Raw genomic sequence first — 57,251 nt, forward strand, 5'->3', positions numbered from 1 at the left:
TCTTCGGCATGCGGTCGTCTGAGTGATCGACGTGGGCGCGAACGCCCTCGGCCCGGAGCCGCGCGAAGATCTCCTCGAGGTAGTCGCCGTATTCGGCGGCGACGGGAATGCCGACGACCTGTTCGGGGGCGAGCCACACTGGGAACGCGCCCGCGTAGTGCTCGAGCAGGATCGCGAAGAACCGCTCGATCGATCCGAGAAGTGCGCGGTGGATCATGACCGGCTGCTTGCGCGTGCCGTCTGCAGCGGCGTATTCGAGTTCGAAAAGCTCGGGCTGGTTGAAGTCGAGCTGCACCGTCGACAGCTGCCATGTGCGGCCGATCGCGTCGCGGGCCTGCACAGAGATTTTCGGCCCGTAGAAGGCGGCGCCGCCTGGATCCGCTACAAGCTCGAGACCAGACTCCTCGCCAACCTCGCGCAGCGTCTGCTCGGCGTCTGCCCACTGCTCGTCGGTGCCGACTGACTTCTCGGGATCACGCGTCGACAGCTCGAGGTAGAAGTCGTCGAGACCGTACGCGCGGAGCGTCGCGAACACGAACTCGAGCTGGCGCTTGAGCTCGTCCTTGACCTGCTCGTCAGTGACATAGATGTGCGCGTCGTCCTGAGTGAGGCCGCGCACGCGGGTGAGACCCGAGAGGGTGCCCGACTTCTCATACCGGTACACCGTGCCGAACTCAGCGAGCCGAAGCGGAAGCTCACGGTAGCTGCGAGCCCGAGCCCGGAAAATGAGGTTGTGGAACGGGCAGTTCATGGGCTTCAGGTAGTAGTCCTGGCCCTGCTTGGTGACGTTGCCCTCGTCGTCGACGACCTCGTCGAGGTGCATCGCCGGGAACATGCCCTCTTTGTACCAGTTGAGGTGCTGGCTCGTCTCGAACAGCGTGCCCTTTGTGATGTGGGGGCTGTTGACGACCTCGTAGCCGTTCTTCACGAGCTCGGAGCTCATGAACTTCTCGATCTCGTGGCGAATAATGCCGCCCTTGGGGTGGAACACCGCAAGGCCTGAGCCGATCTCGTCGGGGAAGGAGAAGAGGTCGAGTTCGACACCGAGCTTGCGGTGGTCGCGCTTCGCTGCCTCTTCAAGGCGAGTCTGGTAGGCCCGCAGCTCGTCTTTCGTCGGCCACGCGGTCCCGTAGACACGCTGCAGCATCGGGTTCGCCTCGCTGCCACGCCAGTACGCACCACTCGAACGCATGAGCGCCCAACCGTTTCCGATCATCTTCGTGTTCGGCAGGTGCGGCCCGCGGCAGAGGTCCTTCCACTGCGTCTCGCCAGTCTTTGGGTCAACATTGTCGTAGATGGTGAGCTCGGCGCCCCCGACCTCGACGCTTTCGTTGTCGGAACCCGCGTCGGCGCCACCCTTGAGCCCGATGAGCTCAAGCTTGTACGGCTCGTTCGCAAGCTCCGCTCGTGCCTCGTCCTCGCTCACGACCCGACGCACGAAGCGCTGGCCTTGCTTCACGATCTTCTGCATCTCTTTCTCGAGAGCCTTGAGATCCTCAGGGGTGAACGCCTCGGCTGAGTCGAAGTCGTAGTAGAAGCCGTCGGTGATTGGCGGCCCGATCCCGAGCTTCGTCTCTGGGTTCACGCGCTGCACAGCCTGCGCGAGCACGTGAGCGGCCGAATGTCGGAGAATGCTCAGCCCGTCTTCGGAGTCGATCGTGACGGGTTCCACTGTGTCGGTATCTGTGACCTCCGCCGCGAGATCGCGAAGTTCGCCATTGACGCGCATAGCGACAATAGACCGGTCGGTGAACAGTGAAAAGCCGTCGGCCACTGCGATTCCCTTCGGAGACAAGATAAATACTCCGTAATTCTATCGGGTCGCAGCGGCCGACGGCTCACTCGAACGGCGGGTTGCCCCGCACAGTGCAGACTATGCGCCGGCGTTGCCCTGCTTCAGCGCCTGCAGTCGCTCGTCAACCTCGCTCAGTGCGCCGAGATCGTCGAGCTCGTTGAACTGCGCGTCGAGTGTCGACGCAGCGAGCTCAGCCTGTCCACGCACCATTGCCTCCTGGCGCTTCACCTTTTCTTCGAAGCGGCCAAGCTCGCTCGTCGGATCCAGAACGTCGAGGTTCTTCACAGCGTCCTGCACTTGCGACTGCGCCTCTGCAACCTTGCCGCGCGAGACGAGCTCGTCGCGCTTCGCCTGCAGCTGCACGAGCTTCTCACGCATGGTCTGGAGGCCGGCTTTCAGCTGGTCGACAACCTGCTGCTGAGCGGCGACGCTCGGCTCTGATGTCGAGATCTCCTTCTCGAATGAGATCTGCTTCGACAGCGCGACGCGTGCGAGGTTGTCAAACTTGTCAGCGCCTGCGGTGTCGCCCGACGCGCGGAGCGTCTCTGCCTGGTTCGACGCGGCCGCCGCCTTCGTACCCCACTCTGCAACGGCCTTGCGGTCCTCCTCAAGGTCTGATTCCATGAGGCGCAGATTGCCAATCGTCTGAGCGACAGAGCTTTCAGCATCGGCAATGCTGTTCTTGTAGTCGCGCTCCATCTGGTTGAGCATCTTCTCTGGGTCTTCGGCGGAGTCGAGAAGTGCGTTGATGTTTGCCTTGGCGAGCTGTGCAATACGGCCAAGGATGGATTGCTTTGCCATGTTGGCTTCCTTTCCTGTGTTCCACCGAATCAGCTCGGAGGAGGTCTGTCAGCGGCGCCGGGCGGAGCCGCAAATCTTTGAGCTTGTGTGCGTGTGAACTTCCGGCGGCTAGAACCGGCCTCCACCGCCGCGTCGACCGCCGCCACCGCCGCCGATCGACCCGCCGCCGTTCCACCCTCCGGTGAACCCGCCGTTCGAGCCGCTCCAGCCCCCACTCGAATGGCCTCCTCCTCCGCCTCCGCTCAGGAGACCGCCGAGGATGCCGCCGAGCACGGCTCCGCCGAAGCTGCCGTTCGATCCGCCTCCGCCGTAGCCGCCCCCAGACCCACCGCCCCACCCGGAGACGTCGTTCACCGCGAGCTGATACGCAGCGCGAGCGTATTGTGTCGCTTGTTGCGCCGCCTGGTACGACTTCATCGGATCCTGCTCCGCGTACTGTTCGGCGAGTTGCAACTGGCGCTTGGCCTCCGCGAGCCTGGTCCGTGCCTGCGAACCGATCGCGCCGCGACGGGTTTCAATGAACTGCTCGGCTGCGAGCACCTCGGCTCGCGCGGGGACGAGTGCTTCGTCTCGGGCTGCTACGGCTCGGCGCAGCCGCTCCGAGTTTTCCCTGGCTGCACCGATAGCCGCGTCGATTTCAACGTTGGCTGCCGCGGCGGCTGCCAGAGCTGCGACGGGGTCGCCCTGCGTACCGCGCGCCAGGAGTTGACTCACCCGTTCAGCGGCCTGGGTAAGCGCCAGCCTGTCGGCCTCGCTCGCGGAGCTGACAAGCTGCGAAACTACTTGCAGGTCACCCTGCAGGTCAGCTGCAGCAGCCTCAAACTGGCTCGCGCTCTCGGCGAGCTCGCCCGCGAGCACGTCGGGGGACTCAGCAAGGGTGCGTGCTTGATCAAGCGCAGCCTCACCCGCGCGGAGCGAGACAGCGGCCGCCGAACGTTCGCCAGAGTTCAGCTCGTTCGTTGCGGCAGCAATGACTTCGCTCACGAACTGAAGCCGTGCATCGGCCTCGTTCAGGTTCGCCTCGAGTTGGCCAGCGATTGTCGGCGCGTAGCTTGCCGCAAGCGCAGCGGCCCGCTCCCGCCCGCCGGTGAGTGCCGCCCTCACGGCGGGAAGCTCTGCAGTGAGCTGCTCAAGCACCTCTGGTGCGCGCTGCTCGACCTCGCGAAGACGCGAGAAGGAGTCCGTGTGTGAATCGAGCGACTCCTTCGCTCCAGAGCACCTCTCGATGATCTCGGTAAGCCAGGCCCGTCGATCTTCGTCGGAATCAGGGATGTTGTCGTCGAGGAGCTGCCTGCGTGCAAACGCTGCCCGGAGCTGCTCTTTCGCCTCGGCGATCGCTGCTGCGAACGGCTTCGCAGCCTCAGCCCCGAACTGCGCCTCCGCGAAGCCGAGCTCCTGTTCACTGCTTCGGAGGTCGTCATCGACTCGAATCAAAAGCGCGCTCGCTTGTGAATCTAGCTCCTCAAGTGTGAGCTCTACTTCGCCCGCTGCGGACTCCCGCTCACGCTCCCGTTTGCGCTTGCGTGACAACGCGACACCGGCCGCGACGCCACCCGCAACGACAACGCCTCCAATCACGGCAACGGCAATGCCGGTGCCGTTTGAGGTCGGGTTGAGTACAGCTTCTTCGATTCCGGTGAGCGTCGCTCCGACAACCCCCGTCCAATCGCTGCTCTTGAGCGCCGGGCGCACGTAATCGTTTGAAAGCTTCTCGTACTGTGCGTCAGTCATGAGCGCCTGCGGGGCGTTCAGGTCGTACAGGCGATCCTCGACAGCGATGCTCAGCAATACAGCGTCGTCGCCGAGAAAGTTCTTCTCAGCGGTCGCCGCACCCCATGCTTCTGGGTCGGCGGGCGAATCAAACGTGTCGACGTAGACGACAAACAGCTGCACGCCGTGCTCAGTCGCAAACTCTCGCACGTCATCTTCGAGTGCCGACACGCTCGAACCGAGCACTCCGTCGCTCGTTCCGTCGATGATGTACTTTCCACCAAACGAAGGCGGCGGGGTAGCTGAGGCAGCTGCCGGGGCGAACAGCGCCAGACCCGCTAGGGCAGCAAGGCCAAGCATCGTTACGATCCGCTTCATTCACGATCCTCCGTCTGCAACGGCTGCGCGGGTACTCCAACGCGTGCCCGATACGCACAGTTTAGAAGTGCGGGACACCTGGCGCTAGTAGCAGCTATGAGTTCGACATGAAGCCGAGGCGAGGGCTGCCCGGCACTGTATCCACAGTGGCGACAGACGGGAATGGAACTCCTTCGCCTGGAGCGTTCGCGGCATGCCTTCTGCCTGAAGAGGCCGGCAGTGATGCGGGGCTGCGATGTAGGCCGTTAGGCGGGAACGGTTTGCAGGTGAAGCATCGCCCACCCCTCCGGAACCAGTGCGGTGAGTTCCTCCACCGAGGCAGCGGTGATCTCCTGGTGAGTGTCGCGGCGGTGATATGTGCCGAGTGCAGAGATCTGCCCGCCCGTTTTGCCCATGCGCACGGGCGCCTTTACGAGGTCGAACCCGGGTGGGCATCTGTCTGTCAGCTGTGCGTGTACTTCTTCAAGTGACGTTCCTGCCACTTCAAGTTCAATCGTCTCAATGAGTCTGATCGTGGCGCGAAGCATGTAGTTAGCGTAGCGAGTTCTCCGAGCGAAGTGCTTGCGCTCCGCCGGCACCGCTGCAGATCAGCATCACGCAAAACAAAAACCCCCGGCAGGAACCGGGGGTCTTATCTGTGCGCGATACTGGGATCGAACCAGTGACCTCTTCCGTGTCAGGGAAGCGCGCTACCGCTGCGCCAATCGCGCCTTCTGTAAGGCTATTCAATTGTGGTGGAGGTGGCGACGGGATTCGAACCCGTGTATACGGCTTTGCAGGCCGCTGCCTCGCCTCTCGGCCACGCCACCGTAAGTGTTTTGCCACCAAAAGCGGCCGAGATTGCTCTCGGCCACCAGAGCGGATGACGAGATTCGAACTCGCGACCCCAACCTTGGCAAGGTTGTGCGCTACCAGCTGCGCCACATCCGCATTTTCGCCGCCGTGCTTGGCGACGTGTATAACTTTATACAGCTCGGGGTCCGCACGCAAATTCGGCCCTGCTCGCCGGGCGCGTCGCGCTTTCGTTACCCGTTGGAAACGTTGTTATCAGGCGGTTTTCCGACTTCTCTAGCTACGATTGCCCCTATGGCAGGAACTGTTGGAAAGCGCGTCGCGCAGGGGGTTGCGGTCGCACTTGTTGTCGCTGTTGCTGCTGGCGGACTCGTTGCGTACTCATATCGCGGTGAGATTCGCGACCACTTCCTCGCGGCATCTTTCGAGCCGACGCCGCGCATTGACCAAATACGCGGTGAGATTGAGCTCAGTGGCACCGGCGAACGTGTCTTTCTTGCATCGCAGCCGACAATCGGGGGCCGCGACGAGTTCAACGAGTGGTGTGCGGGAGTCGACCACACCGAGGAGGGTCACGTCCTCGGCTGTTTTGCGGAGCGGCGAATCCGCCTCTTTGAGGTCACCGACAACCGCCTCACTGGGGTCGTCGAAACGACAGCCGCTCACGAACTTCTGCACGCGGCGTGGTCGCGCATGAGCCAGGACGAGCGTGCTGCCCTCACCGAGACCCTCATCGCTGAGTACGATGAGCGGGCAGCGACGGACACGGACTTCGAGCAGCGAATGAGTGTCTACGAGAGCCTCTCACGCTCAGCGTTTGCGAATGAGCTCCATTCAGTGTTTGGCACGGAGGTTCGTGATCTTTCCCCTACCCTCGAAGAGCACTACGCGAGGTGGTTTGAGGATCGGTCGGTGATTGTCGACTGGTACGACGGTTACCACAGCGTGTTCGTCGAGTTGAAAGCCGAGGCTGAGCGGTTGAGCGCCGAGCTTGAGTCACTTCGCTCGGACATCGAAGACCGCAGTGCAACGTACGACATTGCCGTTCAGCAGTTCAATGCTGACGCGGCTGAGTTCCGAGAGCGGAATGAACGCTACGAGTTTTCTGGCAACAAGGAGCTTTTCGACTCTCTCCGCGGCGAGCTTCTTGCCCGCCAGGAGGGCCTTGACGCAGTGCGCCGGGAGATCCAGGCCGATACCGATCGGTTTAACGCGCTTCGTGAGGAGCTCGTAAAACTCAACGACGTGAGCGTTGAGCTCAATGATGTGCTTGACAGCACGTTCACTCCCCCAGCGAGCCCCGTGGAGCAGGCGTAGACCGCGGCTCGCTGGCCACTGCTCACCGCGGCTCGCCCCGTGAGCAACGCAATGTGCATCGAGGGCGGCAAATGTGTATGCTTGACGAGTTGCCGCAGGAGATGCGGTGAGGGCGTTTGGCGCAGTTGGTAGCGCGCTTCCTTCACACGGAAGAGGTCGTCAGTTCGAGTCTGGCATCGCCCACAAGTGAAAGCCTCCGGTACGCCGGAGGCTTTTTGCGTGCGCCCCTGAAGCGGCGACTTTGTAGACTGGGTCGCGACGAATCACGCCGCGCTGCACGCAAAGGAGCACAATGATCACTCGAGCCGATGTTGAGGCCGCTCAGGCGCGGATCGCCGGGCTCACGCGGCGCACTCCCCTTGTCGCAGCTGAGCCCGTTGGCGGCGAGAAACTGTGGATCAAGGCCGAGTATATGCAGCACTGCGGAGTCTTCAAGACTCGTGGCGCGTTCAACCGTCAGCTTGCCGCCAGAGAGCGAGGGGAGCTCGACCCGGCAGTTGGCATCGTCGCGGCGTCAGGCGGCAACGCCGGCCTCGCGAACGCGTTCGCCGCGACACGGCTCGGGGTGCCTGCCACGGTTTTTGTACCCGAAAATGCGCCAAGCGTGAAGGTTGAGAGGCTGCGCTCATACGGCGCCACTGTCGTGCAAGCGGGAACCGAGTACGCGGAAGCGTACGAGGCCGCGCAGGATCGCGTAGAGAATACTGGCGCGCTGTTCTGTCACGCCTACGACCAGCCAGACATTGTGGCGGGTGCCGGCGTCATCGGTCTTGAGGTGCTCTCCGAGTTGCCGGACGTTGACACAATTGTCGTCGCCGTTGGCGGTGGTGGGCTATACGCAGGCATTGAGGCGGCTGTCGCCGAGGCTGACGTTCGCATCGTTGCGGTTGAACCCGTCGCGGTTCCGACCCTCCATGCAGCGCTCGCCGCCGGCGGGCCCGTCGATGTTTCCGTGTCTGGCGTCGCGGCTGACTCCCTTGGCGCGCGCAGGATCGGCGAACACGGTTGGGCGGCTGCCACTTCGAGGCGCCCACGCAGCGTACTTGTCGAGGAGGAAGCGATTCTGGAGGCCCGACAGCATCTCTGGTCTGAGTACAGGATGCCTACTGAGCCGGGGGCTGCGGCAGCGTACGCAGCGCTCTTGGCGGGTGCATACATTCCAGCCGCTGACGAGCGCGTTGTCGTGATTGCGTGCGGCGCGAACACTGACCTCGCGACGCTGGCTCAGTAGCCTACGCAACAACGACCTCGCCGCTCCCGCAGCAGGGAACGGCGAGGCCGTGTGGTTCGCTTGGAAGGACCGAGTTACCGGTCCCCCATCAGTGCGTGTTACTTCTCGTTACCGAATGAGTCGTCGAGCTTCTGCTTGATCTCGTCAACCTTGTCGGCGTGCTGGCCTCCGGTGACCTTGTTCGCGAAGTCGGCGAGCGAGCCGAGCACCTTGTCACTCACTTCCTCTGCCTTGTCGCTCTGGAGCGCTTCCTTCACCTTGTCGGCGTTCTCACCAATGAACTCCTTGGCTTTGCCAGCGCCCTCGGTGACGAAGTCCTTTGCTTTTGCCGCTGCGTCGGCTGCCTGCTTGCCCAAATCTTCATTCGCCATGAGTGAATAGTCCTTCCCAAATGAGGCGTCGAGCACCCCGACGCGTTGATTGCATTATGCACTGCGACATTGCCCTTCAACAAGGATCAATATGTGACCGCCGAGTGAAGAGTTTGTGCGACCGCCGATCGTATGCGGATGCGGATCCGTGGTCGCGCCCGGAACGAGGCGCTCTGATAGCGTTAAGGCGCTCGATCGCGCCGCCTGTGGCGCCGGAGCCACGACCGCCCCCTGGGGCGAAAGGGGCAGGACAGTGCATCAGACGGCCGACCAGCGAGAGCTCGAAACCCGCATCATTAGGCTCCTCGCTGAGGAAGACTTGAAACAGCTCGGCCACGAGCTTGAAGGTGTGTCTTCAGACGACGCTGTGCTGATCCTCGAACGCCTTGGCGCAAAGCAGCGCGCCGTGGTGTTCAGGCTGCTCCACAAGGACGAGGCACTCGATGTGTTCGAAGCGCTCGACCCGAGCGTCCAAAGCGATCTCATGCGAGGTCTACGTGATGCCGAGGTCGCTGAGATTTTCGAGGGACTTGACCCAGACGACCGTGTCTGGCTTCTCGACGAGCTTCCTGCAACACTCGCCCCCAAACTTCTCCACGGACTGTCGGAGCGTGAGCGGCGCCTGACCTCCGTCGTCCTCGGTTACCCGCAAGACTCGGTCGGGCGGCGCATGACTCCCGAGTACGTCACGACACGCATGGACTACACAGTCGACGAGACGCTCACGCGCCTCCGAGACCGGATAGCCGACGCTGAGACAATCTATTTGCTGCCAGTCCTCGATGACGCAAGGCACATCGCCGGGGTCGTCAGCTTGCGCGATCTCATCGCAGCTAGGCCCGATGAGATCATCGCTTCGATCATGAGTGAGGCGCAGAGCATCGAAGCGACCGAAGACGCCGAGCGGGCTGCTCGAAAGCTCACCGAGGCGGGCTTCGTTGCGCTCCCTGTCGTAGATCGCGAGCGACGCCTCGTCGGCCTTTTGACTTTCGATGATGCAATGCGAATCATCGAGCACGAGGAAAGTGAGGACGCTGCGCGACAGGGTGGCGTTGAACCACTTCGGCGTCCGTACTTCACCACGCCGATCATGCAACTCGTGCGGTCGCGCGTGGTCTGGCTACTAGTGCTCGCCGTTGGGGCGACACTCACCGTCCAGGTGCTCGACGTGTTCGAAGACACACTCGCCGAGGTGACAGTGCTCGCGCTGTTCGTTCCACTCCTCATCGGCACCGGCGGAAACACTGGAAACCAGGCGGCGACGACAGTGACCCGCGCACTCGCGCTTGGCGACGTGCGAGCGCGGGACCTCGCGAAGGTGCTCGGGCGCGAGGCTCGCGTTGGCCTCATGCTCGGCCTGCTTCTCGGTTCGCTTGGGTTCGTCCTTGCGGGGCTCGTCTACAGCTGGCAGATCGGTGCGGTTATCGGACTCACACTCATCGCGATTTGCACTGTCGCAGCGACAATTGGCGGGATCATGCCGCTCATAGCTCGGTGGGTGAAGGTTGACCCAGCAGTCTTCTCGAACCCGTTTATCTCGACATTCGTTGATGCGAGCGGACTCATCATCTACTTCCTCATCGCGCGGGCTATTCTCGGGCTCTAGCCGTCTCGAGGCCCTTTCGCGCTGGCAGCGTCAGCTGGAAGTGCAGCGATGGCGATGTCGCGAAACAGTGCTCGCACCGCTGCATGGCTCTGGGCAGGAGTCTCGGTTGCGTCGGTGCCTGCTTGGCTACTCCACCGGATCCACCCATTTCGCCAGATCGTGACGCCGATGTCTGCAACCAGTTCAATCGCCGCGGGATTCTCCCCCGGAAGCTGGAGCCCGATCCTGTCTCGAAGCATGTCGGCGATCACGCGGTCCTGAGAGACTGCGTACGCCCTGATCGCAGGGTCGTTCGCGATCAGGAGCGCGACGCGGCGATGCTCCGCGAGATCAGGCTCCCCCTCCCCCACGAGCACGACGTCGCCGAGGGCATCGATAGCGGCAAGAGCATCGCCAAGGCTTGTGACTGTGAGCGGGTGTGTCGCCACCGCCGCGAGGTAGCGACTATGCCCGGAAAGCACGGCCTCCTCTTTGCAGCCGAAGTGTCGGAAGAAGCTGCGCCTTGAGATTTCTGCGGCAGCGCTGATCTGTGCAACAGTGACCGCACCCATCCCGTACCGCTCTGCGAGGTCGAGAGCTGCGAGGTGTACGCGGGTGCGAAGCTCACGCGCGCGGCGCTGCCGCACACCCTCGTCCGGCTCTGGCTCGGGTTCGGCTGCGTGCACACTGGCTCCTCGAAATTCTTCATGTGTGGGCGTGTGAGCCCCGCAAAATCTATCGTGCAACACACGGACTCGCAAAATTGTGGCACTGTGTGCCACAATCTACTGTCGGCCGAACGTCGCCGGCCAGAAAGCGATTCCCGCACACGTGCCTCCTCAGAACACCGCCAGCGTCCCGCTGCCGCCAACTCCGACCCCCGCCCGCACTGTCACCGCCGTCATTGCAATGCTTGCAGCCTCGGCCTTCGTTATGATCCTCAATGAGACAGTGCTGAGCGTCGCACTGCCGCCCCTCATGACTGAATTCGGCGTCGGCGCGACGACAATCCAGTGGCTCACCACTGGGTTTCTCCTCACCATGGCCGTCGTCATTCCGACCACAGGCTACCTGCTCAGCAGGTTCACAATTCGGACGCTTTTCATCGTCGCGCTCACACTGTTTCTTCTCGGCACGAGCCTCGCCGCCATCGCGCCAAGCTTTGGCGTGATGCTTGCCGCTCGCGTCGTGCAGGCCGGCGGTACCGCAATCGTGATGCCACTACTTATGACGACGACGCTCACGCTCGTGCCGCCCCAGCACCGCGGGTCAGTCATGGGACTGAACTCAATTGTCATCTCAGTCGGCCCCGCCATTGGCCCCACACTGTCGGGAGTCGTTATCGAGGCGCTTGGATGGCGCTGGGTGTTCGGGCTCATGGTGCCGATCGCACTTGTCGCGCTGATCGTCGGGGCGATTCTCGTGCCACGGCTCGGTGGTGGCGGGCGCGCTCCACTCGACGCGCTATCAGTGCTCCTGTCGCTCCTGGGCTTTGGCGGCATCGTGACCGCTGTGTCGTCAGCGTCCGATCTCGCACACGGCTCCCTCGTGCCGCCAATGGCGCTCGCGGTCGGAGTCATTTCACTCGTCGTGTTCACGATCAGGCAAAAGCGTCTGCAATCTACAGGCAAGGGGCCGCTACTCGATCTTCGTCCGTTCAAGGAGCGCAACTTTAGGCTCTCGGTGACGGTGCTGACAGTTTCATTCGGAGTGATGCTCGGTACCGTTGTTGTCCTGCCGATCTATGCACAGTCGGGCCTCGGCCTCACCGTGCTCGCGACTGGTCTGATCATGCTTCCCGGCGGGATCACACAAGGCGTTCTCGCGCCTGTGGTTGGCAGACTCTACGACATGCTCGGGCCGAAGCCGCTCGTCATTCCGGGTGTGCTCATCATCTGTGGATCGCAATGGTGGCTGAGTACGATCGGGCCTGGCACAGCGACGAGCAAGCTTGTTGCGATGCATATGACGTTCTCGGCAGGCATGGCACTTGTGCAAACGCCGATGATGACCCACGCGATGAGTTCGCTCCCATTGCCGCTCTATGGGCACGGAAGCGCGATCCTCAACACGCTGCAGCAGCTCGCTGGCGCGGCGGGAACCGCCGCGCTGATCGGCGCGCTCGCGATCGGAGCCTCGCTGTCAGACCAAGACGGCCCAGCCGCCCAGGTAGCTGGCGCCAAGATCGCGTTCGCGGTCGGCGGATCACTCGTGCTCATAGCTGTGATCTGTGCGCCGTTCGTCACCCGGCACGCACGGCCGGCCGAAGCGTCGACTCTGAGCTAAAGCCGCTAACTGAGGCCGTGAAAATCAAGCACGCCACGCACGGCGGCAGTGAAGCGATCCTTTGGGATCGTGGCGCCCTCGCGGCGCATGCCGTCGTGCGTGACACGCAGGATGCGTTCAGGTGAGACGAAGCTCTCACGCCCCTGCGAGTCCCATGCGCCGCTGCCGATGGAGATGAAGTCCCGGTGGTACTTCGAGCTGACGTAACAACCGAAGACCGTCGTGGCATCGATCCGGCCGATGATGAGCACAGGCCTATCCTTGCCGCGGCCGTCATTCTCAACGTATGGAACCCATGTCCATACGATCTCGCCGGGATCAGGATCGCCGTCCATACTCGGCGAGTACTCAAGCCTCGCACCGGCGAGTTCGCCAGGCGCAACATCGCGAGTCGCGCCCGGACCGAACTGGCCCGGACTTTCTGCGTACTCGCCGGCTGAGCCTTGCTTCTGCTGAGGCCTGTGTTGTGGTTGCTGCTTGGCCTCTTGCCGGGGCTGCTGCTGCGACTTTGGCTTCAGTGTCGCCTGTGGCCTCGTACCCTGTTTGTCCAGCCCGAGGATGCGTCGGAGCGCAACTCCGATCTGGTACCAAATGTTGTCGCTCGCCATGGCTAGTCGAGTTCGTGGGAGGTAAGGGCGTTGAGGCGGGACTGGCAGCGCTGGTACTTCTTCCGGTAGCCGCCATCAATCATGCCGCCGCCGAAGATCTCGGTGAGTGGCAGCCCGGTTGCACGGATAGGAATCTGTGCATCGTAGACGCGGTCGATGAACGCGACGAACCTGAGCGCCGCGGACTGATCGGTGAGCTCGTGGACTCCACGAAGCCCAATGGTCTGAACGCCCTCAATGAGGCCAATGTAGCTCGACGGGTGGACAGTCGCGAGGTGAGCGATGAGCTCGTCAAACCCGTCGTCGGTCATGCGGACGCCAGAGGCTGCGACGTCAGCGAGAGCAAACTTGTACGCCTCGTCGGTGAGGGCGACCGCTGCCCCCTCGAGGTCGCGCTGGCGGTAGTCCACGCCGTCGATCCTGATCGTCGTGAAGCGATCGGACATCGCCTGAATCTCGCGCATGAAGTCAGCAGCTGCGAAGCGCCCTTCGCCGAGCGCGTTTGGCGGCGTATTGGAGGTCGCGATGAACTTCGAACCGGTCTTCGTCAGGTCGCCGATGAGGCGGGTCATCAGCATGGTGTCGCCCGGGTCGTCAAGCTCGAACTCATCAATGCAGATCAGCTGGGCGCCCTGCAGCACACTGACCGCGCCGGCGTAGCCCAGCGCGCCGACAAGCGCGGTGTACTCGATGAACGTGCCGAAATACTTTCGGCCCTGTTGCGCGTGCCAGCTCGCCGCGAGCAAGTGGGTCTTGCCGACACCGAAGCCGCCATCAAGGTATACGCCGGGCTTTGCTGCCGCCGTTGGCGCGGGTTCAGTTCTCTTTTTCCCGAATCCAAAGAAGCCGCCCTTTGCGGAGGCGCCACTTCCACGCGGAGAAACGAATGCACGCAACAGGTCGCGTGCCTCTGCCTGAGACGCATAATTCTCATCGGGCACGTACGAGTCGAAACTCGCGGTCGCAAACTGCGGAGGGGGCGTAAGTGTGGCGACAAGTTCAGTCCCCGAGATCCGTGGGTTCCGGTCAACGAGGCTTGCGAAACTGTGCGAGTGCGTAGCAGACATCCGCAATAGTCTACTGCCCTCGCCACCCCGGTTTGGGTAGCCCAGCAACGAAGCGCAGAACGGTGCCCTCCCAGAGCTCGGGGTCGACGTTCCAGAGACGAACGTGACCAGCGCCGGGAATGCTGACGAGCTCCACAAGATCCGGGCGGGCGTCTGCGATTGCACGGGCACCGTGCCACGGCACGAACCGATCGTCGGGGCTTGCGAGGATCAGCGTTGGGACGTCAAGCGACCTCGCGAGTTCCTCCGGAGCAAGCGCAGCGAAGTCGATCCCGTCTTCCTCACCTGACGAAACAGTGCCGCGTGCGAGCAGCATCATGCCCGCTGTCGCGATCCAGCCAGGCAGCCCTGCCTCGCTTGCTTTGTCTCGGAGAATGCCTGCCCAGTCAGCGCCCGGAGACTCAAGCACGAGTCCGTCGATGACCGCGCGGTGCGAGCCGTTGGCAACTGAGACTAGCGACGCGGTTCCGCCCATCGACCATCCCATAAGCGTCACACGTTCGGCGCCGCGTGAGCGCGCCTCAGCAATTGCCGCGTCGACGTCGCGGCTCTCACTGAGCCCCATGCCGTATCGACCGTTAAGCCCTGCGGGCTGGCCCAGGTCGTTCCGGTAGGTCACGATGAGGCTCGTGATTCCCGCGCGTGCAAATGGCTCTATCCCTCTGAAGGCCTCGGCCGGGGACGCCCCGCGCCCGTGCACGTGCACTGCCCACCGCTTCTTCCGTGGGCGCCGCGGGTGCACAATCCACGCATCCATCGGCCCAAGCTCCGTGTCGTATCTGATGGGTTCGACGCGGTATCCAAGTTCGGCCGGGTCGGTGTACCACCAGCCGACCATCCTGCCAGTGCACCCGGCGACAAGGGCTCCGTTGTCCACAGCAACCACGGGCCGAAGCACGTCGGCGCCGTTTCGAGCAAGCACGGGGCCGAGCCGCGCGTGGCCTGTCGGTGCGGCGCCGATCCCCTCTCCAGGCACAGTTCCGGGCGCATCGAAAAGCAGCGAGTGCTGACCGCGGGCGCCAGCCCCCTCGCCACTGATCCACACTCGCGGCTCGTCGCCGGTCAGCACTGTGCGAACTGTGACGGGGCGCTCAAGCCCGCGATCGACTAGTACCGAGCGCCTCCCGAGATAGGCTGCCAATCCAGCCGCCGTGCCGACGACGCCTCCGGCGAGTCCAACGGCGGCGGCTCCGGCAAGGGCAATTGACTGCGACGTCTTCATGTCGACTCCATCCCTGAGTGGGCGTGTATTTGGGCGGCCCCGGCGTGGCAGCCAGGCGGGGCCCACGGAGAACTCTAGTCTTCGGGTGTGTCAACACCCTCAACGGCAGCGCCAGCCGTCTTTGTGAACGCAGCGAGCGTGCTGCGTGGCGCAACGCTGCGTCAGGATCTTGTCGTGCGCGAGATACCACCGCCTGAACGCATCGCCCCGCATTCGGTCGCGTTCGCCGCAGGCGTGCGTGAAGGAGTTGGCCCAGACCCAGAATCAGTGCTCGACTCGCCCGCCGGAGCAGGCCGATTCGTGCTGATGCACGATCCGAGCTCGGCCGCGGAATGGGGCGGTGAATTTCGGATTGTCTGTTACGCACAAGCTCCCCTCGAGCTTGAGATAGGCGTCGACCCGTTCATCTCAGACGTCGCGTGGTCGTGGCTCAGCGATGCGCTTGACTCCCGCTCGGCTCGATACACTTATATTTCGGGCACCGCCACGAAAGTGCTCTCGAGTAGCTTCGGAGCGCTCGAGTCCCGTGGAGACGGCGCCCAGATCGAGTTGCGCGCCTCCTGGACCCTGCTCGGTGACGACTTCGCTTCGCACCTCGAAGCATGGTCTGAATTACTTTGCCTCCTCGCGGGGCTTCCGAACGAAGAAGGGGTCGCGTCGCTCACGCAGCACCGCGTTAGAGCGCAACGCTCGGCAAACAACATATGACATCTGCAGCATGGTCAATGGTCACCGACGATGCGGAACTTCGGCGCGCGAGCGCCCTGATCGCTGAGGGGACCGGACCGTTTGGTGTCGATACCGAGCGCGCCTCGGGCTTCAAGTACAGCAATCGGGCATACCTCGTCCAAGTATTTCGGCGCGGCGCGGGGACTTTTCTCTTCGACCCTGTCGCCATCACCGACTTTGCCCCGCTCGCCGCGGCGTTAACTGGCGACGAGTGGGTGCTGCACGCCGCAGATCAGGATCTCCCGAGCCTCGCGGAGATCGGCCTTGTGCCTGAGCGGCTGTTCGACACCGAACTCTCGTCCCGTCTCCTTGGGCTTCAGCGTGTTGGGCTCGGCGCGGTCACTCAGGAGCTATTGGGCATTGAGCTAGCGAAGGCACACTCCGCCGCCGACTGGTCGACGCGCCCGCTCCCCGAGCCGTGGCTCGAGTACGCGGCCCTCGACGTGGCGCTGCTCCCCGATCTTCGCGACGCCGTGCTCGCTCGGCTCGTGGACGCGGGGAAGGTCGAGTTCGCCGAACAAGAGTTCGAGGCAGTCCGCACGCGCCCGCCCAAGCCGAAGGCCGCGGAGCCCTGGCGCAAGCTGTCCGGCGGCAACCGCCTCCGCTCCCCGAGACAGCTCGCGATGGCGCGCGAGCTGTGGACTGCGCGCGATGACTTCGCGCGGAGCACAGACGTCGCACCCGGACGGCTGCTCCCCGACGCCTCGATCATTGCCGCAGTATCAGCGAATCCACGCTCTGCTGGCGAGCTCGCCTCGCTCAAGACCTTCCGTGGCCGGGCGAGCCGCTCCGAGCTCGATCGGTGGTGGAAGGCGATCCTCCGCGGCAAGACGACCGAGAACCTGCCAGGCCCGAAGACACGGGAGCCAGGGTCGATCCCGAGCCATCGCGGTTGGGCGCAGCGCCATCCGGAGGCCGCTGACCGCCTGACCGAGTTGCGGGCAGTGGTGACAGCGGAGGCGGAGCGGCAGCACATGCCGCCGGAGAACCTCATCTCCCCCGCTCTCGTGCGCGAGCTCGCCTGGCAGCCGCCCGCTGATCCATCGCCCGAGGGCGTCGCGAACCGCCTCGCTGACCTCGGCGCGCGTCCGTGGCAGCTTGCACTTGTGGCACCAATTCTCTCAACCGTTTTTGTAGACTAGCGATAGTTTTTTGGCTCGAGTGTCGGCGACGCTCGGGCGATCCACGCACCAGGCCTGCAGCTTTCGGCGCACCTTCGTAGGATGAGAGCATCCAACACACCACATGATGGAGGCGAAGTGGCCACAATGAGAGAAGTCGTGTTCGTAGATGGGGTTCGCACCCCGTTCGGGCGCGCCGGAGACAAAGGCATGTACGCGGGCACCCGCGCCGATGATCTCGCCGTAAAGGCGCTCCAGGGACTCATGGAGCGAAACCCTGAGGTTCCGCTCGACAGAATCGATGATGTTGGCATCGCCGCGACGACCCAACAGGGTGATCAGGGACTCACCCTCGGGCGCTCGGTTGCGATCCTCGCAGGCCTCCCGCAAACGGTCCCAGGGTTCGCCCTCGACCGCATGTGTGCAGGCGCGATGACAACCGCATCGTTTATGGGCGCTGCTATCGGTGCGGGTCAATACGACCTCGCCGTCGCCGGCGGCGTCGAACATATGGGCCGCCACCCGATCGGCGAGGGGGCAGACCCGAACCCGCGCTTCGTCGCAGAGAAGATGGTCAGCCCCGACGCCCTCAACATGGGCATGACCGCCGAACGCCTGCACGACAGGTTCCCGGAGCTCACCAAGGAGCGCGCGGATCGATTCGGCATGCTCAGCCAGCAGAAAGTGCAGGCGGCATACGATCGCGGCGACATCCAGCCCGACCTCGTCCCTGTTGCGTTCCAGTCGAGTGAGGGCTGGGGCGTCGCGACTGAGGACGAGGGGCGCCGTCCGGAGACGACAATGGAGGGGCTCGCGCAGCTGAAGACTCCGTTCCGCCCGCATGGCAGGATTACCGCCGGTACCGCATCACCGCTCACTGACGGCGCGACCATGTCGCTGCTCGCCGGTGGCGACACGGCCAAGGAGCTCGGCTTGAAGCCGAAGATGCGGCTCGTTTCGTTCGCATTTGCTGGCGTGGAGCCCGAGGTCATGGGCCTCGGCCCGGTGCCGTCGACCGAGAAGGCGTTGAAGAAGGCAGGGCTGTCGATCAGCGACATCGGACTCTTCGAGTTGAACGAGGCGTTTGCTGTGCAGGTGCTCTCGCTGCTCGATCACTTCGACATCGCGGACGACGACCCGCGAGTCAACATGTGGGGCGGCGCGATTGCGCTCGGCCACCCGCTCGCCGCGACCGGTGTGCGCCTCATGATCCAGCTCGCGCGGCAGTTCGAGCAGCGCCCCGACGTACGCTACGGTGTCACCGCGATGTGCGTTGGCCTGGGCCAGGGCGGCACCCAGATCTGGGAGAACCCACACTTCAACGGCAAGAAGGGCAAGTAACGCCATGACCGACTACAGCAAGATCGACTTCTCCCCCATCATCGAGGCGTCTGCCGACGAGGTCGTCACCGCGTCGTACGTGCGCGACGTGAAGCTCCCCTCGGGCGGGACGCTCGCCCTCATCACCCTCGACAACGGGCGCGACTACACCCGCCCGAACACGCTGGGCCCTCGGACACTGCAGGGCCTCGAGCGCGTGCTCGACGAGCTCAGGACGCGGGCAGCGGCCGGCGAGATCCAGGCCGTCGCAGTCACGGGCAAGCAGTTCATCTTCGCCGCGGGCGCCGACCTTTCGAAGGTCTCGACGCTCGCGACGAAAGAGAACGCGCGGCTCATGGGCCAGTACGGCCACCGCGTGCTCGGCAAGTTCAGCACGATCGGCGTGCCCTCGTTCGCATTCGTCAACGGGCTCGCGCTCGGCGGCGCGCTCGAGATCGCGCTGAACTGTACCTACCGCACCGTCGACTCGTCGGCGGCCGCGATCGCGTTCCCTGAGGTCTTCCTCGGCATCATCCCAGGTTGGGGCGGCGCGACGCTCCTCCCCAACCTCATCGGCATCGAGAACGCGCTCAAGGTGATCGTCTCGAACCCGCTGCAGAACAACCGGATGCTGAAGCCGCAGCAGGCCCTCGAGCTTGGCATCTTCGACGAGATGTTCGGCGCAGCGAGCTTCCTCGAGCAGTCGGTTGCGTGGGCTGACGGGGTACTCACCGGAAAAACCAAGGTGGAGCGCCCGAACGAGCCGGGCAAGATCGAGCGCATGACCAAGTGGCCGATCGCGATCAAGGTCGCGCGGGACACCGTGAAGGGTCGGCTCGGCACGGCAGCGAAGTCGCCGTACGCCGCGATCGAGCTCCTCGCAGCAGCGAAGGATAACGACGTGGCCGCTGGCTTCGCTCGAGAGGACGAGGCGCTCGCCGAGCTCATCTCGGGAGACCAATTCGCCGCGTCGATCTACGCCTTCGACCTCGTGCAAAAGCGCGCGAAGCGGCCCGCCGGCGCGCCCGACAAGGAACTCGCGAAGAAGGTGCAGAAGGTCGGTATTATTGGCGCTGGCCTGATGGCGAGCCAGTTTGCACTGCTCTTCGCGCGCAAGCTCCGCGTTCCCGTTGTCATCACCGACCTCGATCAGGGCCGCGTTGACAAGGGAGTCGCCTACATTCACGGCGAGATCGACAAGATGCACGGCAAGGGCAGGCTCTCAAACGACGATGCCAACCAGGTGAAGGCGCTCGTCACCGGCACCACCGACAAGTCTTTGTTCGCGGACTGCGACTGGGTCATCGAGGCCGTATTCGAGGAGCTGTCGGTGAAGCAGCAGGTCTTCGCGGAGATCGAACCGATCATTGCGGAGGACGCGATCCTCGCGACGAACACCTCGTCGCTGTCGGTCGAGCAGATCGGCGCGAACCTGAAGCACCCGGAGCGCCTCGTCGGCTTCCACTTCTTCAACCCTGTCGCGGTCATGCCCCTCATCGAGGTCGTGAAGAGCCCCGCCACCGGCGAGGGCGCGCTCTCGACCGCAATGGTCATCGCGAAGAAGCTCGGCAAGAGCGCTATCATCACCGCGGACCGTCCAGGCTTCGTCGTGAACCGCCTCCTCGCGAAGGTCATGGGCGAGGCGGCACGCGCGCTCGACGAGGGCACGCCGCTGCCCGTCGTCGAGCAGTCGCTCGCGCCGATTGGCCTGCCGATGGGCCCGTTCGAGCTCATCGACCTGGTCGGCTGGAAGGTCGCCGCGCACGTGCAGGACACGATGGTTGGCGCGTTCCCGGATCGCTTCTACGCATCGCCGAACATGCACGCGATCGCTGAGCTCGACGAACCGCTCGTGAAGAACAAGCTCGGCAAGGTCGAGGACCTCTCCAAGGCTGCCAAGAAGGCGCTGAAGTTCGGCAAGACCGCCGTAGCGCCCGAGGAGATCCTACGCCGCGTCGAGGACGAGCTCGCGAACGAGATCAAGATCATGCTCGACGAGGGCGTGGTCCATGCAGCCGAGGACATCGACCTCGGCCTGATCCTGGGCGCCGGCTGGCCGTTCCAGGCGGGCGGCGCAACCCCGTATCTTGACAGGGTCGGGGCCTCCGAACGCGCGTTCGGTGGCGCGTTCCACGACCCACGGATCGCTGCAGTGTCCTAGACCGGTTCGCTGCTCCCGCAGGTTCGCCTCGCGCCCCACTCACGAGTGGCGCGCGGGGCGAACTGCGTTCTCACGGGATGCCTGTGCAAGCCGCAACGTCCAGTGTATGCCTCGCGGGGAGCCTCCAGAACGGTGAAACCGGCCCGAACCTCCGAGCGCGTACCGCAGCGCCCGATAGTTGACGCGTGTTCGGCGGTTCGGCACGTTCTCACCTTGGCCGGCTCACGCTTGCCGCATGCTGGCCGGGGCACCTTAACCGTGTCGTGCTGGTCCTCGGGCGTGCTATTCGGGGCGGGCGGCCGGCAGCCGGGTCCCGCGCACCTGCTCCACGATTTCTGCGGCGATCTGCGGGGCGGTGAGCCCGGCATCTGCAAGCAGCTCGTCTCGGCTCGCGTGCTCGAGGTACTCGTAGGGCGTGCCAAGCTCGGAAACGGCCGTGTCCACGCCAGCCTCACGGAGCTCTTGGCGGATCGTCGTGCCAACACCGCCGACCCGCAGGCCGTCTTCAATACTGACCACGAGACGATGTGTTGCTGCAAGATCGACGACGGAGCGCATGACCGGGATGACCCACCTGGGGTCGACGACAGTCGCCGTGATGCCCTGCTCTGCAAGAACGGCTGCTGCGTCGAGCGCGGTGCGTGTCATCGGCCCGACTGCGACGAAGAGCACGTCAGCCGACACCGCGAGCGGCCCCGCGGCTGGTTCGGCCGTCTGCCCGGCGGCGTACAGGATGTCGACGCCGTCCGAGGTCCGCCACAGGCCGGGCAGCGGCTCGCCCACCGAGCCCTTCGGGTAGCGGACAACAGTCGGCGCGTCCTCCACCGCGACTGCCTCTCGGAGTGTCTCCCTGAGCGTTGCTTCGTCGCGCGGCGCAGCGATCCGAATTCCGGGTACGATCTGCAGCATCGCGAGATCCCACACGCCGTTATGACTTGCGCCATCAGGGCCAGTGATTCCGGCCCGATCAAGCACGAACGTCACGCCAGCTCGATGCAGGCCGACGTCCATGAGCACCTGGTCGAACGCGCGGTTCATGAATGTTGCGTAGATCGCGACAACCGGGTGCAGGCCCCCATAGGCGAGGCCAGCCGCCGTCGTCACCGCGTGCTGTTCAGCGATTCCGACGTCGTACACCCGCTGCGGGAAGGCCTGCGCGAACCCATCGAGCCCCGTGGGCCTGAGCATCGCGCCGGTGATCCCGACGAGCTTCGGGTTTTGGTGCGCGAGCGAAACAATCTCCTCGCGGAAGACCGACGTCCAACCACGCTCGGACGAGGCGGAAAGCGGGGCGCCGTTATCTGGATTGATCTGACCGATCGCGTGGAACTGGTCTGCCTCGTCGTTCACCGCTGGCGCGTAGCCCCGCCCCTTCTCGGTGATGACGTGCACGAGCGCGGGACGACCGTACCCCTTCGCCTGCTTGAGGGCGACCTCGACTGCTTCGAGGTCATGCCCGTCGACGGGGCCGACATACTTGATGTCGAGGTTCGCGTAGAGATCCTGATTGCCAGATGCGCGCGAAACAAACCCGCGCAACGCCCCACGCGCGGCCCGGTATACGGTGCGTCCCGCCGCACCGAAGTTATTGAAGAGCCGCTCGCTCCCCTCCTGCAGGTCGCGGTACCCACCGGTGACGCGCACGCCATTCAAGAACCGGGCCATGCCGCCGATCGTTGGGGCGTACGAGCGGCCGTTGTCGTTTACCACGATGATGAGGTTGCGGTCGTTGTCGTCGGTGATGTTGTTGAGGGCTTCCCAGGTCATACCACCCGTGAGCGCGCCGTCGCCGACGACGGCCACGACGTGGCGATCCTGCTTCCCGGTACTTGCGAACGCTCGAGAGATGCCATCAGCCCAGCTCAAAGAGCTCGACGCGTGAGAACTCTCGACAACATCGTGGACGCTCTCAGCGCGCTGCGGGTAGCCCGCGAGACCGCCCCGCTTGCGCAGACTGGAGAAGTCCTTGCGCCCCGTGAGTAGCTTGTGCACGTAGCTCTGGTGTCCCGTATCCCAAACGATCGGGTCGTTCGGCGAGTCGAATACACGATGCAGCGCGATCGTCAGTTCGACGACACCAAGATTTGGGCCCAAGTGCCCGCCAGTCTTTGAGACCTCGGAAATCAGAAACTCACGAATGTCAGCGGCGAGCTCGACGCACTCCTCTGGAGTCAACGCGTCGAGATCTCGGGGTCCACTAATTCGCTCAAGCACCCAGCCAGTCTACTGAACAATGCCGAGCGCACTCCGACCGGCGGCGGCGCTGCCTGAACTGGGTGCCTTACAGTCCTGGGTTGTTATCCTCCTCGACGTCGGGAAGAGCCCTCAGGCGCCGCACCACTACATCGATGAAGTCGTCAACGTCATCAACGAGATAGCCCTCGCGAAACCAGGGAACTACCCGAAATGTCGATTTGATTGCGGACCGAGCGAGTTCACTTCCATTGCCACCCGCCACCACCTGGCTCGCGAGGGCGTCAAGAAGGCGGTCTACGTCGTCGAGGTTGTATCGGCCACCATACCTCGAAAGTCGAAATCTCTGATCGATGATGTTCTGCGCGAGAGTGGCTCGTGCATTCATTGCGGCCCTCCTGTGTAGTGGTGCATTCCATCTTGATCGTACTCAGCCGTGTTGGCAGCGTGCCCGAGTCTGGTCAGGAGGCATCAAGCAATGCCTCGCCTGAAGGCCACCCGACGCGATTCCAGGTAGCCTCCAGACGAAATGCAGAGAACCCCGTGCCTAGTGGCACGGGGTTCTCAGACAGCGAGCGGGCTCGAAGAGCCCAGTCGTTTGCGTTTAGACGAGCGAACGCAGCACGTACTGCAGGATGCCGCCGTTGCGGTAGTAGTCCGCCTCACCCGGGGTGTCGATGCGAACGACCGCGTCGAACTCGACGACCGAGCCGTCTTCCTTCGTCGCCTTGACGCTCACGGTCTTCGGGGTGACGCCCTCGTTGAGCTGCGCGACACCGGTGATGTCGAACGTCTCGGTGCCGTCGAGGCCGAGCGAATCAGCGCTCTTGCCTGCGGGGAACTGCAGCGGCAGCACACCCATGCCGATGAGGTTCGAGCGGTGAATACGCTCGAAGCTCTCGGTGATGACAGCCTTGACGCCGAGCAGGCTCGTGCCCTTTGCCGCCCAGTCGCGTGACGAGCCCGAGCCGTACTCCTTGCCGCCGAGGACGACGAGCGGGGTACCGGCTGCCTGGTAGTTCTGCGATGCGTCGTAGATGTACGACTGCGGGCCGCCCTCCTGCGTGAAGTCACGAGTGAAGCCACCCTCGACGTTGTCGAGGAGCTGGTTGCGCAGGCGGATGTTCGCGAACGTACCGCGGATCATGACCTCGTGGTTACCGCGACGTGAGCCGTAGGTGTTGAAGTCGCGAACCGCGATGCCGTTCTCGACGAGGTACTTGCCTGCCGGGGTCTCGGCGCGGAAGCTACCTGCGGGGCTGATGTGGTCCGTCGTGACCGAGTCGCCGAGCTTCGCGAGGACGCGGGCGCCGGTGATGTCGGTGACGGGCGCTGGGGTGAGCTCCATGCCGTCGAAGTACGGTGCCTTACGAACGTAGGTCGACTTGTCGTCCCACGCGAACGTGTTGCCCTCGGGGGTGGGAAGCGCGGTCCAGTGCTCGTCACCGTCGAAAACGGTGGCGTACTTCTCGCGGAACATGTCGGAGTCAATGGACGCGTCAGCGATCTTCTGCACCTCGGTCGGGTCAGGCCAGATGTCGCGCAGGTACACGTCGTTACCCTCGGAGTCCTGCCCGAGCGACTCGTTCTCGAAGTCGAAGTCCATCGTGCCGGCAAGCGAGTACGCGACGACGAGCGGCGGGCTCGCGAGGTAGTTCATCTTGATATCCGGGTTGATGCGACCCTCGAAGTTACGGTTACCCGAGAGCACCGCAGTGACGGCGAGGTCGTTGTCGTTGACAGCCTGCGAGATCTCGTCGTTCAGCGGGCCGGAGTTACCGATACAGGTCATGCAGCCGTAGCCGACGAGGTAGAACCCGAGCGCCTCGAGATCCGAGCGCAGGCCCGACTTCTCGTAGTAGTCGGTGACGACCTTCGAGCCCGGCGCGAGCGTGGTCTTCACCCACGGCTTCGCCTGGAGGCCCTTCGCGACGGCGTTGCGTGCGAGCACGCCGGCCGCGAGCATCACCGACGGGTTCGAGGTGTTCGTGCACGACGTGATCGACGCGAGCGTCACTGCGCCGTGGTCGAGCTCGAACTCACGGCCCTTGTCGTCCTTCACCTTGGCGGGGTTCGATGCCTCGGTGTAGTTCTTGAGATCGGTCTCGAACTGAGTCTTGGCGCTCGTGAGCTCGATGCGGTCCTGGGGACGCTTCGGGCCGGCGATCGACGACACGACGGTGCTGAGGTCGAGCTCAAGGTACTCGGAGAACTCTGGCTCGTTCGCAGGGTCATGCCAGAGGCCCTGTGCCTGCGAGTAGGCCTTGACGAGCTCTACCTGCTCTTCCGAGCGCCCGGTGAGGCGCATGTAGTCGAGGGTGACCTCGTCGACGGGGAACATTGCAGCGGTCGAACCGAACTCGGGGCTCATGTTGCCGATGGTCGCGCGGTTTGCGAGCGGTACGGAGCCGACGCCCTCACCGTAGAACTCCACGAACTTGCCGACGACGCCGTGCTGTCGGAGCTGCTGGGTGATCGTGAGGACCACGTCCGTTGCGGTCACGCCCGCGGGGATCTTGCCCGAGAGCTTAAAACCGACGACACGCGGAATGAGCATCGAGATGGGCTGGCCGAGCATTGCGGCTTCCGCCTCAATACCGCCAACGCCCCAACCGAGCACGCCCAGACCGTTCTGCATCGTGGTGTGCGAATCGGTGCCGACAGCGGTGTCGGGGTACGCCTGCGTCACGCCGTCTACGTCGCGGGTGAAGGTCACCCGAGCGAGGTGCTCGATGTTCACCTGGTGAACAATGCCAGTCCCCGGCGGGACGACCTTGAAGTCATCAAACGCACCCTGGCCCCAGCGGAGGAACTGGTAGCGCTCGCCGTTGCGCTCGTACTCCATGGCCACGTTCTTCGCGAACGCTTCCTTGTTGCCGTACGAGTCGGAGATGACCGAGTGGTCGATCACGAGCTCCGCGGGAGCGAGCGGGTTGATCTTGTCGGGGTTGCCGCCGAGATCGGTGACTGCCTCGCGCATGGTTGCGAGGTCGACGATGCAGGGAACGCCGGTGAAGTCCTGCATGATGACGCGTGCTGGGGTGAACTGGATCTCAGTGTCAGGCTCTGCCGACGGATCCCAGTTCCCGAGCGCCTCGATGTGCTTCGAGGTCACGTTCGCGCCGTCCTCAGTGCGGAGCAGGTTCTCGAGGAGAACCTTCAAGCTATAGGGAAGCCGCGCGCTACCGGCGACCTCAGAAATCTTGAAGATTTCGTAGTTCTTGTCTCCGACGGCAAGCGTGTCGCGTGCGCCGAAGCTGTTGATCGATGCCATGAGGTTCCTCCAAAGTCTCTCGATGTCAAGATAAATCCTACACCCAAACGGAGGCCTCCGCTGCCACTACGACGGGGTGTTCTCCCCCGAGATTACGCCTTTTTCGCCGCCGGAATCATCTGATGAAGATCGGAGGCGCTGAACCACAAACCACGTGACGACGATGATCGCGGCGAACATCGGCACGCCCATCACGATTCTCGCGACCCCGAGCGCCTCAACGCGCTCCGACATGTACATCGGCAGCTGCACGGCGAGACGCGCAACGAACAGCCCGAGCCACATGACCGTCAGCCAGAGCGCTGTGCGCCTGACCCGCACGTTCCCCCGCCAACTTCGCATATCACCGTCGAGCATCCCGATGAGCAGCCCGATCGCGGGCCACCCGACAAGGATCGAAATGAGCAGTCCTAGACCCCACGCGATGTTCACAACGAAGCCCGAGAGGAAATAGTCGACTCCGCGCCCAGTGATGAGGGTGATGATCACCGCTACGCCGACACCAAGCATTCCCGAGAGCGCGGACACGATGGTTTCCCGCCGCACAAGCCTCACGAGCACGAGGGCAAGCGCGAGCACCCCTGGGACGAGCGCAGAAAGTCGAGCATCTTTGGTGAATACAAATAGCACCACGAAGATCAGGCTTGGAACGACGGCTTCAAGTACCCCACGCACGCCACCGATCGCTTCGAAGACGCCCTGGGCAGTGAGGTCCTCCCCCTCGGCCCCAGCCCGAACCGCGCGCGCGATCCCACCATTGAGCCCAGGGATGCGAGCACCTGCGGGCGCCACCGCGTCCTGCGCCGCCTCCGGAAAGTCATTCGGATCGGGGCGTACGTCACTCACGCGTCGACAGCCCCAGCGCCGGGGGCTCCCGGCTGCACGCCAGCGGGTACCTTCAGCGGCAGCAGGTCACCTGGAGGCATCGGGAGATCGCCACGAACAACGACGATTTCACGGAAGAGCTCGACTACGCTCGCGCGTGCCTCAGTGTCTACTGCCGCCTTGCCCATGAGGATGCCGCGAAGGACCCACCGTGGGCCATCGACGCCGATGAAACGCGCCGCCCGCGTTCCGCCGCCCTGATCGGCAGGCACAGGTGTCGCGGTAACGAGCTCAGCGCCGAGCGCGCCCTCTTCCTCGGTGACCTTGGCACCTTGCGCCGTGAGCTGCGAGGTGAGGTCACGACGAATTTGATTCCACATGCCGCTTGTCTTCGGGGCCGAGAACGCCTGCACCTGCAGCAGGGAGTCGGCGTACTCAAGCGAGACGGCCACGACGCGCTTCGCTCGCTCATCCACCTCGAGGCGCATCTGCAGCCCCTCGCGCGGGGCAATCTTAATGCCGCCAAGGTCGACGTATGGGCGCATCGTAGGCACCTCGGAGAAGTCAAAGGGCCCTGCAGTTTCGCGATCCGCGGGCGCAGACTTCGTAGTATCGACGACGTCAGCCTCAGCCGACTCTGTTACTTCGCTCGTGTCGTTTTCGTTCATTGTTGTGTCTCCTCAATCCTTATGCGGTCGCGGTATGTGCGGCGCCGCTCACACCGGTTGACCCAAATCCATTTGCCCCGCGAGCCGAATCGTCGGGAAGGTCGTCGACCGGCACGAACACCGCGCGGCTGACAGGCATGACGATGATCTGGGCGATCCTGTCTCCGGTGGCCACCTCGAACGGCGTTCGCGCGTCAGTGTTCAAGAGGGTCACCTTGATCTCGCCGCGGTAGCCTGCATCGACTGTTCCAGGTGAATTGACGACGGTGATTCCGTGCTTGGCGGCAAGGCCGCTCCTTGGCACAACGAAGGCCGCATACCCAGCGGGTAACGCGATCGACACGCCAGTCCCGATGAGGGCGCGCTCCCCTGGATTCAGTGTCACGCTTTCGGCGGCGCGGAGGTCGGCTCCGGCGTCGTCAGCGTGGGCATACAGCGGAGGGTGATCCGCAACGATGGGCACATGTACTACATCAGTCACGTGCTCAGGTTATCGGATCGATCGACGAACGCGCTCGAATGGGCAGGATTCGCCTGCCTCGGCGCTGCACACCGAATCATCATCAGGGAGGCGCGATAATGGAGCCATGACCGCACACACTACGGATGTTCGCTACCGCGAGCGTCTTCTCCCGGGGCCCGGCTTTTTTGGCGCTTGGCTGCTTCTCATTCCGGCGACAGCCCTCGTGATGACACCGATCAACAAGTCGGCCGCGATCCCGGTATCCGTGGGGCTGTATCTGGTTGTCGCGCTGATCTTCTTCGCGTTGAGCCCAGTCATTGAGGTCGAGAACGGCGAGCTTCGGGCTGGGCGCGCCACGATCCCCGTCTCCTACATCGGCGCCGTCGAGGCGCTCGGCACCGACGCACTGCGCGATGCAATTGGTCCTGGCGCCGACGCCAGAAACTACATGGTTGTGCGAGGCTGGATCCACCGTGGGTTGAAACTTGAAATCACTGACGAAAGCGACCCGACGCCGCATTGGATTCTGACAAGCCGAAAGCCCCTCGCGCTTGCTGAAGCGCTCGGGGCTCGGGGGCGTGAAGACTAGGCGTCACACTCGACACAGATCGGGCCGAGGTCAACCTCTCTCGACAGCTGCGACCGGTGCCGAACAAGGAAGCAGTTCACGCATGTGAACTCGTCAGCCTGCTGCGGGAGCACGACGACGTCGAGTTCGACGTCGGAAAGATCCGACCCACCGAGATCGAAACTTGGATTGTCCGCGTCCTCCGAGTCGATCGATGACGGACCCTTCGAGGGGCCGCGCTCCTTAAGCGCTTCAATCGACTCGGCTGTTTCGTCGTCGTTCTTACGAGGTGCGTCGTAATCAGTTGCCATGTTTCTCCTGCTTTTCGTCGCGGCTGGCTTTGGGAGCGGCCATAGTCTGCCTCATAGAACGTTCGAACGCAAACCAATATTGCTGAGAGCGATCTTTGAACCGAAAGTATCCTCCCAATCGCCGGGTCAATGCACCATTCATTTGCGAAGCTGTGGCACTCTTGAGCGAACGTCGAAGGGATCTGCAATGGATGAATTGCGCGTTGTACGGCGCGAGGACGGCTCGCTCATCCTCGCGAACGAGCTCGGCGAGGAGTACCGACTCGCCGTCGATGAGGCGTTGCTGCAGGAAGCACGCCTCGCGCTCCCGCGCGCCACGAGTTCGGTTCCGGTGAGGCCACGAGAGATTCAGGCACTACTTCGCGCTGGCAAGAGCCGCGCGGAGGTTGCGGCTGAGACTGGCCTTGACGAGGGTGATGTCGAGCGATTCGAAGAGCCTGTTCGGGCGGAGAAGCGCTACATGCTCGACCTTGCGCACGCTGTTGTCGTACGCACCGACCCCGCGCAGAATGGCGGTTCGCCATCCGCGAACGCTGACGACGACCAGCGTTTCGGTCAGGTTATTGCCGAGCGTTTGATTGCTCTCGGTAACACCACGAACGAGTGGCGTTCCTGGCGGGATGAAGAGACCGGGTGGCTCATTGGTCTCGCGTTCGATTCGCGGGACGGCGACCACGACGCGATTTGGAGCTTCGACCACAAAAAACGCGTGCTGAGCCCGCTCACACCCGACGCAACCAATCTGTCGAAGCTTGGGGAGATCGGCGACAGACTCATCCCGAAGCTGCGCGCCGTCGACAACACGCAGGGGGAAGACGCCCATCAGGATCGGCGGGAGCAGGCCCCCTTCGACCCTGACGGCCTCCTCGCGCCAACTGCGGAAGTTGAGCCGCTTCCCGCTGTGCCCTCGACCGGCGACGACGGCTCAAAGCCTGAACCCGAAAGCGCCGACGCTGAGTACGAGCGCCGACGCGAGATCGACCAGTTGGCCGTGAAAACAACCGGCGACGAAGAGACCGACCTCAGCCAGACCGCGGATCTCCTTGACGCGCTTCGGCGTCGCCGAGGCGAACGCTCGCGCGAGGTGGATCCATCGGCACCAGACGTTGCCTCCGACAACTCCGGCCGAACGGCACCCGATGCTGGCGGGCCCACCTCGATCGATGCGCTGGGGCTCACTCCAGCGGCCCCAGAACAGCGTCGGGGCGCTGGAGCGAACATTTGGGGCACTGCCGGTGTCTCGGGTGACTCTCATGGAGGCGGTTCTGCCGAGGGCGGCGCTGATACGGCGCAACTCAGGGCTGTGCCACCCACTCGCGAGGACGCGGCAGGCGCACAGGACTCAGCTGATGCTGCGGAGTCGGATGACGCCAGTACGCGACCGAGTTCAGCTGACGTCTCAGACCGCCCCAACGATACCAAGGCGGAGAAGCGTGACGCCCGCGCGGCAAAGCGCGGACGCTCGTCTATTCCGAGCTGGGACGACATCCTCTTCGGCACGCGCAGCGACGACGACCCCGTCTAGCCCGTCCGACGGCAACTAGCCATGCGCTGCCGCGAGCGTCTCGACGGCTTTCGCGAAGCCTGAGCCGGCGAGCGCTCCCGCGAGCACCAGCGGGATACCTCGTTCCTCATCCGTCAACGACCCGTGCTGGCCGACCATCTCGAGTGATTGTTCGTCGTCCGTTGTCATGTAGTAGGCGTACTGGCCCCGAGCTGCAAGGATCACGTCTCCGACCCGTTCAACAACCCCGGGCGTGAGGTGATCACCAAACAACCCGGCTGCGAACGCCTCATCCCTCGTCCCGATCCACGCACGCTTGCCCTCTCGTGCTTCGAGCCAGGCTGCGAGAGCAGCGACGTCGCCAGCAGGATCCATAAAGAACGTGCGGAATCGTGGTTCTCCGCCGACCGCTGTCACGTGAGCGAATGCGGGCTCCCTATGATCGAACACAATCTGCTGGTGGCTTTCGATATCGACCATTCCATGGTCGGCTGTGAGGATCACGCCCGTGTGCGGTGGGAGGCTTGTCAAGAAATCCCCGAGTGCGCGGTCGAGCTGTTCGAGCCTGTCTGACCATTGCCGGCTTTGCCAGCCGTACTGGTGCCCTGCCCGATCGAGCTCGTCGACGTACACGTACGCAAGCAGCGGCGACGGCGACCTCAGATCGCGGGCCGCTGCCGACAGCCTGTCGGCGATCGTGTCGCCACCGACATACTCGGCTCCGCTTAGGATGGCGCGAGTGAGGCCGCTCTCCGAGTGCGCAGGACGCCCGTACGTGCGCGCACGGAGGCCAAATTGAGACGCAAGCTCGAACAGCGGCTTGGCGTGTTGCCAACGGCGAACATCGGCAATCCCGTCCCAATCTCGCAGCGGCGACAGTAACCCGAGCGTCGGATGCATGATGCGATACCCAACGAGCCCGTGCTCCGCTGGCAGACGCCCAGTCGTCAACGTAGTGAGAGCCGCCCCCGTCGTCGATGGCGTGACAGTTGTGATGCGACGTTGAGGGAGCGCAGAGAGATTTGGGGCGTGACCTCTGCGCGCTTTGAGGTTCGCGCTCCCGAGGCCGTCAACCGCGATCACCACAAGCGAGCGGAGTGGAGGAATAAGCGCGAGCGTGCGAGATTCTCGCTCGACTGCGGCAGCAGTGGCTTCCCCACCCACAGCGGTTCGAAGCATTTCGGCTGCTGGCAAGTCATTTCCGAGAGCGAGCGCGGCAAGCCCAGTCGGCACAATCGCGGCAAGCCTCCCGCCGTTGTCGGTGGCAGTCGGTAGCATATTCCCATTATGGCCGACGTAACCGACATGGATACTCCAGACGCAGCACACGAGACTGCCGGTGAGCGCATCGAAGATATTGACATCTCTCACGAGATGGAGGGATCGTTCCTCGAGTATGCCTATTCCGTTATCTACTCCCGAGCCCTCCCCGACGCACGCGATGGGCTGAAGCCCGTTCAGCGCCGCATTCTCTACATGATGACCGATATGGGGCTACGGCCCGACAAGGGTCACGTAAAGTCTGCCCGCGTCGTCGGCGAGGTGATGGGCAAGCTTCACCCACACGGCGACTCGTCGATCTATGACGCGCTCGTGCGCCTGTCACAAGACTTCGCGATGCGCCTGCCGCTTGTCGACGGGCACGGCAACTTTGGTTCGCTCGACGACGGGCCGGCAGCGTCGAGGTACACGGAGGCCCGTCTCGCTGGTGCTGCCCTCGCAATGACCGAGGCGCTCGACGAAGACGTTGTCGACTTCATTCCCAACTACGACAATCAATTGCTACAGCCCGAGGTGCTGCCATCGGCTGTACCCAACCTGCTCGTCAATGGCGCGAGTGGAATCGCAGTTGGCATGGCGACGAACCTTGCCCCGCACAACCTCGTTGAGACGATCGAGGGCGCGAAGCACCTGCTCTACAACCCTGACGCGTCTGTCGAAGAGCTGATGGAGTTCATCCCTGGCCCCGATCTTCCGGGCGGCGGCACGATCGTGGGCCTCGATGGGGTCACCGACGCCTACCGTACTGGCCGCGGCGCGTTCCGCACTCGGGCAAAGGTATCGATTGAGCAGATCGGCCCGAGACGCACAGGACTCATCGTGACCGAGCTGCCCTATCTCGTCGGCCCTGAACGGGTGATCGAGAAGATTAAGCAGGGTGTCGAGAGTAAGAAGATCACGGGCATCACCGACGTTGTCGACCTGTCGGACCGCAAAAACGGCCTGAAGCTCGTCATCACGTTGAAGACTGGCTTCTCCCCCGAAGCCGTACTCGAACTGTTGTATCGGTACACCCCGCTCGAAGACTCCTTCAGCATCAACTCCGTCGCGCTCGTCGACGGTCAGCCCCAGACGCTGAGCCTGCGCGAGATGCTCCGCGTGTTCCTTGATCACAGACTGTCTGTCGTGACACGCCGCAGCGAGTACCGACTACGGAAGCGGCGCGAGCGGTTGCACCTGGTCGAGGGGCTACTCATCGCCATCCTCGATATCGATGAGGTCATCCAGGTCATTCGCACGAGCGACGACGCCGAGGAAGCCCGAACCAGGCTCCAGCAGGTGTTCGACCTCTCCGAGCTGCAGGCCGAGTACATTCTCGAGCTGCGATTGCGCAGGCTCACGAAGTTCTCGCGCGTAGAGCTTGAGGCTGAGCGCGACCAGCTCAATGCAGAGATCGCTGCGCTGCTCGAGATTCTCGGCAGCAAAGAGCGGCTGCAGGCCGTCGTCGCTGGCGAGCTCGATCAGGCCTCGGCTGCGTACGGCACTCCCCGTCGTACACTACTCACCGGCGCCGTCGCTCGTCCGTCTCGCGCAGCAGTCTCCCCTGACGCCATGCAAGTTGCAGACACGCCCTGCACCGTGCTCCTCTCGGCCACCGGCCGAGCCTTGCGCGTTGACCGGGATCCAGAGGCGCCCGACGCTCCCCGCGCCGCGCCGCGAGCCACTAAGCACGGAGCCGTCGCCGCGCGCGTCGCGACAACGGTGCGCGGTGAGCTCGGTGCGATCCTCTCAGACGGCACGCTTCACCGCTTCACGCCCGTTGATCTGCCACTCGTTCCCGGGGCATCGATTGCCTTCTCCGCGGGAGTGAAGCTCACTGAGTACATCGGTCTGAGCGACAAGAAGGTCAGGATCGTCGGCGTCGTGCCGCTGGATTCTGAGGAGCCCGTTGGCATCTTCACAGCCCAGGGAATCGTCAAGCGCGTCGTGCTGACGGAGCTCCCCGCACGCCCCGAGTTCGAAGTCATCACGCTCAAGACTGGCGACGCGGTTATCGCTGCGTTCCCAGCGCCTGATTCCGCCGAGTTCGCAGCGGTCACGAACGACGCGCAGCTGCTCCGGTTCGCGGCGTCGTCGGTACGACCCCAGGGCCGCCCTGCGGGCGGTATGGCCGGCATGAAGCTTGGCGCAGACGCCCGCGTCATTTTTGCGTCGGCAATTGCAGCAGACACGGAGGCGCGCGTCGCAACCGTCGCCGAGGGCTCGGACGAGAACGCACTACTCAGCACAGACTCCGCCTCTGCGAAGGTGTCAGACTGGGCAGAGTTCCCAGCCAAGGGACGAGCGACAGGAGGCGTTCGGGCTCAGCGCTTCCTCAAGGGCGAAGACAAGCTCGTTGTGGCGTGGGTGGGCACCGGCGAACCTCGGGCACTCGCCGCCGACGGCGCCACCCGGAAGCTGCCAGAGGAGCTCGGAAAGCGCGACGGCTCCGGAAGCCCGCTTGAGCACAGTGTGGCCTTTATCGGAGAGGCGCCTTAGCCTTTATTGGAGAAGCGCCTTAGCCCAGAGCGCGAATGTCAGCGTGCGGGGTGTGCGAGATCAAATCTCGCACACCCCGCAGAGCCTTCGACCGATCTCGCTTTCCGCCGATCTCGCTATCCACCGATCTCGCTATCCGCCGAGGGCGCGAATGACCTGGGCCGCGGCCACGTGCCCGCCAGCCTCCGCGAGCGCGACTGCGGTAAGTCCATCGCTCCCTGCCGACCGGGGGTCGGCGCCAGCCCGCAAGGCTGCAACGACCGCGGTCGTCTCCCCAGTCCGGGCAGCTTCGACGAGCGCCGCACCGGGATCAGACGGCGCGGCCGCGGCCGCCAACGACCGCAGCACCTCGGCCTGGCCTGAGAACCCACGCTCCTCCGCCATTTGAAGCGGAGTGAGGCCCTCGGATACCGACAGCCTGTCAAGCTCTGCACCCCCGGCGACTAGGACGCGCAGTGTCGCCAGGTAGGTTGGGTCATCGCGGCCAAGCCACACGGCCTCATGAATCGCCTGATATCCGATGTTGTTGACATGGTTGACGTCGACCCCTGCCCGGATCAAGACGCCCGAGACGTCCCAGTGGCCCCGCTCGGCCGCACGAATCAGTCCAGTTCCCTGCCAGCTGTCAAGTGCCTTTACGTCGCCGCCGTGCTTGAGGGTCAGACGCAAGAGCTCGAGGCGCCCCTCGCTCGTCGCGATAAGGTACGCCGACTGAACGGTGTCGTCTGCTGCATTCACGTCAGCGCCCCACTCGATCAGCTGCTCGGCCGCCACGACGTCGTTGGCCCAGGCAGCGTCCCGAAGACGCTGGTCAAGTTCAGCCTGGGTGAGATCTGGCTTCTCTGGGACTTCTGGCTCTGCCGGGACCTCCGGCTGTGCGCTCTCAGACGGAGCAGGCTTTGGCGTCCCGGTCGTCGTCGGGGGTGTCTCACCGGGCTCGGGAGCACAGGCAACGAGTCCGGTGAGACTCAGAGCCGCAAGCGCACTAGCGGCAATCGCCGCGCGTAGTCTGGCATTCATCAGTGTTTCTCCTCGGTCTTCTTCACCCAACCGTAGACGGGATTGGATGGGCATGTCTGGTCGTTCGCGACGGTCAATCGTGAGCTGTCCCGGCATTGGTATCGCACAGCTCGTGTGTGGGAAGGGTGGCCTACAACCCGATAAGTGCGACGCCGCAGACCACGACCGCCGCCGCCGCGAGCCGAAGTACTGGGTTGCTTTCGCGGAATCTGAAGACACCATACAGCCCAACGAGCACGACGCTCGTTTCACGCATGGGTGCGACGAGAGACAGTGGTGCGATCGTCGCCGCCGTCAGTACGAGCACGTACGAGAGCGGCGAAAGCACGCCGAAGGCGAGGAGGCTTCGCCAGTTCGCCCTGAGCTCGCCGCGAAGCCGCCGAGCAGGCTTCAACCCGCGAAGCCCCTCCGCGCCCATCATGCCTCCAAAAATGACTGCCTCCGCTGCACTTGTGCCGACCATGAACGCAACCGGAGCGATGCCGAAGCCGTTCACCATCGATACGTCCCAGAGTGTGTACGTGGCGATCGCGACCCCAGTCAATAAGCCAAACACAATCGACGGGTCGAAGCGCGCTTGGCGTTGGCCTCCGGCGAACTCTGTTCCTGCAGCGGACCGCGACCGGCCAATGAGGCCGAACGCGGTAACGCCGACAACTACGAGCAACACGCCCCCGAGCGAAAGCAGTCCGGGGCGTTCGCCGAACAGCAAGATCGACACGACCACGGTGAGGACGGGTCCGCTACCGCGGGCAGTCGCGTAGACCGTGCTCAGGTCTCCCGCGCGATAGCCGCGCTGCAGAACGAGCATGTAAAGCACGTGCAACACGCCAGACACGACGACGGCGCGCACGAACTCCCAGGCGCCGCTCGAGCCGACGCCGCCGGTAAACGGGATCGCCGCTGACCAGACAATGGCGCTGACAACGGCGCCCCACAAGAGGAACGGCACGCCAGACCTGCTCGACTTTGCAGCAAGTATGTTCCAGGCGGCGTGCGCGACGGCGGCGGCGAGTACGAGACCGAGGGCTGTGAGACTCATCGAGCGTTGACGCTAGGCGTCAATTCGCTCGCGGTCGAGATCATCGGCGTTCTCAATGATGAACTCCTTGCGTGGCGCGACGTCGTTCCCCATGAGCAGCTCAAACATTTGTGCTGCGGCGTGAGCGTCTTCAAGGCGCACTCGCCGAAGTGTGCGGTGCTCTCGGTCCATCGTTGTCTCAGCGAGCTGATCGGCATCCATCTCGCCGAGGCCCTTGTAGCGTTGGATCGGCTCCTGATACTTCTTCCCCCGCTTCCGGAGGTCGGCGAGCAGGGTCTGCAGTTCCTTCTCGCTGTAGGTGTATATCACGTCATTTGGCTTCCGGCCGGAGTTCTGCACGATGACCCGATGCAGAGGCGGGACAGCGGCGTAAACTCGGCCGGCCTCAAGCATCGGCCGCATGTAGCGGAAGAATAGAGTGAGCAGAAGGGTGCGAATGTGCGCGCCATCGACGTCGGCGTCGCTCATCAAAATCACCTTGCCGTAGCGGGCAGCATCTAGATCAAAATCGCGGCCCGAACCCGCTCCAATCACCTTGATGATTGCCCCGCACTCAGCGTTCGAGAGCATCTCGGCGAGCGATGCCTTCTGCACGTTGAGAATCTTGCCTCGAATTGGCAGGAGTGCCTGATACTCACTGTCACGCGCAGGTTTCGCGGTGCCAAGCGCGCTGTCGCCCTCGACGATGAACAGTTCAGAGTTCGCGACGTCCTTGGACCTGCAATCGATGAGCTTCGACGGCAGCGACGAACTCTCGAGGGTGCTCTTGCGGCGAGCAGTGTCGCGCTGCGCACGCATCGCGATCCGAGACTTCATCTCGGACACCATCTTCTCAAGCAGCGTCGAGGTTTGCGCTTTGTCGTGCTTCTTGGGTGAGTCGTACCGCTCGCTGAGCGCGCTCGTGACCGCGCGGGAGACAATCTGGCGCACTGCCGCAGTGCCGAGCACTTCCTTCGTCTGCCCCTCGAACTGCGGTTCAGGGACCCGGACGGTAACAACTGCTGTCAGTCCAGTGAGGATGTCATCTTTGTCGGGTTTATCTGAGCCAGCCTTCAGCTTGCGCGCATTGGTCTCGATCTGCTTCCTGAAGAACTTCGTGAGCCCCTGCTCAAAACCAGAGAGGTGCGTGCCACCCTTCGGTGTCGAGATAATATTCACAAAGCTCTGGATCTCCGTGTCGTAGCCGGTGCCCCAACGCAGTGCAATATCCACCTCACACTCGCGTTCGACCTCCCTCGAAACGAGATGGCCCGTCGTCTCGTCCATGACAGGAACTGTCTCCGTAAACTTCCCAGAGTCCTGGACGCGCCAGGTATCAGTGACAGGTGCGTCGAGGGCGAGAAAGTTAACGAACTCGGAGATTCCGCCCTCATAGTTGAAGCTATGCACCGCCGGCGCGCCAGACTCATCGAGAGATTCGGCTCGGTAATCGGAAATGTCGATCGTGAGCCCCGGGACGAGGAACGCGGTCTGACGCGCACGGCCAACCAGCGAATCGACTTCGAAGCGGGCGGTTGGCAGGAAGATCTGGGGATCCGCCCAGTAGCGAACTCGGGTGCCAGTGACACCCTTCTTCACCTTCCCGACGACCCGAAGCTCGGTGGCACGGTCAAAGGGCGTGAAGGGACTATCGGGCCCCGCGCCCGCGAACACACCCGGCTCGCCGTGGCGGAACGACATCGCCCACGTCTTGCCGTCGCGGTCAACCTCGACATCGAGGCGTGACGAGAGCGCGTTCACAACCGAGGCGCCGACACCGTGCAGGCCACCTGAGGACGCGTAGCCGCCACCGCCGAACTTACCGCCGGCGTGCAGCTTGGTGAAGACGAGCTCGACGCCGCTGAGGCCGCTTCGCGGCTCGACGTCCACTGGCACGCCGCGACCATTGTCTGCGACTGTGACTGACCCGTCATCGTGCAGCGTGATCTTGATGTCTGCACCGTGTCCGGCGAGGGCCTCATCGACCGAGTTGTCAATGATCTCCCAGAGGCAGTGCATAAGCCCGCGTGAATCGGTCGTGCCGATATACATGCCGGGTCGCTTGCGAACTGCTTCAAGCCCCTCGAGGACAGTGAGGTGCCTGGCGGAGTAACTGGATTCAGCCACGTGAAAGAACCTGCTTTCTTGGAGACTCACCCACTGTAGAACACACCTGCGACAGTCGGGCTGAGCGCGGGCGGCGAGTGAAGAACTCGCTGCCAAATATCCGTTCGCCGTACGCGTTGAGCGAAACAAGCGCAGCAAACAGGGCGCTTGCGGCATTGGGGTGGTTGGATAGAGGTAATTGAACTACCGGGAGGTGGCCATGAGCACACTGGAACAGACCGCTGACGTAGCGGACGTAACTGCGGCGGACCGTCCGCTCAGTGGACTTGATCGCTGCGATAGCTGCGGCGCACAAGCGTACGTTCGCGTGACACTTGGCGGAAGCGAGCTGCTCTTCTGCGCGCATCACGCGACAAAGCACGAGGCAAAGCTTCGCCCGATGGCTGAAGCCTGGCACGATGAGAGCCACAGACTGAACGCGTAGTTCTGTCCGCTGCAGGAGTGGGCCCGGGAGTTTCCCGGGCCCACTCCTTTTTTCGCGCGATTTGCGAGCCACTGCAGAGCAACGACGAAAGGGCACGGAGGAAACCTCCGTGCCCTTTCGAGCGAACCTCGCTCAGTCTTAATCCAGGTAGTCGCGCAGCTGCTGGCTCCGCGACGGATGGCGGAGCTTCGCCATTGTCTTCGACTCGATCTGACGAATACGCTCACGGGTGACACCGAAGGTGTCACCAATCTGGTCAAGCGTCTTCGGCATTCCGTCACCAAGACCAAAGCGCATCTTGATGACACCGGCCTCGCGCTCTGAGAGCGAGTCGAGCAGCTGCTCGAGCTGCTGCTGCAGCATAGTGAAGCCAACGGCGTCAGCGGGAACGATCGCCTCGGTGTCCTCGATCAGATCACCGAACTCGCTGTCGCCATCCTCGCCAAGCGGGGTGTGGAGCGAGATCGGCTCACGGCCGTACTTCTGGACCTCGATGACCTTCTCGGTCGTCATGTCCAGCTCGCGGCTCAGCTCTTCAGGTGTGGGCTCGCGACCGAGATCCTGCAGCATCTGTCGCTGCACGCGTGCAAGCTTGTTGATGACCTCAACCATGTGCACCGGAATACGAATCGTGCGCGCCTGGTCGGCCATCGCGCGCGTAATCGCCTGGCGGATCCACCACGTTGCGTACGTGGAGAACTTGAAGCCCTTGGTGTAGTCGAACTTCTCTACCGCGCGGATCAGACCGAGGTTGCCCTCCTGGATAAGGTCCAGGAACTGCATTCCTCGCCCTGTGTAACGCTTTGCAAGCGACACAACAAGGCGCAGGTTGGCTCCGAGCAGGTGGCTCTTTGCGCGCTGACCATCGCGGGCAACCCACTTCAGCTCGCGCTCAAGCTTCTTCGGAAGCCCCTTCTCAGTGCCAAGCTTCTCCTCGGCGAACAGGCCGGCCTCGATACGCATCGCAAGCTCGACCTCCTCAGCCGCGTTGAGCAGGGCGACCTTTCCGATCTGCTTGAGGTAATCCTTCACAGGGTCGGCAGTGGCGCCAGGGATCGCGGTCGTGACTGTCGGCACGTCCTCCTCGTCCCCGGCCTTCAGGACGATCGCTCCAGTCGGGAGAGGCTCTTGATGTTCTGCGGCCGGCTGCTCTTCCTCAGCCTGCTCGTCAACCTCAGTCGCTTCAGTATCGTCAGGCGCGTCGACGATTTCATCGACCGCCTTCTTCGCGCGGGTAGCTGGCTTCTTGGCGGGAGCCTTCTTCGCCGCAGTCGTCTTCGCTGCCGACGCGGCCTTCTTCGCCGGAGCCTTCTTCGCGGGCGCCTCGGCCGCGTTCTGTTCGTCGCTCTCAGCCGCCTTCGCCGCGCGAGACTTGGTCGTTGTCGCTGTTGCCACGCAACTTCCTCTCAGATCTCGTCGATGCGCGTCCAAAAAACTGCGCACACCATGAAAACCCATGTCAAGCCCGCGGTATTCCCGCGACGGTTGAATGGGTTCCTGCTTTCTATTATTGCACGGCTGGGCCGTCATTGTTTTCAGGGCCCTGCTGACGCTCCGCAAGGAACCGTTCAAGTTCACTCGCGAGCTGATCGGCGGTCGGCATCGTCCCCTCCTCGCCGAGCAAGGACGACGAACGGTCGCCGTGCGCTTCAACGTACGCGTCGAAGCGGCGCTCGAGGTTGTCAAGCATCTCTCGCGACTCCTCGTTCTCGGCGATCTGGCGATCAACCTGAGCCCTGAAATCGTGCGCACGTTCCTTTGCTTCATCAATTGCGAAAAGCAGTCCCGTCGCCGCCATCACGTTCTCGAGTGCTGCGGTGAGCAGTTCGGGGTACTCATTGTTTGCTAGGTAGTGGGGCACGAGATGGGCGAACCCGACAACCTCTTCACCAACACCGTGCAGCCTGTACTCAAGAAGATGCACAATGCTTGCAGGCAGCCGCGTGGTCGGCTTCCACGCCGAACGCTCCATGAGATCTTCGCGGGTGCCGCTCACAGTTGCCACGATCGGCCGCGTGTGAGGCACTGGCATCGGGATCGCCTGAACCCAGGTAGTCACCGACACCTCAAACTCGTGCACAAGCAGGAGGACGGACTCAACGAAGGCCTCCCACCGAAAGTCTGGCTCGAAGCCTGAAAGCAGCAGGAATGGCGCACCGAGCTCGTCGCGAGCGAGGCTCAGCGTAAGTTCTTCGGGGCTGTAGTCAGTGAAATGATCCTCATCAAACGTGATGAGGGGGCGACGGGCCCGGTAGTCGAGAAGGGCGTCAGTGTCGAAGCGGACGATCTCTTCGGGCGCGCACCGTTCCCACAGGTATTGCTCAAGCTGCGAGACCGCGTTTCCAGCGTCTGTCGAGCCCGAGAGCGCGACAACAAGAGGGAGGCCCTTGGCGACACTCGCACGGCGCTCCGCGTACACGGCAGAGAAGAGGTTTTCAGTCACGGTTCCATTCTACGAAACCAGGCGCTGAGCGGGACGAAATGCGCGAAGAGCGAACACTTGAGGTTCCGCTGCCGGAGATTCGCAGAAGTAGTAGGCTAAACGATGCGCACCGCATACCGCGCGGATCAGGCACAGTATTGAGACCCGAGGGAGACCCCACTTGGCCGAGCACCAGTTTGACATCGTAGTTCTTGGTGGCGGAAGCGCCGGATACGCGACCGCAGTCAGAGCAACACAGCTTGGAATGACCGCAGCGATCATTGAGAAGGACAAGCTCGGTGGCACATGTCTCCACCGTGGCTGCGTGCCGACGAAGGCCCTGCTTCATTCTGCAGAGGTCGCAGACGTAGCCCGCGAGGGCGCAACCTACGGCATCAACTCGTCCGTTGAGTCGATCGACATTGTCGCAGTGAACGCTTTCCGCGAGAAGCTCGTTGCAGGCAAGCACAAGGGCCTCCAGGGCCTCATCAAGGCGAACGGCATCACGGTCTTTGAAGGCGAGGGCCGTCTGGCTTCGCCGAACACTGTCCAGGTCGGGGCAGACACCGTCGTTGGTAAGAATGTCGTACTTGCTTCCGGCTCGTACTCGCGTTCGCTCCCGGGCCTCGAGATTGGTGGCCGCGTCATCACCAGCGAGCACGCACTCGAGCTGCAGGAGATCCCGAGCAAGGTCATCGTTCTCGGCGGCGGTGTCATCGGCGTCGAGTTCGCAAGTGTGTGGCGCTCGTTTGGCGCCGAGGTCACCATCGTTGAGGGCCTCCCCCACCTTGTGCCGAACGAAGAGGAGTCGGTCTCGAAGCAGCTCGAGCGCGCATTCCGCAAGCGTGGGATCGACTACAAGCTTGGCGTCCGTTTCCAGGGCGTCACGCAGGACGCTTCAAGTGTCACTGTGACTCTTGAAGACGGAACGACTCTCAGCGCCGACTACCTGCTGGTTGCAGTCGGCCGCGGCCCGGCAACGGCCGGACTCGGATATGAAGAAGCCGGAATCGAGATGGATCGCGGTTTCGTTCTGACCACCGAACGTCTCGCCACGAACGTTCCAGGCGTCTACGCCGTCGGCGATATTGTTCCCGGTCTGCAGCTCGCGCATCGCGGCTACCAGCAGGGCATCTTTGTTGCCGAGGAAATTGCGGGTCTTAACCCCGTCGTGGTCGCAGACGTCAACATCCCCAAGGTGACCTACTGTGACCCTGAAATCGCCTCCGTCGGTCTGACCGAGGCGAAGGCTGCTGAAAAGTACGGCGCCGAGAACATCTCGTCGTACGAGTACAACCTTGCGGGCAACGCCAAGAGCTCCATCCTCGGCACCGCAGGAACGGTGAAGGCCGTCCGACTGAACGACGGCCCCGTGCTCGGGGTCCACATGATTGGCGCTCGCGTCGGCGAGCTCGTCGGCGAGGCCCAGCTCATTGTGAACTGGGAGGCGTACCCCGAGGACGTCGCTCCGTTCGTGCACGGGCACCCGACCCAGAATGAGACCATCGGCGAAGCAATGCTCAAGCTCGCCGGCAAGCCGCTGCACGCCATCTAAGCGGCACCACAAGCTAGATCTAGAAGAAATTTAGAAGGAGAATCACGATGAGTGAATCGGTAGTCCTCCCCGCGCTGGGCGAGAGCGTCACCGAGGGGACGGTGACCCGCTGGCTGAAGCAGGTGGGCGAGACCGTAGCGGTCGACGAGCCGCTGCTCGAGGTCTCGACCGACAAGGTGGACACCGAGGTGCCTTCCCCAGTCGCCGGCGTGGTCGAAGAGATCCTCGTCCAGGAAGATGAGACCGCTGAGGTTGGCGCTGTGCTCGCGCGCATTGGCGATGGAAGCGGATCCGCTCCCGCAGCAGCGCCGGCTCCCGAACAGGCGGCTCCCGCAGCGCCAGCTCCTGCTGAGCCTGCTGCTCCGGCAGCTCCCGCTGAGACCGCCGCAGCACCTGCTGCCGCTGCACCAGCTCCGGCTCCTGCCGCCGGAGGCGACAGCCAGGACATCGTTCTGCCGTCGCTCGGCGAGTCAATCACCGAGGGCACTGTGACCCGCTGGCTGAAGCAGATCGGTGAGGCCGTCGAGGTCGACGAGCCGCTGCTCGAGGTGTCAACAGACAAGGTCGACACTGAGGTACCGTCACCCGTCGCGGGCATCCTCCAGGAGATGCTTGTCGGCGAGGACGAGACCGTAGAGGTTGGCGCAGTCCTCGCGCGCGTCGGGAGCGGAGCAGCTGCTCCGGCGGCGGCACCTGCTCCGGCACCGGCTGCGCCCGCAGCGGCACCAGCTCCGGCACCGGCTGCGCCCGCAGCAGCACCTGCACCGGCACCGGCTGCGCCCGCAGCGCCCGCAGCGCCTACACCGGCAGCGCCTGCACCGGCAGCACCCGCACCGGCAGCACCCGCACCGGCTGCAGAGACCGGCGGCTACGTCACCCCGATCGTCCGCAAGCTTGCGGGTGAGCGCGGCGTGGACCTCGCTACCGTGGTCGGAACTGGCGTTGGTGGCCGCATCCGCAAGGAAGACGTGCTCGCGGCTGCAGCGGCTGCTCCCGCGGCAGCAGCGGCCCCGGCTGCAGCAGCTCCTGCGCCTCGCGTTGTCTCCGAGCTCCGCGGCACGACGCAGAAGATGAGCCGCCTGCGCAAGGTCATCGCGGAGCGCGCCGTCGCTTCGATGCAGCAGACGGCTCAGCTCACGACAGTGGTGAAGGTCGACGTGACACGCGTCGCTCAGCTGCGCCAGGCGAAGAAGGATGAGTTCCTGGCGAAGACTGGTTCGAAGCTTTCCTTCATGCCGTTCTTCGCGCTCGCCGCTGCAGAGGCGCTACAGGCCTACCCTGTGATCAACTCGACAGTTGAAGGCGACCAGATCGTCTACCCGGCAACTGAAAACGTCAGCATCGCTGTCGACACTGAGCGTGGTCTCCTCACTCCTGTGCTTCGCGACGCAGGAACGAAGAACATCGCCCAGATCGCCGGTGAGATCGCTGATCTTGCCGCTCGCACCCGTGACAACAAGCTCACGCCGGACGAGCTGAGCGGCGGCACGTTCACGCTCACGAATACGGGTTCGCGCGGGGCACTGTTTGACACCCCGCTGGTGTTCCTTCCGCAGTCAGCAATTCTCGGCACTGGTGTTGTAGTGAAGGAGCCCGGGGTTGTTTCGACACCTGAGGGTGACTCGATCGCGATCCGGTCGACGGTGTACCTTGCGCTGTCGTACGATCACCGGACAATCGACGGTGCCGACGCTGCGCGTTTCCTCACGCAGATGAAGTCCCGCCTCGAAGAGGGCAACTTCGGGGCAGATCTCGGTATCTAGTTTCGACGATATGTGAGGGGTTCTGCGGCGCGATGTGCGCCGCAGAACCCCTCACTCGTTTGTGACGTAGTGGATCGTCCGCCCTCAGCTCGGCCCGCAAGCGTTGCCCCCTCGCACCGCCTGCAGCGTCACCGGCGCCTGGATCCATCGGCGAACAAGGCTCGCACAGCGCCAAACGATTCCTGTCGCAGAGGCGTGGGGGTGATTCGGCCAGCGACAGCGTGTCTGAGTGTCTCTCCGGCCGCATTCGACTCCCACGCCCTCATGTGAGCGAGTTCTGCAGCGACGTCACCAAATAGCTCGCCGAGAAACTCACTCGCGCCCACCGGGGCAACGCTCGTCGCCACGCTCGACAGCTCCCTGAGCGACACGCCGAAGCCGTGACATCCGGCATCGTGACCCGCCCGAAGATGCGCGACACCCTGTGCAACGCGCGCATTGCTCCGCCAGCCTGCTTCTGGGGGCAGCTCGATCAGCGCAACATCCGCCTGTGGGACGAGCCGACGCCGATACTTGCCTTCACCCGGAACGTGCAGCGTCAGCTTTCGGGCAACGTCTGCCCCGAGGCATGCCCCGTGCTCCCGCGCGGCGAACCCCGCGAAGCAGACACCAAGCATGAGGCTCGTCGTCTCCCCCGCCGACAGGAGTACTTTGGGCGGTTGACGGGAAGCATCGTTGGAAGTGCGCATGCATCTATCCTCGTCCTCGCTTGGGCCGGGGCCCCGTAGCATGGGGCAAATCTGTGCCTCTCGGGATAACCGGTGCGGGTGGGACGCCTGTGGGCGAGCCACCTCAGGAGCGAAAATCGCTCTGCCACGAGCGAACTCAGGCCGGGTTGCTCGAGCAGCGCCTGAGAAGCGGTACGATGGAAGGTATGGCAGAGGCGAAGCAGAAGTCCCCGGATCGCATCAAGCAGATGGTGCAGGTGTACAAGAACACCCGCACCCAAGACAAGCTGCTGACCCCGCTGATGCTGCTCTCCTTCGTCGGCCCGATCCTGGTGGCCGTGCTTCTCGCTTGGCTCCTGCCAGGCAACTGGTTTAGCTGGATCCTGTGGCCCCTCACCGGCATTCTTGCCGGACTGCTCATTGCGATGATCGTTCTTGGTCGCCGCGCCGAGGCAGTCGCATACGCGCAGATTGAGGGGCGTCCCGGCGCGGTTGGTGCAATCGTGCAGAGCGCACTTCGGCGTAGCTGGCGTGGGTCGGAGGTGCCCGTCGCGATGACCCGGCAGCAGGATGCGGTATACCGCGTCATCGGGCGCGGCGGAGTCGTACTCATTTCTGAGGGCTCGCGCCAGCGCACTCAGCGCATCGCGCAGGACGAGGAACGCAAACTCAAGCGCGCGATCTCAAACGTTCCGATCTCGCACCTCTACGTTGGCCCTGACGAGGGTTCGGTGGCATTGCCGAAGCTTTCGAAGGAGCTGCAAAAGATGAAGCGTGTACTCAATCGCAACGAGATCGCTGCTGTCTATAACCGGCTCTCGTCGCTTCAGGCGAGCCCCGTTGGAATCCCGAAGGGAATCGACCCGAATCGCGTCCGCGCACAGCGCCCGCGCTAAACCATGTCCCAGAAGTTTGGTGACCTCGCCCCCAGCGAGTATCCGGGGGAGCGTCTCGGTCTTCCCGAGGACGGGCCTCGCTCGGTCGGCCGTGTGGGGCGACGCCTGCTCGCGATCTGCATCGACTGGGCCCTCGCTTCCCTCCCCGCCTACCTCCTCATCGGAGGACCGCAGGCGATGTGGTGGCACTCTCTCATTTTTATGCTCATGCAGATCGTCTTCGTTCCGACAATCGGTGGTTCGCTCGGACATCGACTGGTCGGCCTGCAGGTTGTTCCGATCGCTGGCGGCTGGGTTGGCGTCTGGCGCCCCATCGTTCGCGCGGTGCTCGTCACACTCGTGATCCCAGCACTCGTCTGGGACAGCGACCAGCGCGGCTTTCACGACAAGATCGCAGGGACGGTACTGATTCGCGTCTAGGGCGCAGTCAACTCATCATGCGAAAACACGTTGTCACCGTCGACACCGTAGTTCGTCGCGCCGCAATACGTAACACGCCTGAAACACTGCTTCCACGCTCCCGAAACGCTGGAAGCATAGGCTTGACCTACGAAGCGGCAGACCGCCGCACCGAAAAGTGAGGATCCCGATGTTCAAGACTCCCCAGGAAGTCATCGACTATATCCGCGAAACCGACGTCAAGTTCCTTGACATCCGGTTCACCGATCTCCCCGGCGTGCAGCAGCACTTCAACATTCCGGCGAGCACGGTAGATCTCGACTTCTTCGAGGTCGGGCAGATGTTCGACGCCTCCTCGATCCGCGGCTTCGCTACGATCGCTGAGTCGGACATGCAGCTCATCCCCGACGTCACAACTGCGTACATCGATCAGTTCCGCGCCGAGCGCACCCTCATCATGGTGTTCGACATTTACAACCCGCGCACAGGCGAAATCTACTCGAAGGACCCACGCCAGGTCGCGAAGAAAGCCGAGCAGTTCCTCGCTTCGACCGGAATCGCCGACACCGCGTTCTTCGCCCCCGAGGCAGAGTTCTACATTCTCGACTCGGTTCGCTACGAAACCACTCCGCGCCGTACGTTCTTCGAGATCGACTCGGAGGAGGCCCACTGGAACTCCGCCACAGATTACGAGGGCGGAAACCTCGGGAACACGACCGCGCTCAAGGGAGGCTATTTCCCAGTCTCCCCCGTGGACAAGCAGGCTGATCTGCGTGATGACATCTCGCTTCGCCTTATCGAAGCTGGCCTGCAGCTCGAGCGTTCCCACCACGAGGTCGGCGCTCCCGGTCAGGCAGAGATCAACTATCGGTTTGACACGATGGTCTCTGCTGCCGACGACGTGCTGAAGTTCAAGTACATCGTCAAGAACACCGCAGAGCTCTGGGGTAAGACGGCCACATTCATGCCGAAACCCGTGTTTGGCGATAACGGCTCGGGAATGCATACACACATGTCCCTCTGGGCAAACGGCGAACCGCTGTTCTACGACGAGAACGGTTATGCCGGACTCTCGGACACCGCTCGCTGGTACATCGGCGGCATCCTCAAGCACGCGCCGTCGCTGCTCGCCTTCACGAACCCGACGATCAACAGCTACCGTCGCCTCGTGAAGGGCTACGAGGCTCCCGTGAACCTTGCCTACTCAGCAGGTAACCGTTCGGCCGCAATTCGCATCCCGCTCACTGGCTCCAACCCGAAGGCGAAGCGCATCGAATTCCGCGCCCCTGACGCTTCGGGCAACCCGTATCTCGCATTCGCAGCTCAGCTCATGGCCGGCATCGACGGCATTCGCAACCGGATCGAGCCCGGCGAGCCGATCGACAAGGATCTCTACGAGCTTCCCCCGGAGGAGGCCGCGAACATCCCGCAGGTGCCCGGCTCGCTCGGCGAGGCACTCGCCGCTCTCGAAGCGGATCACGCCTACCTGCTTGAGGGCGGCGTCTTCACTGAGGAGCTGATCCAGACTTGGATCAACCTGAAGAACGAGACCGAACTGCTCCCAATGGCGGTTCGTCCCCACCCGTACGAGTTCGAGCTCTACTACGGCGTGTAGGACTCGCTCCGCCATACACGCGAAACCGCTCAGCGTGCCGAGTAGGCATCTGGGCGGTTTCGTTTCGTGTTGGTGCTAGGAGTTGATATCGTCCTCGATATCGGCATCCTCGCTTGCGAGAATGGCTTCGAGGAAGCTTGCCAGATAGTTCATGGTTGTCAGAGTACGCGCCAAGTTGCCCGCTGGCTAGACCTGGCACGGAACAATCACCGGGAGTTCACCGAGCAGACATAGCCCCGACCTGGTGGCACGTGGTGCTTAGGCCTGCACTTCTGGGAAAAGCTCGTCTTCGCGATAGCCGAAGAACTCGCGCTCAAACACGGCGCGGGCGCGCCTGCTCGCCGTGTGCCAGCGCTCAACAAGCTCGCTCGTGCGGTCGCGTCGCTCTCCGAGAACGCCCGCGATGCCGGCGAGATCACGCCAGTCGCGCGGCAGTGAGTCGGCCGCTCTGCCGTTCCAGAGACGCATCGCCGAGCGGAGTGTGCTCGCGAGGCGCCAGGCGTCCTCAAGCGTTGCTGCGTCCTCCTTGTCAATGAGTCCAAGCCTCGCCGCTGCAGCTAGCGCCTCGAGAGTCGACACCGTGCGAAGCTCAGGGTGTGCTGCACCGTGCTGCAGCTGCAGCAGCTGCACAAGCCACTCGACATCGCTGATGCCGCCCGGGCCGAGCTTCAAGTGCATCGCTGGATCCTGCCCCTGTGGCAGCCGCTCCCCCTCGACGCGTGCTTTCATGCGCCGAACATCGCGCAGCTGTTCCTCCCTGAACTCGCTCGGATACCTGATCGGGTCAGCCATCGCAAAGAACTCGGCGCTCAGGCTCGCGTCGCCGGCCGCGTGGCGGGCCCGTAGCAACGCCTGGGCCTCCCACGTGGCCGACCAGCGCTCATAGTAACTCCGGTATGAGTCGATACTGCGAACAAGCGGGCCGTTCTTGCCCTCCGGCCGCAGATCGAAGTCGAGGTCGACTGGAAACCGTGGGTCTGAGACGAGCGTGCGAAGCTCGCTCACGACCTTGGCCGCGGGCGACACAGGCCCACTACCCGTCGCACCACCACGCGCCACCGCGATGAGGTCGATGTCGGAGGCAAAGCCGAGCTCGCCGCCACCGAACCTGCCCATGCCGACGAGTGCAATCTCCGGTGCAGCGCTCTCGCTTCCGAGATGCCCCCGAATCGCAGAGAGCAGCGCGTCGAGCAGAGCGGTGTGCGCCCCGTCAAGGCCCTTCGCGACGGTCTCCTCGTCGAGCACTCCAACGACGCGGCCCATCGCGAGTCTGAGGATCTCGCGCCGATGCACGCGGCGTAGACGCTCCGCAGCGGACTGAGCGGAGGGCCGACGTGACACCAGCGAGCGCATCTCGGCCAGCAGCGCCTCAGGCGCCGGGGGTTCGAGCAGCGCATCTCGTTCGAGCCAGGCGACGCCCTCGGGGTACCCCTCGAGCAGGCCCGCAGCGTACTTCGAGTTTGCGAGCAGCAGCGTGAGCCGCTCGGCCGCGAGCGAGCCGTCCCTGAGGAGGCGCAGGTACCACGACGCATCCCGGTTCGCCTCGCTCACCTTGCGAAAGGCGAGCAAGCCGAAATCAGGATCGGTGCCGAGCGCCAGCCATTGCAGCAGCACTGGGGTGAGGTTGCGCAAGATCTTTGCGCTGCGCGACGGGCCGCTTGTAAGTGCGGCGAGGTGCCGTGAGGCGCCATCAGGATCGAGGAAGCCAATGCTCGACAGTCGAGCTTTTGCCTCTGCCGTGCCGAGCACAAACTCCTCGTCAGGCAAAGCTGCGACAGCGCTCAACAGCGGCGCATAAAAGATCTTCAGGTGCAGTTCTCGGACCTCGCGGCGTACTCGATCCCAGAGCGCGCCCAGTTCCTTCGCGTCTCGTGCAAGTCCAGACGCCCGCGCAAGCACCCGCCGTCCCTCATCGTCGCTCGGCATGAGTGCGGTTCGTCGAAGGTCGCGAAGTTGAAGCCTGTGCTCGAGCACCCGCAGCGTTCGATAGTGCTCGCTCAGGCGTTCACCGTCCCGGCGGGCCACGTAGCCATCGTCGACAAGTGCTCGAAGCGCGGGCAGTGTGCCCCGCAGTTGCAGGTGCTCGTCGTGCTGGCCATGCACGAGTTGCAGCAGCTGCACGCTGAACTCGATATCGCGCAGCCCTCCGGGACCGAGTTTGATTTGCAGCGGCAGCTCTTCAGGCGCGATGTGCTCAGTTACTCGTTCACGCATGCGCTGCACTGAACCAACGAAGTCCTCGCGACTCGCAGACGCCCAGACGAGCGGCCGTGTCGCAGCAACAAATTGCTCGCCAAGGGCAAGGTCGCCTGCACACGCCCTGGCCTTAATAAGCGCTTGGAACTCCCATGCTTTCGCCCACCTGTCGTAGTAGCTCAGCATCGATGACAGCGACCGCACGAGTGGCCCCTGCCTGCCCTCCGGGCGAAGGTTCGGGTCGACCTGCCAGAGAGGCAGCTCGTGAGCAGGATCCTGAATGGCACGCATCACCTCACGAGCGAGCGCGGTCGCCGCGCGCTCGTCGCCCTCGGCGATGAACATGACGTCGACGTCCGAGACAACGTTGAGCTCTTGCGCGCCGCACTTGCCCATGGCAATCACCGAGAACCTGAGCTCGGAAAGCTTTGCTGTCGCAACTCGAGGGCTGGCGCCGTCAGCGCCGAGCGTCGCCCGGCCAACTGCGATGGCTGCCTCTATTGCCGCGTCTGCGAGACTCGACAGCGCGGCAGCGACGGCCTCAAACGCGGGTCGAGGGTCACGGGCGACCTCTTGTGGCCCGGCGCTCGTCAGGTCGAAGAGCGCGACGCTGGAGAGCAGCGCACGGTACCCGACTCTGAGCGCATTCCAACCCGGTTCTCCAGCGAGCTGCACGCCACCCGGCGCGACCGCGGCAAGCATCTCGGCCCGCGCCTCTTCAGCGCTCGGAAGACGGCCATCCCCGCACACGGTCGCCCCGATGAGTTCCGGGTGTCTGGAGAAGAACTCTCCGAGCGCTGGCGACGCACCAACAAGTAGGCACAGGCGTCGCCAAGCGAATGCGTCGAGTAGTGCGAGCCTCGCTCCCTCGGCTTCCGCAATGCGTAGAAGCATGGCGAGCGCCGTGTCTGGGTCCGCAGCCGCCTGCAACCCCTCCAGAAGCGCTAATTCGTCTGCCCCATCGAGCGCGAGGGCGAGCTCGCGAATGCTCTCCCGGGCTGCTGTGAGGTTCTGAAACCCGGCGCGCGCGTAGCTTCCAAGCTCTCCGCGCCGACCGGGTCGCGAGGCTCCGGGCTCCATCATCACTGCGACTAGATCGTGTCGAGCATCGACTTGAGCTCGAACGGTGTCACTTGGCTGCGGTACTCGTCAACCTCGCGACGGCTGTCCCTGATGAGGTAGGCAAATACCTGCTCACCAAGCGTCTCGGCAACGAGCTCGGAGCGCTCCATGACTGCGAGAGCATGCTCAAGGCTCTGCGGCAGCGGGTCGAAGCCCATTGCGCGTCGCTCGCCGTCGCTCAGGGCCCAGACGTTATTCTCGGCCTCTGGCGGCAGCTCATACTCCTCGCGAATACCCTTGAGCCCAGCGGCGAGAAGCACAGAGAAACCGAGGTACGGATTCACTGCACTGTCCATCCCGCGATACTCGATCCGTGCGGCGCCGCCCTTGCCAGGCTTGTACATGGGCACGCGAACAAGCGCTGAGCGGTTGTTATGACCCCAACTCACGAACGACGGCGCCTCGTCTCCACCCCACAGCCGCTTGTACGAGTTCACGTACTGGTTCGTCACGGCGGTGAGCTCGGGTGCGTGCCTGAGAATGCCTGCAACGAAGCGGCGCGCCGTCACTGACATCTGGTACTTCGCGCTCGGGTCGTAGAACGCGTTCTCCTCGCCTTCAAAGAGCGACACGTGCGTGTGCATTCCTGATCCGGGCTGGCCAGCCAGGGGCTTCGGCATGAACGTTGCGTGCACACCCTGCGCGATCGCCACCTCCTTCACCACGGACCTGAAGGTCATGATGTTGTCGGCAGTCGCGAGGGCATCTGCGTAACGGAGGTCGATCTCGTTTTGGCCGGGGCCCGCCTCGTGGTGGCTGAACTCGACTGAGATCCCGAGCTCCTCGAGCATGTTCACGCTCTCACGGCGGAAGTCGTGCGCGGTTCCCCCTGGCACGTTGTCGAAATACCCGGCCCTATCGACGGGAATGGGACCCTCGGGGCCGATTTCTTTCGACTTGAGCAGGTAGAACTCGATTTCAGGGTGGGTATAGAACGAGAAGCCCATGTCGGCGGCCTGCGCGAGCGTGCGCTTCAGCACATTGCGCGGATCAGATACTGCGGGCTCGCCGTTTGGCGTGCGAATATCGCAGAACATCCGTCCCGTCGGCTCAGTCTCGCCGCGCCACGGAAGGATCTGAAATGTCGACGGATCCGGCACGGCAAGGAGGTCCGACTCGTACGCGCGGGTCAGGCCCTCAATGGCTGAACCGTCAAAACCGATGCCTTCGCTGAACGCACCCTCGACCTCTGCGGGCGCGAGTGCCACCGATTTCAGCGCACCGGCGACGTCAGTGAACCAGAGGCGCACGAATCTCACGCCCCGCTCTTCAATCGTACGAAGCACGAAATCTCTCTGCTTGCTCACGCTGCAGCTCCCTTCAGGGCGCGGTCTCGCACCGGGTCCGGTACGCCTTTCAGCCTACCGCCCCCGTGCCGCATCGTGCGCCGGATTGCCCTGTTCGGGGCTTAGCACCCAAGGAGGGCTTAGTATTCTTCCTCGTCCTCCTCGTTCCATTCCCGAGCACGTTCAGCAAGCAGTTGCGGCGCGCGCCGCGCTTCATCACGTGTCTTGAACGGACCGATGCGGTAGATCGCGAGCGACTGCGGCCCCTCTTCAACCTCCCCGGTCTTCGAGTTGAACCAGTAGGTTTCCTCGGGGTCGTCGATCCCCCAGTCCTTCTTGCTCATGAGCGTCTCCTTCGTCAGCTTGCTCCTAGACTAGACCCATGCCTTTCGACGACCACGGCAATCTGATTCCCGGCGTTTTGCCAACGCCGCTCACAGTTCCTCGCGAGATCTCGCGGCCTCCCTACGTCGGGCTACAAGAGCCTCCGGCATATACGGGCGACAACACCTACACCGATGCCGAGGTCGCGAAGATCCGCGCTGCCGGACGCATCGCCTCACGTGCGCTTGACGCCGTTGGGGCGGCGGTTGAGCCTGGCGTCACAACAGCCGAGCTTGACCGCATCGGGCACGACGCTGTCGTTGCAGCTGGCGCGTATCCGTCGACACTGGGCTACCGCGGCTACCCAGCATCCTCATGTACGTCGGTCAACGAGGTCGTGTGCCATGGGATCCCTGACGACACCGTGCTTCGCGAGGGAGACATCGTCAATGTCGATATCACTGCATACCTCGACGGATTCCACGGCGACACCAACCGCACCTTTCGTGTTGGGAAGGTCGCTGAGGATGTCGATCTCCTCGTCGAACGCACGCACGAGGCAATGATGCGCGGAATTCGGGCCGCAAAGCCCGGCCGAGAGGTGAACGTCATTGGCAGGGTCATCGAGACGTACGCGAAGCGTTTCGGGTATGGCGTGATTCGCGACTTCACTGGCCACGGGGTCGGCTCGTCGTTTCACACGGGACTCATCATCCCGCACTACGACTCGGCGCCTCGCTTTAACGATCTCATCGTCCCTGGGATGGTCTTCACAATCGAACCGATGCTCACCCTCGGTACGCACGAGTGGGACATGTGGTCCGACAACTGGACAGTCACGACGAAGGACAAGTCGATCACGGCACAGTTCGAGCACACAATCGTTGTCCGTGAGGACGGCTTCGAACTACTCACGGTCTCCGAGTAGCTGTGTCCGAGTGGCTATGTCCGGGTAGCTATGTCCGGGTAGCCGCCCAGGTTCGCCGCCACGCCGCCACCTCACCACGCCGCACGCCGCCACGCGGCCGGACAGCGCCTTTCTTGCAGGACGCCCCCTCCCCTACGGTCGGGAGGGTGCTCTCCTGCGGGGAAGGTGCTCTCGCGGGGACAGAACTCTCCCGGGCACAGTGCGCCCTTCCAGGCACAGTGCGCACAGGCCTGCGCAGACCTCCGCGGCGCGCGCCACCTGTGCGAGAGGGGAATGGGCCGGCTATACGCCGGGTTCTGTCCCGCCGGCCAAAGCCGGCTTGGACGGTTATCTATCTCGGGACGCCGTTGCCGACGCCCTCTAGCAGCCCACCCGCAGACTCGGCGGGGCGCGTCATCGTCTGCTGTCTGGCCTTGCTCCGAACGAGGTTTACCTGGCCGCCCGTGTTACCACGGACGCCGGTGGGCTCTTACCCCACCCTTTCAGCCTTACCGGCCGCGGCGAACCACGGCAGGCGGTCTACTCTCTGTTGCACTTTCTCGCGGGTTGCCCCGGGTGGACGTTATCCACCGTTCTCCCCTGCGGAGCCCGGACGTTCCTCGGCCCGTTGCCGCACGCGACACGGGACGCAACCGTCCACCGGCCCATTCCGGCTCCCATTCTAGCGTGTCGGCGCGAGGGGTCTCGCCGCAAACCAAAGCTCACTTCGCCGCAGGCAAGCTCCGCCGCGCTTAGTCCTCGATGACGCGGACGAGAATGGCGCCCGTCTCTGGGCAGAACACGACCTCGTCGTCCGCGGTGGCCTTGATTGTCGAGAGGTCTGCAGGGCTGAGTGCCATCCCGCTCGCCTCCGACACACCAGCGCGCAGGCGCGCGGCCCCGATGCCGACCTGGGCGCGGGTCTTCTCGTAGAGCGCGAGCAGATCGCCCTGCACCTCGGCGGCCTTGCCTGCCCGCTCCGCCGCGGTCGCCGCGCGGTCGCGTTCAGTCTCGGCCTCAGCAGCGGCGATGCGAGCATTGATCTCGTCGCGACGCTTGTCGACGCCCGCAAGCACGTGCTCTGCCTCGGCAAACACTGCCTCCGCGGCGTCAGCGACCTCCATCGCCTCAAGCTGGCGCTCCTCAAGTTCACCCTTGCGGCGGCCGAGCGTTTCGAGCTCACCTTGCAGCGCCTGAGCTTCCTTCGCGGAGGTGCTTGCTGCGAGGAGGTCGTTATCTCGCTTCACGCGCTGATCTACGACGTCGACGTCCGCTTCGATTCGTGAAAGCTCAAGTCGCCTGGCGTCAAGCTCGCGCTGCGCATCCATGTAGCGGTTCCGCACCTCGTCGCGCTCCGCTTCGAGGGAGACAAGCTCGGCACGCTCAGGAAGCTGTTCGTGACGTTTGCGAAGCCTTGCGAGGGTGTGGTCGAGCTGCTGGAGGTCGAGCAGCAACAGCTGCTGGCGCGGGGTAGCCTTCATGGTTCCAGCTTACTCTGCGCCCGGCGCGTCGCCCGGGCGTGCCCCGACGGAGAAACTCCACGGGTCGGTGCGGAGGGTGCTCACGCGAAACTCGACGCCTGGAAGCCTCGTGGCAAGCACCGCAGCTGCGCCCTCGAGCCAGAGCGACTCGCTGGCCCAGTGCGCGACATCGATGAGGGCTGGACCACCTGCGACTGCGGAGAGCTCGAGCGCCTCCTGTGCTGGATGATGCCTGAGATCGGACGTGAGGTAGACGTCTGCGCCGCGCACTGCCGGGTTGTCGAGCAGGCTGTCTCCCGCGCCGCCGAGCAGCGCGATCGCTTGCACGAGGCGATCCGGATCGCCGGCCACTCGCACTCCCGACACCGTCGAAGGCATGGCCGAAGCAACTCGCTCGGCGAACGCTCTGAGCGTCTCGGGAGCGGAAAGCTTCCCGACACGACCAATGCCGATCTCGGGGTCCGCGGGATGGGGAACGATGGGCACGGCACCAACAAGCCCCAGGCGGCGAGCGATAACGTCGGAGACCCCACCGGCAGGCTGATCGGCGTTCGTGTGCGCCGAGATGAGCGCGCACCCCCCGCGGATCAGGGAGGCAAGGAGTGCGCCTTTCGCAGTGTCCTCGGCGACCGTGTGGATGCCGCGCAGCAACAGCGGGTGGTGCGTGATGAGCGCGTCCGCCTCCCAGGCGAGCGCCTCGTCGACTGTCGCGGCGACAGCGTCGACAGCGAGCAGCACCCTGCGAAGCGGGGCGGCATCCCGGCCCGTCACCAGCCCGACGCGATCCCACGACTCGGCCGTATCGGCAGGCCACATCTCGTTTGTGACACGCCGGAGGTCGGCTAGGGTCTGCCCCGCGGGAGCGGTGGGTGTGGGTGTGACAGGTTCGGTGTTCGTCATGCCTCGAGGCTAGCGCCTGAGGAGCCTCCGCGCCGTCACGTTGCCGATGAGCTGTGCGATCTGCACGATCACGACGATGATGAGCACCGACGCCCACGTGACCCACGGGTTCGACTGGCGATAGCCATACTGCAGCGCGAAGTTGCCGATACCGCCTGCGCCGATGATGCCAGCCATCGCGGACATGTCGACGATCGCCACGAAAGCGAACGTGTATCCGAGCACAAGCGGGCCGAGGCCCTCTGGAATGAGCACTGTGAAGATGATCCGCAGCGGACCGGCGCCCATCGCGCGGGCGGCCTCAATCTGGCCGGGCGGCACGGTGAGGAGGTTCTGTTCGACGAGGCGGGAGATCCCAAACGCTGCGGCAACGACGAGCGAGAAGATCAATGCGGGGCCGCCGATGCCCTTTCCCGTGACCATGCGCGCCAGCGGTTGCAAGAGCATCAGGATCAGCACGAACGGGATCGGGCGGAAGAAGTTCACGAGCAGGTTCAGCACCCAGAATGTTGGTGCGCTCTGCAGGATGCCGCCGCGCCGCGTCGTCGTAAGGAGGACGCCGACGATGAGGCCGATCAGGCCCCCGATCGTGATCGCGAAGGCGACGTAGATGAGCGTCTCGACTGTCGCATCACCGATCTTTGGGAGCAGTTCAATCAGGCGATCCATTACGCGAGCACCTCCAGCTCGGTCTGCTGTGCGAGTGCTGCGATAGCGTGTTCAACCTGCACGCCCTCGCCGATGAGCTCAAGCGTGAGCTTTCCGAATGTGCGGCCGCCGACGTCAGTGATGCCGCCGTGGACGATGTTCACGCCAACGCCGCGGTCAGCGAGAGTCTGGAACACGATCGGCTGATCTGCGCCACCGTCACGGAAGGTGAGGGCGATGAGCTTGCCGCGGTGCTTCTCGCGCAGCGCGCGGAGATGTGCGGGGTCCGGCTCGGTGGGCAGCGCAGTCGAGACGAAGCGCCGCGTCGTGTCGGTCTTCGGGTTCGAGAACACTTCGAACACCTCGCCCTGCTCGACCGCCTGACCGCCCTCCATGACGGTGACCCGGTGTGCGATCT

At 63.7% G+C, this 57,251-nt stretch carries 48 protein-coding genes, 4 tRNA genes and 1 other RNA gene (2 of these 53 only partly in view); 19 read left to right on the forward strand and 34 right to left on the reverse strand.

From position 1 onward, the window contains the following. The 7 genes from thrS to KI794_RS07995 form a co-directional block, all read right to left on the reverse strand. A protein-coding gene (gene thrS / locus KI794_RS07965; protein ID WP_119283813.1) for a threonine--tRNA ligase crosses the window boundary here: on the reverse strand, positions 1-1,774 show its 5' portion. 194 nt of this gene lie to the left of the window's left edge; the window shows 1,774 of its 1,968 coding nt (coding positions 1-1,774); it begins with the start codon at positions 1,772-1,774; the stop codon falls past the left edge of the window. 99 nt (positions 1,775-1,873) lie between these two features. Then, positions 1,874-2,596 (reverse strand): PspA/IM30 family protein, encoded by a 723-nt coding sequence (locus tag KI794_RS07970; RefSeq protein WP_119283814.1) that lies wholly within the window; start codon positions 2,594-2,596, stop codon positions 1,874-1,876. A gap of 108 nt (positions 2,597-2,704) precedes the next feature. Beyond that, positions 2,705-4,684: a TPM domain-containing protein gene (locus tag KI794_RS07975; RefSeq protein ID WP_119283815.1), complete on the reverse strand. Its 1,980-nt coding sequence runs from the start codon at positions 4,682-4,684 to the stop codon at positions 2,705-2,707. A 245-nt stretch (positions 4,685-4,929) separates the two neighbouring features. Then, positions 4,930-5,211 (reverse strand): hypothetical protein, encoded by a 282-nt coding sequence (locus KI794_RS07980; RefSeq protein ID WP_119283816.1) that lies wholly within the window; start codon positions 5,209-5,211, stop codon positions 4,930-4,932. 111 nt (positions 5,212-5,322) lie between these two features. Continuing rightward, a tRNA-Val gene (locus KI794_RS07985) sits at positions 5,323-5,394 on the reverse strand. 25 nt (positions 5,395-5,419) lie between these two features. Beyond that, a tRNA-Cys gene (locus KI794_RS07990) sits at positions 5,420-5,493 on the reverse strand. Between the two features lie 48 nt (positions 5,494-5,541). Further along, positions 5,542-5,614 (reverse strand) — tRNA-Gly (locus KI794_RS07995). Between the two features lie 156 nt (positions 5,615-5,770). Here KI794_RS07995 and KI794_RS08000 point away from each other — a divergent pair. The 3 genes from KI794_RS08000 (at position 5,771) to KI794_RS08010 (ending at position 8,024) form a co-directional block, all read left to right on the forward strand. Then, the gene (locus KI794_RS08000) at positions 5,771-6,793 is read left to right on the forward strand and encodes a hypothetical protein (protein WP_255809705.1); all 1,023 of its coding nucleotides are present in this window, start codon (positions 5,771-5,773) and stop codon (positions 6,791-6,793) included. Between the two features lie 110 nt (positions 6,794-6,903). Next, positions 6,904-6,976: transfer RNA gene (locus KI794_RS08005), tRNA-Val, on the forward strand. A 109-nt stretch (positions 6,977-7,085) separates the two neighbouring features. Beyond that, complete coding sequence (locus tag KI794_RS08010; protein WP_119283818.1) at positions 7,086-8,024, forward strand: threonine/serine dehydratase; 939 nt, start codon at positions 7,086-7,088, stop codon at positions 8,022-8,024. Between the two features lie 98 nt (positions 8,025-8,122). Here KI794_RS08010 and KI794_RS08015 read toward each other — a convergent pair whose 3' ends face one another. Next, positions 8,123-8,395, reverse strand: a complete 273-nt coding sequence (locus tag KI794_RS08015) for an Rv0909 family putative TA system antitoxin (protein WP_119284286.1) — start codon at positions 8,393-8,395, stop codon at positions 8,123-8,125. 253 nt (positions 8,396-8,648) lie between these two features. On the opposite strand from KI794_RS08015, the gene mgtE reads away from it, so the two are divergent. Then, a complete protein-coding gene (mgtE, locus tag KI794_RS08020; protein WP_119283819.1) occupies positions 8,649-10,001 on the forward strand; it encodes a magnesium transporter in 1,353 nt (450 codons plus the stop codon). Here mgtE and KI794_RS08025 read toward each other — a convergent pair. Next, on the reverse strand, positions 9,998-10,666 hold the full coding sequence (locus KI794_RS08025; RefSeq protein ID WP_119283820.1) for a TetR/AcrR family transcriptional regulator: 669 nt from the start codon (positions 10,664-10,666) through the stop codon (positions 9,998-10,000). The genes mgtE and KI794_RS08025 overlap by 4 nt on opposite strands. Before the next feature lie 145 nt (positions 10,667-10,811). Here KI794_RS08025 and KI794_RS08030 point away from each other — a divergent pair, with 145 nt between their 5' ends. Beyond that, positions 10,812-12,266 carry an MDR family MFS transporter gene (locus tag KI794_RS08030; protein ID WP_255809706.1) on the forward strand — a complete coding sequence of 485 codons (1,455 nt, stop codon included), beginning with the start codon at positions 10,812-10,814 and terminating at the stop codon, positions 12,264-12,266. A 5-nt stretch (positions 12,267-12,271) separates the two neighbouring features. Here the strand turns inward: KI794_RS08030 and KI794_RS08035 are convergent, their stop codons facing one another. The 3 genes from KI794_RS08035 to KI794_RS08045 are packed head-to-tail and all read right to left on the reverse strand — an operon-like array spanning position 12,272 to position 15,163. Further along, positions 12,272-12,874, reverse strand: a complete 603-nt coding sequence (locus tag KI794_RS08035) for a type II toxin-antitoxin system PemK/MazF family toxin (protein WP_255809707.1) — start codon at positions 12,872-12,874, stop codon at positions 12,272-12,274. Positions 12,875-12,876: 2 nt separating this feature from the next. Next, positions 12,877-13,941, reverse strand: a complete 1,065-nt coding sequence (gene zapE, locus KI794_RS08040) for a cell division protein ZapE (protein WP_255809708.1) — start codon at positions 13,939-13,941, stop codon at positions 12,877-12,879. 10 nt (positions 13,942-13,951) lie between these two features. After that, on the reverse strand, positions 13,952-15,163 hold the full coding sequence (locus KI794_RS08045; RefSeq protein ID WP_255809709.1) for an alpha/beta hydrolase family protein: 1,212 nt from the start codon (positions 15,161-15,163) through the stop codon (positions 13,952-13,954). 87 nt (positions 15,164-15,250) lie between these two features. Here KI794_RS08045 and KI794_RS08050 point away from each other — a divergent pair, with 87 nt between their 5' ends. The 4 genes from KI794_RS08050 (at position 15,251) to KI794_RS08065 (ending at position 20,494) form a co-directional block, all read left to right on the forward strand. After that, positions 15,251-15,871 (forward strand): DUF3000 domain-containing protein, encoded by a 621-nt coding sequence (locus KI794_RS08050; protein ID WP_255809710.1) that lies wholly within the window; start codon positions 15,251-15,253, stop codon positions 15,869-15,871. Next, positions 15,868-17,034: an HRDC domain-containing protein gene (locus tag KI794_RS08055; protein ID WP_255809711.1), complete on the forward strand. Its 1,167-nt coding sequence runs from the start codon at positions 15,868-15,870 to the stop codon at positions 17,032-17,034. The genes KI794_RS08050 and KI794_RS08055 overlap by 4 nt, the downstream gene beginning before the upstream one ends. 126 nt (positions 17,035-17,160) lie before the next feature. Next, positions 17,161-18,354: a thiolase family protein gene (locus tag KI794_RS08060; protein ID WP_370647886.1), complete on the forward strand. Its 1,194-nt coding sequence runs from the start codon at positions 17,161-17,163 to the stop codon at positions 18,352-18,354. Between the two features lie 4 nt (positions 18,355-18,358). Further along, positions 18,359-20,494: a 3-hydroxyacyl-CoA dehydrogenase NAD-binding domain-containing protein gene (locus KI794_RS08065; RefSeq protein ID WP_255809713.1), complete on the forward strand. Its 2,136-nt coding sequence runs from the start codon at positions 18,359-18,361 to the stop codon at positions 20,492-20,494. A 282-nt stretch (positions 20,495-20,776) separates the two neighbouring features. Here KI794_RS08065 and dxs read toward each other — a convergent pair whose 3' ends face one another. The 6 genes from dxs to dut all read right to left on the reverse strand — a co-directional run bounded on the left by dxs (position 20,777) and on the right by dut (position 27,935). Next, positions 20,777-22,708 carry a 1-deoxy-D-xylulose-5-phosphate synthase gene (gene dxs, locus KI794_RS08070; RefSeq protein WP_255809714.1) on the reverse strand — a complete coding sequence of 644 codons (1,932 nt, stop codon included), beginning with the start codon at positions 22,706-22,708 and terminating at the stop codon, positions 20,777-20,779. 67 nt (positions 22,709-22,775) lie between these two features. Continuing rightward, the gene (locus tag KI794_RS08075; RefSeq protein WP_119283830.1) at positions 22,776-23,075 is read right to left on the reverse strand and encodes a hypothetical protein; all 300 of its coding nucleotides are present in this window, start codon (positions 23,073-23,075) and stop codon (positions 22,776-22,778) included. Between the two features lie 216 nt (positions 23,076-23,291). After that, a complete protein-coding gene (gene acnA / locus KI794_RS08080; protein ID WP_119283831.1) occupies positions 23,292-25,961 on the reverse strand; it encodes an aconitate hydratase AcnA in 2,670 nt (889 codons plus the stop codon). Between the two features lie 66 nt (positions 25,962-26,027). Further along, on the reverse strand, positions 26,028-26,807 hold the full coding sequence (locus KI794_RS08085) for a DUF3159 domain-containing protein (RefSeq protein WP_255809716.1): 780 nt from the start codon (positions 26,805-26,807) through the stop codon (positions 26,028-26,030). Continuing rightward, a complete protein-coding gene (locus KI794_RS08090; RefSeq protein WP_119283833.1) occupies positions 26,804-27,454 on the reverse strand; it encodes a DUF3710 domain-containing protein in 651 nt (216 codons plus the stop codon). The genes KI794_RS08085 and KI794_RS08090 overlap by 4 nt, the downstream gene beginning before the upstream one ends. Before the next feature lie 19 nt (positions 27,455-27,473). Then, entirely contained in the window at positions 27,474-27,935 is a 462-nt protein-coding gene (gene dut / locus KI794_RS08095; RefSeq protein WP_119283834.1) for a dUTP diphosphatase, read from the reverse strand. A gap of 106 nt (positions 27,936-28,041) precedes the next feature. Between dut and KI794_RS08100 the strand changes: the two genes are divergently transcribed. Beyond that, positions 28,042-28,506 (forward strand): DUF3093 domain-containing protein, encoded by a 465-nt coding sequence (locus KI794_RS08100; protein ID WP_255807705.1) that lies wholly within the window; start codon positions 28,042-28,044, stop codon positions 28,504-28,506. Here KI794_RS08100 and KI794_RS08105 read toward each other — a convergent pair. Then, positions 28,503-28,796 (reverse strand): DUF4193 domain-containing protein, encoded by a 294-nt coding sequence (locus KI794_RS08105; RefSeq protein WP_119283836.1) that lies wholly within the window; start codon positions 28,794-28,796, stop codon positions 28,503-28,505. The two genes, KI794_RS08100 and KI794_RS08105, sit on opposite strands and share 4 nt — an antisense overlap. A gap of 187 nt (positions 28,797-28,983) precedes the next feature. On the opposite strand from KI794_RS08105, the gene sepH reads away from it, so the two are divergent. Further along, entirely contained in the window at positions 28,984-30,321 is a 1,338-nt protein-coding gene (sepH, locus tag KI794_RS08110) for a septation protein SepH (protein ID WP_119283837.1), read from the forward strand. A 15-nt stretch (positions 30,322-30,336) separates the two neighbouring features. Here the strand turns inward: sepH and KI794_RS08115 are convergent, their stop codons facing one another. Beyond that, positions 30,337-31,578, reverse strand: coding sequence for an alkaline phosphatase family protein (locus tag KI794_RS08115; RefSeq protein WP_255807706.1), 1,242 nt, complete (start codon positions 31,576-31,578; stop codon positions 30,337-30,339). 9 nt (positions 31,579-31,587) lie between these two features. Here KI794_RS08115 and KI794_RS08120 point away from each other — a divergent pair, with 9 nt between their 5' ends. Beyond that, complete coding sequence (locus KI794_RS08120; RefSeq protein ID WP_255807707.1) at positions 31,588-34,059, forward strand: DNA gyrase/topoisomerase IV subunit A; 2,472 nt, start codon at positions 31,588-31,590, stop codon at positions 34,057-34,059. 132 nt (positions 34,060-34,191) lie between these two features. Here the strand turns inward: KI794_RS08120 and KI794_RS08125 are convergent, their stop codons facing one another. From KI794_RS08125 to KI794_RS08135, 3 genes are all read right to left on the reverse strand, one after another. Then, entirely contained in the window at positions 34,192-35,079 is an 888-nt protein-coding gene (locus KI794_RS08125; RefSeq protein ID WP_255807708.1) for an ankyrin repeat domain-containing protein, read from the reverse strand. 130 nt (positions 35,080-35,209) lie between these two features. Beyond that, on the reverse strand, positions 35,210-36,121 hold the full coding sequence (locus KI794_RS08130) for an SMR family transporter (protein ID WP_255807709.1): 912 nt from the start codon (positions 36,119-36,121) through the stop codon (positions 35,210-35,212). 12 nt (positions 36,122-36,133) lie between these two features. After that, positions 36,134-38,227 (reverse strand): DNA gyrase/topoisomerase IV subunit B, encoded by a 2,094-nt coding sequence (locus KI794_RS08135; RefSeq protein ID WP_255807710.1) that lies wholly within the window; start codon positions 38,225-38,227, stop codon positions 36,134-36,136. 199 nt (positions 38,228-38,426) lie between these two features. Between KI794_RS08135 and KI794_RS08140 the strand changes: the two genes are divergently transcribed. Continuing rightward, positions 38,427-38,651, forward strand: coding sequence for a DUF7455 domain-containing protein (locus KI794_RS08140; RefSeq protein ID WP_119283842.1), 225 nt, complete (start codon positions 38,427-38,429; stop codon positions 38,649-38,651). A 138-nt stretch (positions 38,652-38,789) separates the two neighbouring features. On the opposite strand, the gene KI794_RS08145 is transcribed toward KI794_RS08140, so the two are convergent. Next, positions 38,790-40,046, reverse strand: coding sequence for an RNA polymerase sigma factor (locus tag KI794_RS08145; protein ID WP_119283843.1), 1,257 nt, complete (start codon positions 40,044-40,046; stop codon positions 38,790-38,792). 112 nt (positions 40,047-40,158) lie between these two features. Next, positions 40,159-41,094 carry a PAC2 family protein gene (locus tag KI794_RS08150; protein WP_119283844.1) on the reverse strand — a complete coding sequence of 312 codons (936 nt, stop codon included), beginning with the start codon at positions 41,092-41,094 and terminating at the stop codon, positions 40,159-40,161. A 160-nt stretch (positions 41,095-41,254) separates the two neighbouring features. Here KI794_RS08150 and lpdA point away from each other — a divergent pair, with 160 nt between their 5' ends. Together lpdA and sucB are read left to right on the forward strand one after the other, a co-directional pair. Next, on the forward strand, positions 41,255-42,628 hold the full coding sequence (gene lpdA, locus KI794_RS08155) for a dihydrolipoyl dehydrogenase (RefSeq protein ID WP_119283845.1): 1,374 nt from the start codon (positions 41,255-41,257) through the stop codon (positions 42,626-42,628). 47 nt (positions 42,629-42,675) lie between these two features. Continuing rightward, complete coding sequence (sucB, locus tag KI794_RS08160) at positions 42,676-44,391, forward strand: 2-oxoglutarate dehydrogenase, E2 component, dihydrolipoamide succinyltransferase (protein ID WP_255807711.1); 1,716 nt, start codon at positions 42,676-42,678, stop codon at positions 44,389-44,391. A gap of 128 nt (positions 44,392-44,519) precedes the next feature. On the opposite strand, the gene KI794_RS08165 is transcribed toward sucB, so the two are convergent. After that, the gene (locus KI794_RS08165; RefSeq protein WP_119283847.1) at positions 44,520-45,080 is read right to left on the reverse strand and encodes a hypothetical protein; all 561 of its coding nucleotides are present in this window, start codon (positions 45,078-45,080) and stop codon (positions 44,520-44,522) included. A 185-nt stretch (positions 45,081-45,265) separates the two neighbouring features. Between KI794_RS08165 and KI794_RS08170 the strand changes: the two genes are divergently transcribed. The 3 genes from KI794_RS08170 to glnA (KI794_RS08180) all read left to right on the forward strand — a co-directional run bounded on the left by KI794_RS08170 (position 45,266) and on the right by glnA (KI794_RS08180) (position 47,969). Continuing rightward, positions 45,266-45,955 carry a DUF4191 domain-containing protein gene (locus KI794_RS08170; protein WP_255807712.1) on the forward strand — a complete coding sequence of 230 codons (690 nt, stop codon included), beginning with the start codon at positions 45,266-45,268 and terminating at the stop codon, positions 45,953-45,955. A gap of 3 nt (positions 45,956-45,958) precedes the next feature. Then, positions 45,959-46,375: an RDD family protein gene (locus KI794_RS08175; RefSeq protein ID WP_255807713.1), complete on the forward strand. Its 417-nt coding sequence runs from the start codon at positions 45,959-45,961 to the stop codon at positions 46,373-46,375. A 169-nt stretch (positions 46,376-46,544) separates the two neighbouring features. Next, complete coding sequence (gene glnA / locus KI794_RS08180; RefSeq protein ID WP_119283850.1) at positions 46,545-47,969, forward strand: type I glutamate--ammonia ligase; 1,425 nt, start codon at positions 46,545-46,547, stop codon at positions 47,967-47,969. A gap of 258 nt (positions 47,970-48,227) precedes the next feature. Here the strand turns inward: glnA (KI794_RS08180) and KI794_RS08185 are convergent, their stop codons facing one another. From KI794_RS08185 to KI794_RS08195, 3 genes are all read right to left on the reverse strand, one after another. Further along, complete coding sequence (locus tag KI794_RS08185; protein ID WP_255807714.1) at positions 48,228-51,248, reverse strand: bifunctional [glutamine synthetase] adenylyltransferase/[glutamine synthetase]-adenylyl-L-tyrosine phosphorylase; 3,021 nt, start codon at positions 51,246-51,248, stop codon at positions 48,228-48,230. Between the two features lie 8 nt (positions 51,249-51,256). Continuing rightward, on the reverse strand, positions 51,257-52,594 hold the full coding sequence (gene glnA, locus KI794_RS08190; protein ID WP_119283851.1) for a type I glutamate--ammonia ligase: 1,338 nt from the start codon (positions 52,592-52,594) through the stop codon (positions 51,257-51,259). Between the two features lie 119 nt (positions 52,595-52,713). Continuing rightward, a complete protein-coding gene (locus KI794_RS08195) occupies positions 52,714-52,917 on the reverse strand; it encodes a methionine aminopeptidase (protein ID WP_255807715.1) in 204 nt (67 codons plus the stop codon). Positions 52,918-52,955: 38 nt separating this feature from the next. Between KI794_RS08195 and map the strand changes: the two genes are divergently transcribed. Then, positions 52,956-53,825 (forward strand): type I methionyl aminopeptidase, encoded by an 870-nt coding sequence (gene map, locus KI794_RS08200; protein ID WP_255807716.1) that lies wholly within the window; start codon positions 52,956-52,958, stop codon positions 53,823-53,825. Positions 53,826-54,094: 269 nt separating this feature from the next. Here the strand turns inward: map and rnpB are convergent. The 5 genes from rnpB to KI794_RS08225 form a co-directional block, all read right to left on the reverse strand. After that, positions 54,095-54,473: RNase P RNA component class A (gene rnpB, locus KI794_RS08205), an RNA gene on the reverse strand. An 83-nt stretch (positions 54,474-54,556) separates the two neighbouring features. Next, positions 54,557-55,285, reverse strand: a complete 729-nt coding sequence (locus tag KI794_RS08210) for a zinc ribbon domain-containing protein (protein WP_255807717.1) — start codon at positions 55,283-55,285, stop codon at positions 54,557-54,559. 9 nt (positions 55,286-55,294) lie between these two features. Continuing rightward, positions 55,295-56,185: a Nif3-like dinuclear metal center hexameric protein gene (locus tag KI794_RS08215; RefSeq protein ID WP_255807718.1), complete on the reverse strand. Its 891-nt coding sequence runs from the start codon at positions 56,183-56,185 to the stop codon at positions 55,295-55,297. A 9-nt stretch (positions 56,186-56,194) separates the two neighbouring features. Then, on the reverse strand, positions 56,195-56,854 hold the full coding sequence (locus tag KI794_RS08220; protein WP_119283855.1) for a methionine ABC transporter permease: 660 nt from the start codon (positions 56,852-56,854) through the stop codon (positions 56,195-56,197). Then, positions 56,854-57,251, reverse strand: the 3' portion of a protein-coding gene (locus KI794_RS08225; protein WP_119283856.1) for a methionine ABC transporter ATP-binding protein. It continues 631 nt past the right edge of the window; 398 of the gene's 1,029 nt are visible here — the last part of the coding sequence; the start codon falls outside the window, past its right edge; its stop codon occupies positions 56,854-56,856. Before KI794_RS08225 ends, KI794_RS08220 begins: the two co-directional genes overlap by 1 nt.

It is taken from the genome of Leucobacter aridicollis (genome assembly GCF_024399335.1).
In the GTDB taxonomy this organism is placed as follows: domain Bacteria; phylum Actinomycetota; class Actinomycetes; order Actinomycetales; family Microbacteriaceae; genus Leucobacter; species Leucobacter aridicollis_A.

What these genes read in the sequence shown, in the direction of transcription:
- KI794_RS07970 (WP_119283814.1), bottom strand. Translation starts at nt 2,596, where the DNA reads ATGGCAAAGCAATCCATCCTTGGCCGTATTGCACAGCTCGCCAAGGCA.
- KI794_RS07975 (WP_119283815.1), bottom strand. Translation starts at nt 4,684, where the DNA reads ATGAAGCGGATCGTAACGATGCTTGGCCTTGCTGCCCTAGCGGGTCTG.
- KI794_RS07980 (WP_119283816.1), bottom strand. Translation starts at nt 5,211, where the DNA reads ATGCTTCGCGCCACGATCAGACTCATTGAGACGATTGAACTTGAAGTG.
- KI794_RS08000 (WP_255809705.1), top strand. Translation starts at nt 5,771, where the DNA reads ATGGCAGGAACTGTTGGAAAGCGCGTCGCGCAGGGGGTTGCGGTCGCA.
- KI794_RS08010 (WP_119283818.1), top strand. Translation starts at nt 7,086, where the DNA reads ATGATCACTCGAGCCGATGTTGAGGCCGCTCAGGCGCGGATCGCCGGG.
- KI794_RS08015 (WP_119284286.1), bottom strand. Translation starts at nt 8,395, where the DNA reads ATGGCGAATGAAGATTTGGGCAAGCAGGCAGCCGACGCAGCGGCAAAA.
- KI794_RS08035 (WP_255809707.1), bottom strand. Translation starts at nt 12,874, where the DNA reads ATGGCGAGCGACAACATTTGGTACCAGATCGGAGTTGCGCTCCGACGC.
- zapE (WP_255809708.1), bottom strand. Translation starts at nt 13,941, where the DNA reads ATGTCTGCTACGCACTCGCACAGTTTCGCAAGCCTCGTTGACCGGAAC.
- KI794_RS08045 (WP_255809709.1), bottom strand. Translation starts at nt 15,163, where the DNA reads ATGAAGACGTCGCAGTCAATTGCCCTTGCCGGAGCCGCCGCCGTTGGA.
- KI794_RS08055 (WP_255809711.1), top strand. Translation starts at nt 15,868, where the DNA reads ATGACATCTGCAGCATGGTCAATGGTCACCGACGATGCGGAACTTCGG.
- KI794_RS08060 (WP_370647886.1), top strand. Translation starts at nt 17,161, where the DNA reads ATGAGAGAAGTCGTGTTCGTAGATGGGGTTCGCACCCCGTTCGGGCGC.
- KI794_RS08065 (WP_255809713.1), top strand. Translation starts at nt 18,359, where the DNA reads ATGACCGACTACAGCAAGATCGACTTCTCCCCCATCATCGAGGCGTCT.
- KI794_RS08075 (WP_119283830.1), bottom strand. Translation starts at nt 23,075, where the DNA reads ATGAATGCACGAGCCACTCTCGCGCAGAACATCATCGATCAGAGATTT.
- acnA (WP_119283831.1), bottom strand. Translation starts at nt 25,961, where the DNA reads ATGGCATCGATCAACAGCTTCGGCGCACGCGACACGCTTGCCGTCGGA.
- KI794_RS08090 (WP_119283833.1), bottom strand. Translation starts at nt 27,454, where the DNA reads ATGAACGAAAACGACACGAGCGAAGTAACAGAGTCGGCTGAGGCTGAC.
- KI794_RS08100 (WP_255807705.1), top strand. Translation starts at nt 28,042, where the DNA reads ATGACCGCACACACTACGGATGTTCGCTACCGCGAGCGTCTTCTCCCG.
- KI794_RS08105 (WP_119283836.1), bottom strand. Translation starts at nt 28,796, where the DNA reads ATGGCAACTGATTACGACGCACCTCGTAAGAACGACGACGAAACAGCC.
- sepH (WP_119283837.1), top strand. Translation starts at nt 28,984, where the DNA reads ATGGATGAATTGCGCGTTGTACGGCGCGAGGACGGCTCGCTCATCCTC.
- KI794_RS08115 (WP_255807706.1), bottom strand. Translation starts at nt 31,578, where the DNA reads ATGCTACCGACTGCCACCGACAACGGCGGGAGGCTTGCCGCGATTGTG.
- KI794_RS08120 (WP_255807707.1), top strand. Translation starts at nt 31,588, where the DNA reads ATGGCCGACGTAACCGACATGGATACTCCAGACGCAGCACACGAGACT.
- KI794_RS08125 (WP_255807708.1), bottom strand. Translation starts at nt 35,079, where the DNA reads ATGAATGCCAGACTACGCGCGGCGATTGCCGCTAGTGCGCTTGCGGCT.
- KI794_RS08130 (WP_255807709.1), bottom strand. Translation starts at nt 36,121, where the DNA reads ATGAGTCTCACAGCCCTCGGTCTCGTACTCGCCGCCGCCGTCGCGCAC.
- KI794_RS08140 (WP_119283842.1), top strand. Translation starts at nt 38,427, where the DNA reads ATGAGCACACTGGAACAGACCGCTGACGTAGCGGACGTAACTGCGGCG.
- sucB (WP_255807711.1), top strand. Translation starts at nt 42,676, where the DNA reads ATGAGTGAATCGGTAGTCCTCCCCGCGCTGGGCGAGAGCGTCACCGAG.
- KI794_RS08165 (WP_119283847.1), bottom strand. Translation starts at nt 45,080, where the DNA reads ATGCGCACTTCCAACGATGCTTCCCGTCAACCGCCCAAAGTACTCCTG.
- KI794_RS08170 (WP_255807712.1), top strand. Translation starts at nt 45,266, where the DNA reads ATGGCAGAGGCGAAGCAGAAGTCCCCGGATCGCATCAAGCAGATGGTG.
- KI794_RS08175 (WP_255807713.1), top strand. Translation starts at nt 45,959, where the DNA reads ATGTCCCAGAAGTTTGGTGACCTCGCCCCCAGCGAGTATCCGGGGGAG.
- glnA (WP_119283850.1), top strand. Translation starts at nt 46,545, where the DNA reads ATGTTCAAGACTCCCCAGGAAGTCATCGACTATATCCGCGAAACCGAC.
- KI794_RS08185 (WP_255807714.1), bottom strand. Translation starts at nt 51,248, where the DNA reads ATGATGGAGCCCGGAGCCTCGCGACCCGGTCGGCGCGGAGAGCTTGGA.
- KI794_RS08195 (WP_255807715.1), bottom strand. Translation starts at nt 52,917, where the DNA reads ATGAGCAAGAAGGACTGGGGGATCGACGACCCCGAGGAAACCTACTGG.
- map (WP_255807716.1), top strand. Translation starts at nt 52,956, where the DNA reads ATGCCTTTCGACGACCACGGCAATCTGATTCCCGGCGTTTTGCCAACG.
- KI794_RS08210 (WP_255807717.1), bottom strand. Translation starts at nt 55,285, where the DNA reads ATGAAGGCTACCCCGCGCCAGCAGCTGTTGCTGCTCGACCTCCAGCAG.
- KI794_RS08215 (WP_255807718.1), bottom strand. Translation starts at nt 56,185, where the DNA reads ATGACGAACACCGAACCTGTCACACCCACACCCACCGCTCCCGCGGGG.
- KI794_RS08220 (WP_119283855.1), bottom strand. Translation starts at nt 56,854, where the DNA reads ATGGATCGCCTGATTGAACTGCTCCCAAAGATCGGTGATGCGACAGTC.